Origin of the sequence: Bacillus sp. 2B09 (assembly GCF_003946835.1) — a bacterium.
In the GTDB taxonomy this organism is placed as follows: domain Bacteria; phylum Bacillota; class Bacilli; order Bacillales; family Bacillaceae; genus Bacillus; species Bacillus altitudinis.
This window is the reverse complement of the sequence record NZ_RPSG01000003.1, coordinates 173,014-230,684: the sequence shown is the minus strand read 5'-3', so window position 1 is coordinate 230,684 and position 57,671 is coordinate 173,014. Positions and strand designations below refer to the sequence as shown.

At 40.9% G+C, this 57,671-nt stretch carries 60 protein-coding genes and 1 riboswitch (2 of these 61 only partly in view); of the genes, 9 read left to right on the top strand and 51 right to left on the bottom strand.

All coding sequences use genetic code 11. The features are described from left to right. The 3 genes from EBQ12_RS08670 to yutH all read right to left on the bottom strand — a co-directional run. Positions 1-460, bottom strand: partial view of a homoserine dehydrogenase gene (locus EBQ12_RS08670; RefSeq protein WP_008346827.1) — the 5' end (the start) only. It extends 842 nt beyond the left edge of the window; 460 of the gene's 1,302 nt are visible here — the first part of the coding sequence; its start codon is at positions 458-460; the stop codon falls past the left edge of the window. A 222-nt stretch (positions 461-682) separates the two neighbouring features. After that, the gene (locus EBQ12_RS08665; protein ID WP_025207920.1) at positions 683-1,651 is read right to left on the bottom strand and encodes a 2-hydroxyacid dehydrogenase; all 969 of its coding nucleotides are present in this window, start codon (positions 1,649-1,651) and stop codon (positions 683-685) included. Positions 1,652-1,725: 74 nt separating this feature from the next. Continuing rightward, the gene (gene yutH, locus EBQ12_RS08660; RefSeq protein WP_007500419.1) at positions 1,726-2,766 is read right to left on the bottom strand and encodes a spore coat putative kinase YutH; all 1,041 of its coding nucleotides are present in this window, start codon (positions 2,764-2,766) and stop codon (positions 1,726-1,728) included. A 113-nt stretch (positions 2,767-2,879) separates the two neighbouring features. Here yutH and EBQ12_RS08655 point away from each other — a divergent pair, with 113 nt between their 5' ends. Next, on the top strand, positions 2,880-3,380 hold the full coding sequence (locus EBQ12_RS08655; RefSeq protein ID WP_024719755.1) for a phosphatidylglycerophosphatase A family protein: 501 nt from the start codon (positions 2,880-2,882) through the stop codon (positions 3,378-3,380). Positions 3,381-3,422: 42 nt separating this feature from the next. Here EBQ12_RS08655 and EBQ12_RS08650 read toward each other — a convergent pair whose 3' ends face one another. Genes EBQ12_RS08650 through EBQ12_RS08640 form a run of 3 tightly spaced genes read right to left on the bottom strand, consistent with a single transcriptional unit; the run spans position 3,423 to position 4,943 of the window. Then, positions 3,423-4,193 (bottom strand): TIGR01457 family HAD-type hydrolase, encoded by a 771-nt coding sequence (locus EBQ12_RS08650; protein WP_008346835.1) that lies wholly within the window; start codon positions 4,191-4,193, stop codon positions 3,423-3,425. A gap of 21 nt (positions 4,194-4,214) precedes the next feature. Next, complete coding sequence (locus EBQ12_RS08645; RefSeq protein WP_024719757.1) at positions 4,215-4,649, bottom strand: DUF86 domain-containing protein; 435 nt, start codon at positions 4,647-4,649, stop codon at positions 4,215-4,217. Positions 4,650-4,667: 18 nt separating this feature from the next. Next, positions 4,668-4,943 carry a YutD family protein gene (locus tag EBQ12_RS08640; RefSeq protein WP_060832611.1) on the bottom strand — a complete coding sequence of 92 codons (276 nt, stop codon included), beginning with the start codon at positions 4,941-4,943 and terminating at the stop codon, positions 4,668-4,670. Positions 4,944-5,063: 120 nt separating this feature from the next. On the opposite strand from EBQ12_RS08640, the gene EBQ12_RS08635 reads away from it, so the two are divergent. Continuing rightward, positions 5,064-5,699, top strand: a complete 636-nt coding sequence (locus EBQ12_RS08635) for a YhcN/YlaJ family sporulation lipoprotein (protein WP_007500413.1) — start codon at positions 5,064-5,066, stop codon at positions 5,697-5,699. Between the two features lie 39 nt (positions 5,700-5,738). On the opposite strand, the gene lipA is transcribed toward EBQ12_RS08635, so the two are convergent. Further along, a complete protein-coding gene (lipA, locus tag EBQ12_RS08630; RefSeq protein ID WP_008360456.1) occupies positions 5,739-6,635 on the bottom strand; it encodes a lipoyl synthase in 897 nt (298 codons plus the stop codon). 323 nt (positions 6,636-6,958) lie between these two features. Between lipA and EBQ12_RS08625 the strand changes: the two genes are divergently transcribed. After that, complete coding sequence (locus EBQ12_RS08625) at positions 6,959-7,903, top strand: M23 family metallopeptidase (RefSeq protein WP_231947251.1); 945 nt, start codon at positions 6,959-6,961, stop codon at positions 7,901-7,903. Positions 7,904-7,984: 81 nt separating this feature from the next. On the opposite strand, the gene EBQ12_RS08620 is transcribed toward EBQ12_RS08625, so the two are convergent. Then, a complete protein-coding gene (locus tag EBQ12_RS08620; RefSeq protein ID WP_008346846.1) occupies positions 7,985-8,215 on the bottom strand; it encodes a hypothetical protein in 231 nt (76 codons plus the stop codon). 193 nt (positions 8,216-8,408) lie between these two features. Between EBQ12_RS08620 and EBQ12_RS08615 the strand changes: the two genes are divergently transcribed. Continuing rightward, positions 8,409-8,873 carry a DUF2691 family protein gene (locus EBQ12_RS08615; RefSeq protein WP_125589703.1) on the top strand — a complete coding sequence of 155 codons (465 nt, stop codon included), beginning with the start codon at positions 8,409-8,411 and terminating at the stop codon, positions 8,871-8,873. A 78-nt stretch (positions 8,874-8,951) separates the two neighbouring features. Here EBQ12_RS08615 and yunB read toward each other — a convergent pair whose 3' ends face one another. From yunB to EBQ12_RS08595, 4 genes are all read right to left on the bottom strand, one after another. Next, positions 8,952-9,722 carry a sporulation protein YunB gene (gene yunB, locus EBQ12_RS08610; protein ID WP_017367991.1) on the bottom strand — a complete coding sequence of 257 codons (771 nt, stop codon included), beginning with the start codon at positions 9,720-9,722 and terminating at the stop codon, positions 8,952-8,954. A 69-nt stretch (positions 9,723-9,791) separates the two neighbouring features. Beyond that, positions 9,792-10,097 carry a YunC family protein gene (locus tag EBQ12_RS08605; protein ID WP_125589701.1) on the bottom strand — a complete coding sequence of 102 codons (306 nt, stop codon included), beginning with the start codon at positions 10,095-10,097 and terminating at the stop codon, positions 9,792-9,794. Between the two features lie 67 nt (positions 10,098-10,164). Further along, positions 10,165-11,538 (bottom strand): bifunctional metallophosphatase/5'-nucleotidase, encoded by a 1,374-nt coding sequence (locus EBQ12_RS08600; RefSeq protein ID WP_065460996.1) that lies wholly within the window; start codon positions 11,536-11,538, stop codon positions 10,165-10,167. Between the two features lie 63 nt (positions 11,539-11,601). Next, on the bottom strand, positions 11,602-12,453 hold the full coding sequence (locus EBQ12_RS08595) for a DUF72 domain-containing protein (protein ID WP_008346854.1): 852 nt from the start codon (positions 12,451-12,453) through the stop codon (positions 11,602-11,604). Between the two features lie 317 nt (positions 12,454-12,770). On the opposite strand from EBQ12_RS08595, the gene EBQ12_RS08590 reads away from it, so the two are divergent. Then, a complete protein-coding gene (locus EBQ12_RS08590; protein WP_060832615.1) occupies positions 12,771-13,943 on the top strand; it encodes a PucR family transcriptional regulator in 1,173 nt (390 codons plus the stop codon). Positions 13,944-14,007: 64 nt separating this feature from the next. Then, positions 14,008-15,165: an oxalate decarboxylase family bicupin gene (locus tag EBQ12_RS08585; RefSeq protein WP_060832616.1), complete on the top strand. Its 1,158-nt coding sequence runs from the start codon at positions 14,008-14,010 to the stop codon at positions 15,163-15,165. 48 nt (positions 15,166-15,213) lie between these two features. Here EBQ12_RS08585 and EBQ12_RS08580 read toward each other — a convergent pair whose 3' ends face one another. Next, positions 15,214-16,407 carry an MFS transporter gene (locus EBQ12_RS08580; RefSeq protein WP_035389313.1) on the bottom strand — a complete coding sequence of 398 codons (1,194 nt, stop codon included), beginning with the start codon at positions 16,405-16,407 and terminating at the stop codon, positions 15,214-15,216. 163 nt (positions 16,408-16,570) lie between these two features. After that, entirely contained in the window at positions 16,571-17,806 is a 1,236-nt protein-coding gene (locus tag EBQ12_RS08575; protein WP_060832835.1) for a pyridoxal-phosphate-dependent aminotransferase family protein, read from the bottom strand. A gap of 173 nt (positions 17,807-17,979) precedes the next feature. Between EBQ12_RS08575 and EBQ12_RS08570 the strand changes: the two genes are divergently transcribed. Beyond that, positions 17,980-18,858 (top strand): endonuclease I family protein, encoded by an 879-nt coding sequence (locus tag EBQ12_RS08570; protein ID WP_125589698.1) that lies wholly within the window; start codon positions 17,980-17,982, stop codon positions 18,856-18,858. 121 nt (positions 18,859-18,979) lie between these two features. On the opposite strand, the gene EBQ12_RS08565 is transcribed toward EBQ12_RS08570, so the two are convergent. The 10 genes from EBQ12_RS08565 to EBQ12_RS08520 form a co-directional block, all read right to left on the bottom strand. Further along, complete coding sequence (locus tag EBQ12_RS08565) at positions 18,980-19,438, bottom strand: hypothetical protein (RefSeq protein WP_039963822.1); 459 nt, start codon at positions 19,436-19,438, stop codon at positions 18,980-18,982. A gap of 124 nt (positions 19,439-19,562) precedes the next feature. Further along, a complete protein-coding gene (locus tag EBQ12_RS08560; RefSeq protein WP_060832618.1) occupies positions 19,563-20,282 on the bottom strand; it encodes an IucA/IucC family C-terminal-domain containing protein in 720 nt (239 codons plus the stop codon). A gap of 21 nt (positions 20,283-20,303) precedes the next feature. Then, the gene (locus EBQ12_RS08555; RefSeq protein WP_035389316.1) at positions 20,304-21,341 is read right to left on the bottom strand and encodes a FecCD family ABC transporter permease; all 1,038 of its coding nucleotides are present in this window, start codon (positions 21,339-21,341) and stop codon (positions 20,304-20,306) included. Next, complete coding sequence (locus tag EBQ12_RS08550) at positions 21,334-22,350, bottom strand: FecCD family ABC transporter permease (protein WP_060832619.1); 1,017 nt, start codon at positions 22,348-22,350, stop codon at positions 21,334-21,336. Before EBQ12_RS08550 ends, EBQ12_RS08555 begins: the two co-directional genes overlap by 8 nt. Positions 22,351-22,422: 72 nt before the next feature. Beyond that, on the bottom strand, positions 22,423-23,376 hold the full coding sequence (locus EBQ12_RS08545; protein ID WP_060832620.1) for an ABC transporter substrate-binding protein: 954 nt from the start codon (positions 23,374-23,376) through the stop codon (positions 22,423-22,425). Positions 23,377-23,515: 139 nt separating this feature from the next. Then, entirely contained in the window at positions 23,516-24,418 is a 903-nt protein-coding gene (locus tag EBQ12_RS08540; RefSeq protein WP_060832621.1) for an alpha/beta hydrolase, read from the bottom strand. Positions 24,419-24,489: 71 nt separating this feature from the next. Then, entirely contained in the window at positions 24,490-25,401 is a 912-nt protein-coding gene (locus EBQ12_RS08535) for an alpha/beta hydrolase (RefSeq protein WP_047945374.1), read from the bottom strand. A gap of 489 nt (positions 25,402-25,890) precedes the next feature. Next, complete coding sequence (psiE, locus tag EBQ12_RS08530; RefSeq protein WP_060832622.1) at positions 25,891-26,319, bottom strand: phosphate-starvation-inducible protein PsiE; 429 nt, start codon at positions 26,317-26,319, stop codon at positions 25,891-25,893. Positions 26,320-26,357: 38 nt separating this feature from the next. Then, positions 26,358-27,665, bottom strand: a complete 1,308-nt coding sequence (locus EBQ12_RS08525; RefSeq protein WP_060832623.1) for a HAMP domain-containing sensor histidine kinase — start codon at positions 27,663-27,665, stop codon at positions 26,358-26,360. Then, positions 27,652-28,347: a response regulator transcription factor gene (locus tag EBQ12_RS08520; RefSeq protein WP_019743174.1), complete on the bottom strand. Its 696-nt coding sequence runs from the start codon at positions 28,345-28,347 to the stop codon at positions 27,652-27,654. The genes EBQ12_RS08525 and EBQ12_RS08520 overlap by 14 nt, the downstream gene beginning before the upstream one ends. Before the next feature lie 236 nt (positions 28,348-28,583). Here EBQ12_RS08520 and EBQ12_RS08515 point away from each other — a divergent pair, with 236 nt between their 5' ends. Then, complete coding sequence (locus EBQ12_RS08515) at positions 28,584-29,789, top strand: DUF418 domain-containing protein (protein ID WP_125589693.1); 1,206 nt, start codon at positions 28,584-28,586, stop codon at positions 29,787-29,789. Between the two features lie 77 nt (positions 29,790-29,866). On the opposite strand, the gene EBQ12_RS08510 is transcribed toward EBQ12_RS08515, so the two are convergent. Then, positions 29,867-30,805: a helix-turn-helix transcriptional regulator gene (locus tag EBQ12_RS08510; RefSeq protein ID WP_060832625.1), complete on the bottom strand. Its 939-nt coding sequence runs from the start codon at positions 30,803-30,805 to the stop codon at positions 29,867-29,869. Positions 30,806-30,888: 83 nt separating this feature from the next. Between EBQ12_RS08510 and EBQ12_RS08505 the strand changes: the two genes are divergently transcribed. Then, complete coding sequence (locus EBQ12_RS08505; protein WP_060832626.1) at positions 30,889-31,539, top strand: FMN-dependent NADH-azoreductase; 651 nt, start codon at positions 30,889-30,891, stop codon at positions 31,537-31,539. 335 nt (positions 31,540-31,874) lie between these two features. Here EBQ12_RS08505 and EBQ12_RS08500 read toward each other — a convergent pair whose 3' ends face one another. The 26 genes from EBQ12_RS08500 to EBQ12_RS08375 form a co-directional block, all read right to left on the bottom strand. Beyond that, positions 31,875-33,491: a type I restriction-modification system subunit M gene (locus tag EBQ12_RS08500; protein ID WP_060832627.1), complete on the bottom strand. Its 1,617-nt coding sequence runs from the start codon at positions 33,489-33,491 to the stop codon at positions 31,875-31,877. 18 nt (positions 33,492-33,509) lie between these two features. Then, positions 33,510-34,787, bottom strand: a complete 1,278-nt coding sequence (locus tag EBQ12_RS08495; RefSeq protein WP_197671739.1) for a restriction endonuclease subunit S — start codon at positions 34,785-34,787, stop codon at positions 33,510-33,512. 15 nt (positions 34,788-34,802) lie between these two features. Further along, complete coding sequence (locus EBQ12_RS08490) at positions 34,803-37,859, bottom strand: type I restriction endonuclease subunit R (RefSeq protein WP_060832628.1); 3,057 nt, start codon at positions 37,857-37,859, stop codon at positions 34,803-34,805. Between the two features lie 4 nt (positions 37,860-37,863). Next, positions 37,864-38,436 (bottom strand): restriction endonuclease subunit S, encoded by a 573-nt coding sequence (locus EBQ12_RS08485; protein WP_060832629.1) that lies wholly within the window; start codon positions 38,434-38,436, stop codon positions 37,864-37,866. Between the two features lie 545 nt (positions 38,437-38,981). Further along, positions 38,982-40,850: an alpha/beta fold hydrolase gene (locus EBQ12_RS08480; protein ID WP_060832630.1), complete on the bottom strand. Its 1,869-nt coding sequence runs from the start codon at positions 40,848-40,850 to the stop codon at positions 38,982-38,984. A 57-nt stretch (positions 40,851-40,907) separates the two neighbouring features. Beyond that, complete coding sequence (locus EBQ12_RS08475) at positions 40,908-41,474, bottom strand: TetR/AcrR family transcriptional regulator (RefSeq protein WP_017359293.1); 567 nt, start codon at positions 41,472-41,474, stop codon at positions 40,908-40,910. Positions 41,475-41,620: 146 nt separating this feature from the next. Further along, positions 41,621-42,223 carry a DUF3885 domain-containing protein gene (locus EBQ12_RS08470; RefSeq protein ID WP_074041908.1) on the bottom strand — a complete coding sequence of 201 codons (603 nt, stop codon included), beginning with the start codon at positions 42,221-42,223 and terminating at the stop codon, positions 41,621-41,623. A 397-nt stretch (positions 42,224-42,620) separates the two neighbouring features. Continuing rightward, complete coding sequence (gene sufB / locus EBQ12_RS08460; protein WP_007500362.1) at positions 42,621-44,018, bottom strand: Fe-S cluster assembly protein SufB; 1,398 nt, start codon at positions 44,016-44,018, stop codon at positions 42,621-42,623. Positions 44,019-44,035: 17 nt separating this feature from the next. Further along, positions 44,036-44,482 carry a Fe-S cluster assembly sulfur transfer protein SufU gene (sufU, locus tag EBQ12_RS08455; protein WP_008347017.1) on the bottom strand — a complete coding sequence of 149 codons (447 nt, stop codon included), beginning with the start codon at positions 44,480-44,482 and terminating at the stop codon, positions 44,036-44,038. Further along, the gene (locus EBQ12_RS08450; RefSeq protein WP_007500359.1) at positions 44,472-45,692 is read right to left on the bottom strand and encodes a cysteine desulfurase; all 1,221 of its coding nucleotides are present in this window, start codon (positions 45,690-45,692) and stop codon (positions 44,472-44,474) included. The genes sufU and EBQ12_RS08450 overlap by 11 nt, the downstream gene beginning before the upstream one ends. Next, positions 45,692-47,005 (bottom strand): Fe-S cluster assembly protein SufD, encoded by a 1,314-nt coding sequence (gene sufD / locus EBQ12_RS08445; protein ID WP_008347022.1) that lies wholly within the window; start codon positions 47,003-47,005, stop codon positions 45,692-45,694. Before sufD ends, EBQ12_RS08450 begins: the two co-directional genes overlap by 1 nt. A gap of 18 nt (positions 47,006-47,023) precedes the next feature. Further along, entirely contained in the window at positions 47,024-47,809 is a 786-nt protein-coding gene (gene sufC, locus EBQ12_RS08440) for a Fe-S cluster assembly ATPase SufC (RefSeq protein WP_007500355.1), read from the bottom strand. Between the two features lie 210 nt (positions 47,810-48,019). After that, on the bottom strand, positions 48,020-48,157 hold the full coding sequence (locus EBQ12_RS19340) for a YuzK family famiily protein (RefSeq protein WP_008356693.1): 138 nt from the start codon (positions 48,155-48,157) through the stop codon (positions 48,020-48,022). 215 nt (positions 48,158-48,372) lie between these two features. Continuing rightward, positions 48,373-48,741, bottom strand: coding sequence for a carboxymuconolactone decarboxylase family protein (locus EBQ12_RS08435; RefSeq protein WP_003212803.1), 369 nt, complete (start codon positions 48,739-48,741; stop codon positions 48,373-48,375). Positions 48,742-49,049: 308 nt separating this feature from the next. Then, complete coding sequence (metQ, locus tag EBQ12_RS08430) at positions 49,050-49,871, bottom strand: methionine ABC transporter substrate-binding lipoprotein MetQ (RefSeq protein ID WP_007500351.1); 822 nt, start codon at positions 49,869-49,871, stop codon at positions 49,050-49,052. A 14-nt stretch (positions 49,872-49,885) separates the two neighbouring features. Beyond that, positions 49,886-50,554: a methionine ABC transporter permease gene (locus EBQ12_RS08425; protein WP_048003326.1), complete on the bottom strand. Its 669-nt coding sequence runs from the start codon at positions 50,552-50,554 to the stop codon at positions 49,886-49,888. After that, entirely contained in the window at positions 50,547-51,572 is a 1,026-nt protein-coding gene (locus EBQ12_RS08420) for a methionine ABC transporter ATP-binding protein (protein WP_024719778.1), read from the bottom strand. The genes EBQ12_RS08425 and EBQ12_RS08420 overlap by 8 nt, the downstream gene beginning before the upstream one ends. Before the next feature lie 155 nt (positions 51,573-51,727). Then, positions 51,728-51,836: riboswitch (SAM riboswitch) on the bottom strand. 102 nt (positions 51,837-51,938) lie between these two features. Further along, positions 51,939-52,280: an SCP2 sterol-binding domain-containing protein gene (locus EBQ12_RS08415; protein ID WP_008347033.1), complete on the bottom strand. Its 342-nt coding sequence runs from the start codon at positions 52,278-52,280 to the stop codon at positions 51,939-51,941. A 120-nt stretch (positions 52,281-52,400) separates the two neighbouring features. Further along, a complete protein-coding gene (locus EBQ12_RS08410; protein WP_007500346.1) occupies positions 52,401-52,703 on the bottom strand; it encodes a thioredoxin family protein in 303 nt (100 codons plus the stop codon). An 11-nt stretch (positions 52,704-52,714) separates the two neighbouring features. After that, complete coding sequence (locus EBQ12_RS08405) at positions 52,715-53,059, bottom strand: toprim domain-containing protein (RefSeq protein WP_008347035.1); 345 nt, start codon at positions 53,057-53,059, stop codon at positions 52,715-52,717. Between the two features lie 127 nt (positions 53,060-53,186). Beyond that, positions 53,187-53,423 carry a YusG family protein gene (locus EBQ12_RS08400; RefSeq protein WP_008347037.1) on the bottom strand — a complete coding sequence of 79 codons (237 nt, stop codon included), beginning with the start codon at positions 53,421-53,423 and terminating at the stop codon, positions 53,187-53,189. Positions 53,424-53,467: 44 nt separating this feature from the next. Next, complete coding sequence (gene gcvH, locus EBQ12_RS08395; RefSeq protein WP_008347039.1) at positions 53,468-53,851, bottom strand: glycine cleavage system protein GcvH; 384 nt, start codon at positions 53,849-53,851, stop codon at positions 53,468-53,470. A gap of 66 nt (positions 53,852-53,917) precedes the next feature. Continuing rightward, complete coding sequence (locus EBQ12_RS08390; RefSeq protein ID WP_008356673.1) at positions 53,918-54,274, bottom strand: arsenate reductase family protein; 357 nt, start codon at positions 54,272-54,274, stop codon at positions 53,918-53,920. Between the two features lie 110 nt (positions 54,275-54,384). Continuing rightward, on the bottom strand, positions 54,385-56,166 hold the full coding sequence (locus EBQ12_RS08385) for an acyl-CoA dehydrogenase family protein (protein WP_025207945.1): 1,782 nt from the start codon (positions 56,164-56,166) through the stop codon (positions 54,385-54,387). 14 nt (positions 56,167-56,180) lie between these two features. Then, complete coding sequence (locus EBQ12_RS08380) at positions 56,181-57,356, bottom strand: acetyl-CoA C-acetyltransferase (RefSeq protein ID WP_060832631.1); 1,176 nt, start codon at positions 57,354-57,356, stop codon at positions 56,181-56,183. A gap of 12 nt (positions 57,357-57,368) precedes the next feature. Further along, positions 57,369-57,671: the 3' portion of a 3-hydroxyacyl-CoA dehydrogenase/enoyl-CoA hydratase family protein gene (locus EBQ12_RS08375; protein WP_125589691.1), read on the bottom strand. It continues 2,085 nt past the right edge of the window; the window shows 303 of its 2,388 coding nt (coding positions 2,086-2,388); the start codon falls outside the window, past its right edge; the stop codon is at positions 57,369-57,371.

The window sequence follows — 57,671 nt, the reverse complement described above, 5'->3', positions numbered from 1 at the left end:
TTTTTGTGATGCGGTCAGAGGCTAAACCTTCCTCTAGTGTACGCAAAATCGGAATCCCACCTGCGACACTCGCTTCATAGTAAAGGTCACAGCCGTTTTCTTTTGCTACATGTAAAAGCTCTGTGCCATATAGCGCCATTAAATCCTTGTTGGCTGTAATGACATGCTTCTTCTCATTTAGTGCATCTATTAAATATTGTTTTGTCTCTTCAATGCCGCCCATCACTTCAATAATGACGTCGACCTCTGGATCTCGAATCACATCGTATACTTCAGTTGTGAAGACCTCTCTTGCCACATCCACATCTCTTTTTTTATCGGGATTGCTCACAAGCACTTTTTGTATTAATACCGGACAGCCGATCTGGTGCATTAATTTATCCTGATGATCTTGAATAATCTTAACGACACCGCTCCCCACTGTTCCTAATCCTAGTAGTCCAACTCGAATTGCCTTCACCTGAAATTCCACCTTTCTCCGTAAATGTCCTCTCTAAAAAGACATTTGTTAACCTAACACAGACATTCAATGTACACACATTATAAAGGGGTATCCTCATTTTGACAAGGTAATAAAATAAGAGAATATGAGAATGAAACCGCTTAACAGCTATTTATATCAAGATTCTATATTTTCAAAATATTTTTGTGAGAAAAGCTCCCGAAGCCGGGAAGCTTGAGATTACGCCTGAACTGGCGTTTTGGCTTGCTGATCTTGCAGGACAAGCGCAATATTTTCAGCACATAAATGCATCATGTTTTTTCTCGTTTCAACACTCGCACTTCCGATATGAGGAAGCACTGTCACATTTGGTAATGTCGTTAACGGGTGATCCGGACTGACAGGCTCCCTGCTAAATACATCCAGACCTGCTCCTGCAATTTTTCCTGTCGTGACAGCATCATATAAAGCATCTTCGTCTACCGTCTGCCCTCTGGAAACGTTGATGAAGTAAGCCGTGTTCTTCATCTGCTCAAATGCTTTCTTATTAAACATTTCTTTCGTTTCAGGTGTTAAAGGCGTCAAACAAACGATGAAATCAGACTGCGTAAGCAGCTCATCAAATGCGGCATAGGTCACACCTAGCTGTGCTTCTGCTTCTGGCTTTCTTGAACGATTATGATACAGAACATTCATATCAAAACCTTTTGCCCGCTTGGCCAGTGCGGTTCCAATACTGCCCATTCCGACAATCCCTAACGTTTTATGATGAACATCCGCACCGGCTAGAAGAAGCGGCCCCCAGCCTGTCCAGTTCCCATCCTTAATCCAATCACTCGCTTCGACAATTCGTCTTGCTGACGCCATCAAAAGCGCAAAGGCTAAATCAGCCGTCGATTCTGTTAAGACGTCCGGTGTATGACATACCGTGATCCCGTGCTTTTTAGCTGCCTTTAGATCAATATTGTCATAGCCGACCGCGAGATTCGCGACCACTTTTAGATTTGGAGCATTTGATAAAAGTGCCTCATCTACTTGATCTGACAGCATCGTGAGCAGCCCATCTGCTTGAGCCGCTTGTTTTTCTAACTCTTCTCTTGGACACGGCTCATCCTCGCTCGTCCACATGTCAATATGAGCGACTTCTTTTAATGGTGTAAGTGTTGTTTCATCAAGCTTTCTTGTGATATAGACATAAGGTTTCGTCAAGAAGAACACTCCTTTGGTTGCTTTCTTTAAGCATAACGAAAAACGCCTCAAGAGAAAAGAGACGTTTCGTCTGTTCACTGAAACTTCAAATCAGCGGATTGATGAATCCATCCAACAGGAGGAATGAGATGCCCACCGCTGCGCATGGCACTCAATTCTTGAAACACCTTGAGAAAATATTCGTAGCGGTTCGCATCATTTAAAACGTAATCTAATCGTTCTTCATAATAAGATTTTTCATTTTCTCCTGACATATAATAACCTTCGACAATTTCAAAATAATGAAGCGGAAACAGAAGACGGCTGTACAGCAGACGCTTTGAAAATGATGAAAGAGGCGTAACCTGCTCATATTGCTGCAAAAAGGAGAATCCCTCTTCAATTAAATCCTCCTTATGCTGGACAAAGGTTTCTCTTAAATATTCCGCGATATCTCTTGTTGGATGGTCAAATACCCAGTCAACAGGTAAACGAAGCGGCTGCTCATGTGGCCAGGTCATACGTGAAAAGCGCTGATGACAAACAGTACCTGAATCACATTCTTTTGGTTCATCATCAAGCTCTGTATCCACTAAATATTGAATGGCATTTTCCGTTAATCCGAGATAATACGGAAAGGATTCAATGAATTTCTTTTCAAATCGTTCAAGTGGTTTTTGATGCATTTGCTGCATCCAAAAGCCTTCCAGCTGGTCTAACCGTTTTGCCCATAATTCCTTCCAAGCTCCGACACGTTTTGTTTCAGACACCTCATAAGGAAACCCTCTCCCTCTGACATGAAAAGCCGCCAGCTCTGGTGCGTGCTGAAATGAGCGGCTTGTAACCCGCGGTGCTGCCTTTAATAGAGCGTACAGTTCTTTTCCATGGGTAAAAGTCGGTTTCTCTTCGTTTGTTAATTCAAACACGGCAACGTATGGGTCACCGTCATTCAGTAAATACTGACTGATATGATAAAGCTCTGTGAGTTCTTCTTCTCGCAAATGAGACACGGGAACAATGATGAAGAGAGCTTTCGCCGTTTGAAAGCTCTGATAACTGCCATATGGCATAAATTGACGCACATCAATACCAAATGTGTGATAAATGGTTTCTTTCATGATTTCACCTGCGTTCATAAAATCAGTCTCTTATCATATCGTAGTCGCAGGTTGAGGGATTTATGAATACTATTTACTATCCGAAGCTTTTTCACACGTTGTGGACAAATTACGAGGATTGGGTGAGGAACATGCCGCATCATCATGAGATGAACGAAGTAGAAAAAACAGCAAGACGCCGTTTACAAGAACGAGGCGTAACCATTCAAGATATAGCAGACCTTGTCTTCTTTTTGCAGGAAAAATATCATCCTGGCTTAGACATGACAGAGTGCATCCACAATGTGGAACGTGTCATCGCAAAACGTGAAGTCCAAAATGCCATCTTAACAGGCGTTGAACTAGATGTTCTCGCTGAGCAAAAAAAGCTGACAGAACCGCTGCAATCCATTCTTGAAACAGATGAAAGTCTATATGGTGTGGATGAAATTTTATCCTTTGCCATCGTTAATATTTATGGCTCCATCGGCTTTACGAATTACGGATATATCGATAAAGAAAAACCAGGGATTCTTGGGAAACTCAACGATAAATCCTCAGGCGAATGCCACACCTTTTTAGATGACATTGTCGGTGCTATTGCTGCGGCAGCATCAAGCAGACTGGCACATAGTGCGAGAAATGCAGAATAAAACACAAAAGAGGACGTGCGTCTGACGCTTGTCCTCTTTTCATTAAGATAATCGTTCAATCCACTCAGATAATGAATCAATGACATAGGTTGGCTGTTTGTCATATTTCTGAAGCAGCTCTTTTGTCGTGACGCCTGTATGGACAAGCAGTGTATCCATCCCTGCATTCATCCCTGCCATAATATCGGTATCATAATTATCGCCCACCATGAGCGTCTCTGACACATCTGTCCCGAGCACCCGCATGGCCTGTTCCATAATGATAGACTCTGGCTTTCCGATAAATGTTGGCTGCACTGTTGTTGTAACCGTCAGCACAGATGTTAACGATCCATTTCCAGGTAACAGCCCTCTTTCTGTCGGAATGGCAATATCTCCATTTGTTGAAACAAATTGTGCACCTTGACGGATCGCAATGGCTCCTACCGCTAGTTTTTCATATGTAATACCGCGGTCTATTCCAACGACAACGAAATCAGCGTCTTCTTGACCAAACGACAAGCCTTTTTCTTCGATGGCCTGCTGAATGCCTTCTTCTCCGATCACATACACCGAGGCATCTTTCTTTTGTTCTGCGATATAGTTTGCCGTCGCCATACTTGTTGTAAAGACTTGTTCTTCCGTTGCTGGAATATCGAATGAAACCAGTTTCTCTGCTACTTGCTTCGGTGTGCGTGAAGAGTTATTCGTGACAAACAAATAAGGGATGTTCAACTCATTTAACTTGTGAACAAATTGCCCCGCCTCTTCAATCTTTTCTGTTCCTTTATACATCGTCCCGTCTAAATCAATTAAATAGCCTTTGTATTTCATGCTGCTTACAACTCCAATGGTTTATTTAAACGCTGATACTGGTCCAAGCTCCTGCTCCAAGTAAGTGCGAATTCGATTCGGGAAGACTTGCAGCGCCTGTTCTACCTCACTGATGACCTGCAACAAATCGTGATGAACCACTTCTTGGTATTGCTGAACAAGTGTTTTACGGCACGAGACCAGTTTTTTCAGGTGAGTGCCTTCTTCTGTTGGTACAACCTTTTCGTCCACAAGAATATCCATGATGTCGTCATAGCTTCCCGGGTCCCGCATGATAAAGCCGTCAATCATATCATTTCCTGTATCAAGAATACATTCGACGAGCAAATGAACAATTCGTTCCAGCGCTTTTTTTTCTAAAGGGCTTGACCATGTTTGATGACTGCGCATCAAATCATATTGCTCCTCAAAAAAACGTAATGTCTCTTCAATCTTCTTTCTGTCTACGAAATACATCATGACGCCCCCTTTGCGTTATTTTCTAATCCGCTTTAAGACAAAATAGGCACAGCCAAAATTACAGTATTCATAAATGTATTCATCGAGTGTACTGATTTTTGTATCGAATGTGGCCTTTTGGTTTTGGTCATCAAAGAACCCCTTCAGCCTTAGCTGGTTGTAGCCCCAATCCCCCACAATATAATCATACTTATTTAAAATATCTGAGTACCTTGCTTTAAACGCTTCCTCATCAAAGCCGTCTTTGATTTCTCTGACAAGATCAAAGCTAGCATTCTGAATGACGATCATCTTCTCACCTCTTTTTAAACGATCCACCTTTAATGATAATTCATTGGAACAACTCCATCAATTGCTAAAGCATGTTTTTTCCGATTTAGCCGAAGCTAAAGAAAAAAGGAGGTCACATTTATGATGAAACAACTGACAGCCACTATTCTCCTATGCATGCTTTTAGGCGGATGCGGCTTTCAATCAGGCATGAACCGGCAAGTGGATGAAGATTCTTCCAGCAAGACAATCCGCCTGTCTGATCGTCATGAAGGAAATAATTCCAACATGCCAGAAGCAGATACGAATCGAGCAGGCTATGTTCGTTATCAGCGCCAGCAAGTAACCGATCAGAAGGAAAGAACCCCTGCTTTAAATCGTGAGCACCTTGCCCACGTGATTACAAGTTTAGCCATCCAGCTGCCAAATATAAAGGATGCAGCAACACTTGTCACAGACGAGGATGCCCTCATTGTGTATCGAACAGGCAACAAAAACCGAGATGAATCAGCCGATCAAGTGAAAAAAACAGCGGTTTCTGTTCTCCCTCGTTATTATCATGTGTACGTCTCTGATAACCCAGAGCACTTTCAATCCATTGCCAATTTTTCACGTCTTCAAACCAATTCACGTGATTTTGATCAAATTTTAACGAAAACGATTCAACAAATGAAATACTCTCCTCAAGGCGGAGATATTTCAACGAAAGAAGATGCCAATGGTATGACGAATTCCGATCGGACCATGAGACGAAACGCACCTTACGGCCAAAATTAATACGAGAAAAAACGCCAGAGAGCTCTGGCGTTTTCTTTGTTATGCTTGCGCTTGACGCTTCTTAGACGCTTCGTTTACTTGTTCGTCTGCATGATAAGAAGAACGGACAAGCGGTCCAGCTTCACAGTGGCTAAAGCCTTTTGACATGGCAATTTCCTTCAGCTCTGCAAACTCATCTGGATGGTAGTATTTTTGCACTTTCAAATGCTTTTTCGACGGTTGTAAATACTGACCAATTGCCATGATGTCGACGTTATTAGCAAGAAGATCATCCATAACTTCGATGATTTCTTCCTTCGTTTCACCAAGTCCAATCATAATGCTTGATTTCGTTGGAATGTCAGGTTGCATTTCTTTTGCACGACGCAAGAATTCCAATGAACGATCGTATGTAGCCCGTGCACGAACTCTTGGTGTTAACCTGCGTACTGTTTCAATATTGTGATTTAAAATATCAGGGCGTGTATCCATTAACGTTTTCAAATTATCATAATTGCCACCCATGTCTGAAGGGAGAACTTCAATTGTTGTGAATGGACTTTTTCTTCTAATGGCACGAACAGTTTCAGCAAATACGCCTGCTCCACCATCTTTTTGGTCATCCCTTGCAACCGCTGTTATAACAGCGTGCTTTAAATTCATCAAAGCCACTGAATCTGCCACGCGTTCTGGCTCTTGCAAGTCTAATTCAGTAGGAAGTCCGGTTTTCACCGCACAGAAACGGCATGCGCGCGTACAAACAGATCCGAGGATCATAAATGTAGCAGTTCTTCTCACTGCCCAGCATTCGTGAATATTCGGACATTTCGCTTCCTCACAAACGGTATGCAGGTTGTTTTCCCGCATCATTTTTTTCAAACCGGTATAGTTTTCATTCGTATTCAGCTTAATTTTAAGCCAGTCCGGTTTTCTTACGTGCTCTTCCTTCTTTGCCAATTCCATCATCTCCATATGAATTCGTTAAAGGTGCATATACAATCATCTTCCTGCTATATACGATGGATGCAGCTGTTGCCGCAAAAAATTAAATCTTCGGCCTAAGGCCTTTTCTTTAGACACTTTAACATAGTACAGATTGAACAACAAGGGAATGAGCTGCAAAAATACCCAAAAGACTCCTAAAATAACAGAAGAAAATTACTAACATTTTCTTCTTATGAAATAACGTGATCAAACCACACTAAACGGTAGAAGAGATGTTCGAAGAAAGGAGATGGACGTTTGTGAAAGTGGTTTTAGCGATCATCATCGCTCTTTCAATGATTCCCGCATCAGTCCATGCACAAGGGACAAACAAACAGCCTGATGAATTAAAACAGCGAATGGCACTGTATGAAAAGATCGCCATCACCACACAGGTCCCGTGGTATGTACTTGCTGCGGTTGATCAGTATGAACACAATATACGCAAAAGCAGAAGAGATTTACCCAAACAAACAGGTGTGATTGGTATCTACATTCCCCGGGAAATGTGGATAGGACCAGAAAATCCAAATAAGCAGGATACCTCTCCATTAAGCATTAAAGTTTTTGACGGTATTGGGCTTGATGGAAATGGGGATGGAAAAGCAGAAATCGATAACGATGAAGATGTCCTGTTCACGTTTGCTCAATACTTGCTCCATTATGGCAGCAGCATCGATCAATTAAAAATTGCGCTGTGGGATTATTATGGACGTGATCAAACCGTTGGAATTATTTCATCTTTTATGAAGCTCTATCAGCATTACGGCCATCTTGACCTTGGAAAGCATGCGTTTCCTCTTCCGGTTGGCGCTGACTACAGCTACAGGAGTACATGGGGTGATGCGAGAGGCTTTGGAGGCAGAAGAATTCATGAGGGCACTGATCTTTTTGCTCATTACGGTCTTCCTGTTCGTGCGACATCGTACGGCGTGATTGAAATGAAAGGCTGGAATCGCTTTGGTGGCTGGCGGATCGGCATTCGAGATATTCATAATCATTATCATTATTTTGCCCACTTAAATGGCTTTGCAAAAGGACTCAAAGCTGGGCAGATTGTAGAACCTGGTCAAGTCATCGGATCAGTCGGAAGCTCCGGTTACGGTCCACCTGGCACAGCAGGAAAATTCCCGCCACACCTTCATTATGGCATGTATAAAGACAATGGACGATCTGAATGGTCGTTTGATCCTTATCCTCATTTAAGGGCATGGGAAAGAGCCGAGCGGAAACGTCGATAAATAAAAGGAGAAGTTTAGCGATACCGCTGGCTTCTCCTTTTGATATGTATCAACATTTCCCCGGTCATCACTTGTTTACTGTTACTGCTTATGCTTCTCTTTCAATCCTAAAACTAAAAAAAGAATACCCATGATGAAAAAAAGGAGATACACAACTGTTACTTCAAGTGGAATCATGTCAAACATCCCTCTAAATAAGTCGACACTCAAACTGTCACTCCCAGCTAATAATATCGATGCTGACATATATTTAGCACTAAATACAATGGCAAATACCAAAAAACAAAACCCGCTTACATGAATTTTCTTCATATCAATCAAATCCTCCTCTCACTTTCATAACAGACGATCGTGAAAAATCAGCCTTCAGGATAGCTACACTATTCAAAAAAAGAAAACAATGAACATTTATCATGGCATGTAATCCGTATGGAATCAACTGGTTAATTAGGATATGATGAGCCAATGAAAGACTACTTCACAAAGAGTTAGGGGGGGGGTTTTTTTGAAAAGAGGAATGACCTTTACCATTCCAAATGAATACGGAGTCTTCCTTGGAGAAGTGCTAAAACCGATCGACATCACCAAATTCAGCTGGCGAATCGATACCGAAGACTCGAATATACTAGTGGATGGCGAAAAAGATGAAGAACTTTTTCCTGAAGGTAAAACAGGAATGGACGGTATAGAACTCAAACACTTCATTGAAAACAAGACGTATTATATGATTTTCGCCGATTTACAAGCATATCCAAAAGGGACATTGTCTCATATTAAGACCTATGAAGAATTTATTGAAAGCCAATGCGAGCTTGTTCTTTTAGTGGCCGATTGCTCCTATGTCACGATCTATTGCAAAAATAAGGGAACACTTGAATGGCTATACAAGAATGCAGTTGAATGTGGATTTGAAGACGTGACCTATATCACCGATGAAAATGATGCAAGGACAAGACTGTCTGTTTCGTAACAACAAAACGTTCATCACAAAAACACTATATACAATCACAGCGTATGAAAAAAACAGCCCAATTCGTCCATTGGGCTGTTATTCTTTCTTCTCCTTTTTTTCTGGCAGAACAATCGATGGAGCGCCTGAATTTGTTCCGCTGCCATTATAATAATCTGGGACGTCTCCTTGAACGGCTTGAATGGAGACAGGCACGGAGTTTTTGACGACGATGGTTTCTGAGGCGAATGGGATGATGACTCTCACCTTCACCTCAATGAGCACACTAATATCAATCAAGGCATTGTTAATGCCATATGGCTTGATGTTTTTTTCAACGTCTGTATGCGGGTCACCAATGACACTGAATCGTACAGGTACTTTTGGTCCTAGGTTGGCGATAAGTGCATTTCCGGACGCTTGCCCAAGCGGAATGTTATATATAATGCCGTCATGTCCATCTGTTTGATCCTTTAATGCTTCTTTTGCCTCTTTTTGAAAATTCCCCTTTTCAATGTCCTCTAGATTTTTTTGAAGGTGACGTGACAGGTCAGCCATTGCTTTCGATGTTGCTTGCGCATTGAAGTCGATAGTTGTCACTTTTCCGTTCTCACTTGTATTCATCACAACCATATCTTTCATATTCTCCTGATCATCTGCAAAATCCTGAACAGAATATTGGATGAGATGATTGGCGATTCGTTCTGTTTCTAGTTCAGCAATGTGAATCAACGTTGGTTTAATGGAACGATTGATGAAGAATAGGCTAATGACAGTTGAGAGCACAAAAAATAATACGGCAAGCAGCATGACATAACGAAATGGCAGAGGGCCCTTTTTATAGGGGCGATAACGGCGGTTCAATCTCAATAAAAAATCCCCCCTTCTCCATTACAAGTGTATGCAGACAGGCGGGGGGATAGGAATCATCTGTACATTTTATTTCACCATTTTTAATAATGCATCTCTTCCAATTGTGCCAGCATGAATGCCGAGTGACTCAGTGGCATATGTCACAGATTCTAAAGGTGCATCCAGCAATTGCTCGATGGTTCTTACACCGACTGCTCTTCCTGCGATGATTCCTCTATCTGCAAGCTTTTCATTTAGGAGCCCGACATCAAGTGCACCGCACATAATATAACCATGCTCATTTGTCACTGCCATGAAATTGGTCTTTGGCAGCTTGACGGTGACGGCTGTAAAGGAATGGCCATCAATTGTAATAGGTGTTAAATTCACCATATCCCTTCACTCCCTTCAACACAATCTATGTGAAGGGAGGGCAAGTGTTGTTAGGCTGGAGCGGATTTCACTTTGCGTCCTTCAATCGCCAGCTCAGGACATCACGCAAAAATTCCGGCATGAAATATTCAATGTGTTCATGGTCACGTATATGAGGAAAAAGAGAGCCAAGTGTATACATATCCACTGTGCCAACCGTATAGGAATCATCTTCTTTGACGAGTTGATCGTTTACATAGACCTCTTTTACTCGTTTGGCTTCGCCCTCTTCTAATGAATAAGTCAAACCGCTGTATAGCATTTTCCCCATCAGTTCGCCTCTAAAGCCAAAGCCTTTGATGCGCAGCTGTTCCATTTTTTCTTCACAGCCACGAGACACTGTTTCGATCAATTGCTTCCCAGTAAGTGTCACCCTGATTGGATTAATGGGATGCGGACATATCCGGTGAATGTCCTCTCTTGTGACGATGCCAGCCTCTAATGAATCAAGCACCATCCCTGCATTCATCATGCCGATATCTGCCTCGCACCATTCTTTAATGGCATCTGTTAAAAGTTGCGGAAGCTGGGAGTCATCAAACCACTTTGTTTCGAGCTTTGATTCAATGGATGTCACTTTTTCCTGCATGAGTGACTTCGCTCTTCTTTCAGCTTTCTGTAAAGTCGTGATCGCTTCATCGGATTCACTGATCAGCTGGTCCACTGATTGCACCGTCGCTTTTTTCTCGATGAGCTCGCTACTCGCTGTATCAATGGTCAGCTCGACACAGCCAATATAATGCCCATACTTTTCAGCACATGCCAGAAGAACTCCATTGTCCATCTCGCCCTGTTCTAAAAGATGATGCGTATGTGAGCCTAAGATGATGTCGATTTCCGGGAAGTCATGGGCTACCTCTCGATCATGGATGATGCCTAGATGGGAAAGAAGAACAATGACATCAGCTTGTCCCTTCACTTCTTGCAGCATCTCCCGTATGCTCTCAAATGGGTCTGTAATGTCCCAGCCCAGCTTTTCATAGACAGGTGTATACGCAATGGTCACCCCTAAGACGGCAATCTTCAGGCCATTTTTCAACGTGATCACTTCATAAGGCTTTGCCCACGATGGTCTTTTGCCTTTTTCAAATAAATTAGATAAAATCACCGGGAATTGCGCGTCTTTGTACAATTGGTCGAGCCGCTCATGAGGCAACGTAATGCCTTCATTATTACCAATTGTGACGCCATCATAGCCAAGCTGATTGAGGAGTTTGACATTCACTTTTCCATAATCCGCTTCTGATACAAGGTTTACTCGATCCATATGATCGCCAATATCAAATAAGAGCATCTGATCGTGAACTTGACGCTTTTCTTCAATATAAGCTGCGATTTTTGGCCAGTTTTCAAAGTGGCTATGCAAGTCGTTTGTATGATATAACCATAGCTTCTGCAGCATGTTGATCTCTCCCTCAAGTTGTCACTGAACCGTCTCGTTCAAATTGAAAGCCACAGCTCTCATTTAACTAAATAAATCTAACTGCTTCGGCGATAAGCTTGAATACGTCAAATCCAGTAAATCAATCATTTGCTGGCCATTCGCTGCCGCATCTCCGCCTGAGTTATTATTAAATACGACATATACATCTTTCGATTGTTGATGCAGGATGTCGAGGTTCTTTTTCCATTCCTTTAGTTCAGCTTCATTATATAAATATAAGTAACGAACTTCACGCCAGTTCTCATGATCTGCCGGGTGAAGCCAGCCTTGTTTATTTCTTCCGTGGAAACGGACCAATGTTTTGTCACGGTGTGTGGCTTTTATGACTGGCGGTATAGACCCTTCTCCGACTTGCGGTTCATCACAGACGGAATGAATCCACCCTTCTTTCTCCATAAAGGATAAGGTTTGTTCATAAAACTCGTCTGAAAACCAAGTTCGGTTTCGGAATTCGAGTGCACAAGGAATGTCCCCCATCTTCTCCTTACACCATCTTAAATAGTGGACGTGCTCCTTTTTGCAATCAAACCATGGTGGAAATTGAAACAGAACCATTGCCAGTTTCCCTGCTCGAATGAGAGGAGTCAGTGAAAGAATAAAGGCATCAAACATTTCTTCCTTTGAAGCAAACGGGATCTCGCCTCTTTGATGCCCGGTCATTCCTTGATATGCTTTCACAACAAATTGAAAGGCGTCTGGCGTATCTTTTATCCATTTTTCATGGTTCCGCTCAGGCTGAACAGCATAAAAGCTTGCATCCAGTTCCACAATGGGAAACGTTGATGCGTAGTGAAACAGCTTTTGAGAACTGCCGATTCTCGGCGGGTACAGACTGTCATGATCGCCCCAACCAGTTAATCCGATATAAATCATCTATCTCACCTCTTGCCACTTGCTTGTCTAAACGGATTTTCCCATTGAAAGTCTTTGTTTCTTGGGATACCCATCTTTCTGAAAGAAATTCTTATGTCTACAACATATCATATTTACCCATTTTTCTGAATGAAGATGACTGATGTGACGTGTTTTTATCCTGCCATCTTTTTTGTGATATTACATCACAACTTTCTATCTAAATTGAATGGAGCTGATAACATAATATTGATATCAGAGACTTTGACAGCGATTGTCCATTTTTTTATTCATCTTCACCAAAGGCTTAAGCTCTAAAAAAAGGAGAATGAGTGGATATGAACATTGTCGATCATCATGTTGAAGCATTGCAAAAAGTGGCCCTTAGAATTCATCAGCCTGTCTATTTGATCAATCAGTATGGACGTATTCTTTTCACCTCATCCCAAGGTATGACAAACCCAGATTGGATGCAAATGCTCCGCTTGTTTCACGGTACGCAGCAGCATTATTTTTCTATGGTTCATTCAAAAGAAAGCGTTTCTGTTTTTCCTATCTATATAAACGAACAAGCTTATGATTATTTAGTCGTTCCCGCCTTCATTCATCCTCAAGACGACATGGGGCTGCATTTGATAATTGAACAAGCTGTAAATGCCATGTCCATTTCACGCATCAAACAACATGCCATCAAGCAATCGACAGAGCGAGCCAAAAATGAATGGTTTCGCAAATGGATGGAGGGGACGATTTCCTCAGAGCAAGATGTCACCCGCCTAGCACGCATGTTTGGATTAAACACAACGATTCCCTATTTATGTATCGTCTGTCAACTTGATCAGAGCAGTCATTTCTCTTGTTTCCTTAAGCAGCAAACCCTTGTAGATGATGTGTTTGATTTACTTGAAAGCACCCTTTCGCACTGTCCATATCCCGCCTTTCTTTTTGTCAAAGGAGATATCGGCATCATCCTTATAGAAGAGACTGGCGGGTGGCAGGCAATGAACAAATCGATCTGCTCTTTTTTAAAACAACTGCAGATCCTTATTAAACAGCATGTGAATGCCACCATTTCCTTTGGTGTGAGCTTAAGCGGTTATCTCATCACCGATCTGCCAAAAGGATTCAGTGAAGCTGTCCATGCTCTGCAATCAGGCCAGCTCTCATTAAGAGCTGAATATATTCAGTTCTATCAAGCAAAAGATGTGTCAGATTTACTGAAGCTCATCCCACCAAAAGATTTAACAACATTCTATGAGCAGTACCTCCACCCATTATATGAACAACCACAAGTCGATCCAAACCTTCTCCACACCTTATCTGTTTATGTCGAAACACATTGCCATATTTCAGAAACAGCCAAGCGTTTATCTGTTCATCGCAACACCGTGATATATCGACTAGAGAAATGTGAAGAACTGCTCCAGATCAGCCTAAAAGATCCTGACGCAACATTGCGCTTGCGATTAGCTTTGCGGATTCAAAAACACCTTTCATCCGATTCCAATTGAATCTTTTTTTCTTACGCCTCATATATTTTGGAGGAGAAATGTGAATGACAAGGAGTGGTGTCAAATGGATGAGGAGATTCGTCACATCCCGCAACCAATTCGAGACGATGGGGCCGGCGCAACCGATTTAGGCCCGCGAGACGTTCTGCGCGATTTGGAGAACCCAGATATGTTCGTTCCCCCTAAAACGGATGCGGGGACGATTCCTAATTTAAAATTTTCATATTCTGATACACATATGCACTTGAATCATGGCGGCTGGTCGAGGGAAATTACCGAGCGAGAGCTGCCTGTTTCAACAACGATTGCTGGTGTGAACATGCGGCTTACGCGCGGAGGTGTTCGTGAGCTTCATTGGCATAAGCAGGCGGAATGGGCGTATATGATTTTAGGTAAAGCCCGGATCACATCTGTAGATGCAGAAGGACGGAATATGATCGCTGATGTAGAAGAAGGAGACTTGTGGTATTTCCCGCCCGGTATTCCGCACTCCATTCAAGGTCTTGAGGATGGCTGTGAGTTTCTCCTTGTGTTTGATGATGGTGCTTTTTCTGAATTTGATACGTTCACCATCACAGACTGGTTTGCTCATACACCAAAAAACATTCTTTCTACTAATTTCGGCGTGCCAATCAAGCTGTTTGACCGCATTCCACATAAACAGCGCTATATGTTTCAAGGCTCTTCACCGGCATCTATTGAAAGCCAAACAGTCTCTGATCCATACGGCGGCATCAAACCGCCATTTACCCACCAGCTCCTTCGTCAAAAACCAATCGTGACCTCTGGTGGAACCGTGCGAATCGTCGACTCACGCAATTTTCCAGTATCTAAAACCATTGCTGCTGCACTTGTGGAGGTAAAACCTGGCGGGATGAGAGAAATGCACTGGCACCCGAATAATGATGAGTGGCAATACTATTTAACCGGTACAGCCAAAATGACGGTTTTTGGGGCAGGCGGGACAGCTCGCACTTTTAATTACAGAGCAGGTGATGTTGGTTATGTTCCTTTCGGGATGGGGCATTACATACAAAATATCGGGCAAACGAGCCTTTGGTTTCTAGAAATGTTTAAAAGCGATCGATTTGCTGATATTTCATTGAACCAATGGATGGCCTTAACCCCTCCTCAATTAGTGAAAGAGCATTTGCATGTAGACGATGCATTGATTCATGCGTTGCATAAAGAAAAATCACCAGTTGTGAAGTATGAGCGATGACGAAAAAAACCGATCCATTTGTGCTGATCGGTTTTTTCTATGCTGTCTTTACGATACGGCATGGGAATGTTGCTGCGCTTTTTTCGCCCATAAAATAGAAGCAATGAAACTCATACAAAGCACCAGCGTTCCAAACATAAATGGCAGCTCAATATTCACATCAAATAAAATACCCGCAAGACTTGGCCCGACGATATTCGCAAGGCTCATAAAGGATGTATTGAGGCCGCCTGCTACCCCCTGCTGATTCCCTGCCATTTTAGAAAGTAATGTATTGAGGGCTGGACGAACAAACGAGGTGGCCGATAAAAATAAAATGGAGCCCGTAAAAATGAGCCAAAAGGAAGGGGCAAAGCGGCAGGCGATCAGCATAAATGCCGCAGCTAAAAGGGCATAACGGACGACTCGCATTTCGCCAAATCGTTTCACAAAGGTATTTACTAAAGCACCTTGAACAATGACACCGGCAAGTCCAGCTACCGTAATGACAAATGCAATATCCTTCGGTGTAAAGCCATGTTTTTGGTCCACATATAAGCCAAAGATCGATTCAAAATGAATGATTCCGAAATTCAAAACAAAGGCCAAGATAAACAAAAAACCGTATGGTGTTTTTAAAGCCTGAATCATCTGCGTAAAAGGATTGAAATGAAGCTCTTTATTCAATCGTGCTTCTTCCTGTTTTTCCTTTGTTAAGGTTTCAGGTAAGAACAAGAAAGACAACAGCGTCGACAGGGCTGCAAAGGAACCAGCGATGAGGAAAGGAAAAGCAATTCCAAACTCAACCAAATAACCGCCCACACCCGGTCCAATGACAAAACCAAGTGTCATCGCAGCACTAAAAAGACCCATCCCTTTCCCTCGGTCCTTTTCACTTGTGATATCAGCAATGTAGGCAAACATGGCGGGCATCAGCAGCGCACCAGCAGCTCCGCCTAAAAATCGAGACACAAACAGCATCCAAAGCTGATCGGCAAATGCAAAAATAAACTGGGCAATCGTAAAGCCGGCAATCCCGGCAATAATCAATTTTCTGCGTCCAAACCGATCAGTCAGCGCTCCAGCGACGGGTGATAAAGCAAATTGTGTGAGGCCAGTTGCAGCAACGAGGAAACCAAGTGTTTTTCCAGTGGCGCCAAAGGCTTCAATATAACTTGGCATGACAGGAACGATCAGACCAAATCCAAGCATGGCAATAAAAATATTGAGCATCAAAATGTACAATCTGCCCATTTTTTTCATATTAAAACCTCTTTCTTCAAAATAAATGAAAATGATGACAAAAATGATAAGAACTTCTTCAGTATAGCGATATCGCTCTCTATAAGTCTAGTTTTTCAAAAAACAGCGTTTTTTCCCAAATAAAAAATACCCGCTGGTGGCGAGTATTTTGAGTATCCCTTTTTTATTCAGCTTGTTCATAGATGGAAAGAGCCGCCTGTAACCCGGCGCCACAATTGATGGCTGCTCCGTACTTCATCAAGATGGCTTCAAGGCCTGCTAAAACAAATAGAATATTTTCCTTTCGGCAGCTATAGCCCATTGAGCCAATTCTCCATATCCGTCCTGCAAGCGGCCCAAATGAACTCGCAATTTCAATTCCAAAATGATGAAGAAGATCAGCCCGGACCGCTTCTCCGTCGATATCACTTGGAATGACGATACACGTCACGACCGGCATTTTGCAGTCTGGATCACCAAATAATTCAAGCCCCATCGCTTCAAGTCCTGCCATTAAAGCCTTTTCATGAAACAAGTGGCGCTGAAAACGTTCCTCCAAGCCTTCTTCCAGCACAAGTCGAACCCCTTCTCTCAGTGCATAAAGCATCGTTGTCGCTTCTGTATGATGATTTAACCGCCTCGGGCTCCAATAATCTTGCAGCTGGCTTAGATCAAAGTAATTGCTTTTGATTGGAGAAATGTCTACCTGTTTTTGCAGTTCGTCCTGTGTTGCAATCCCTTTTTCTACTTTCTTTCTCGATTGTACGACGTCTGCCACCCGGTCATTATATGTGATCGGTGACATCCCTGATGGAACAGACAGGCATTTCTGCGAGCCCCCAATTGCCGCATCGATTTTCCATTCGTCTACCTTGACCTCGACACCACCAATTGTCGCCACAGCGTCTACAATAAAAAGCGCATCAAGCGCTCGGCATGTTTCTCCAATTTTCTCAAGCGGCTGTAATCTTCCGGTAGATGTTTCACCATGAACCATCGCAACAATTTTCGGCTTGACTTGATGCATCTCTGCGATGATGTCGTCTTGCTTAAAAACCGTTCCCCATTCACATTCCATTGTATGTACCTCAGCACCATAGCGCTGTCCAATTTCAATCAGCAAATGACCGAAGCGTCCAAAGACCGGAACGAGCATCACATCTCCGGGCTCGATCACACTGGCAAGCACAGCTTCAAGTCCTGAGCGGGACGTCCCATCAATTGGATAAGCCCATTCATTTTCTGTTTGAAAAAGTGATCGTAATAAGGTCATCGTTTCGTTCATGATCTCTGTAAATGCAGGATCAAATTGACCAAGAATTGGTGTACTCATCACTCGAAGGACTCTCGGATCTACTTCGACAGGTCCTGGTGTCATAATGGTTCTAGTAGGTGTGTGTAGTTCTTTCACGTTATCCATCCTCTCCCTTGCTGTGTCCATCCTTATATGCCCACTTATACAGCAATGCTGATAAAATAGCAATCTCTTTTCTTACGAATTGATTACATAAAATTTACGATAAATCCATTTATTTCTTTATGGCAATATGATAGAACTAAAGAGTATACATTCCCTATGAAGGAGGAAATAGAATGAAAAGATCTTTATTTGGAACTGTGGCCGCCGGAATCATGATTTTCGGTACATTTGCCGCTCCGTTGCCTCCCGCTGCAAATGCTCAAGGCTTTACTCTGAATGAACCGAGTCAAGCCATCACCTTTTCCCCGTTACAGCTTCAAACCGAAACATCTGCTCAACAAGCGAAAACAACCGCTTCAAGTCAAATTGATTCCTATTACCAATCTGCTGCTGGCAAATCTGGGCCTGCTCTTAAGAAAGCATTACACGATATTATTGATGATCATACGCAGCTATCCTACAGCCAGGTTTGGGATGCATTAAAGAAAACGGATGAAGATCCAAAAAATCCAAGCAATGTGCTCTTGCTCTATAGCGGTATCTCCAGGTCAAAGCAAGCAAATGGAGGAAACGTGGGACAGTGGAACCGGGAGCATGTGTGGGCTAAATCTCACGGCAATTTTGGGACGAGCCAAGGACCTGGTACAGATCTCCATCACCTTCGGGCAACAGACGTACAAACGAATAGCACACGAGGAAATTTAGATTTTGATATAGGCGGAAACGAATACAAGGGAGCGCCGGGCAACTTCTACGACAACGACTCATTTGAACCTCATAGCCGGGTGAAAGGAGATGTAGCAAGAATGCTCTTTTATATGGCCGTCCGATATGAAGGCGATGACCGCTTCCCAGATTTAGAATTAAACAACAAAGTGAATAATGGAAGCGCCCCTCTTCACGGCAAAATGTCTGTCCTATTGAAATGGCACAAGCAAGATCCAGTCGATCAAATCGAACGGAATCGTAACGAAATCATCTATCAAACGTACCAGCACAATCGCAATCCTTTCATTGATCACCCTGAATGGGTAAGCGAAATTTGGGAATAAAAAAGAGAGGCACTGCTATGAGCAAGCAGTGTCTCTTTCCAATTAATATCTCTAAAAAAGATGATCATACAACATCAAACACACTTCTCATCCTATAAAGATTCTGATCATTATGTTATGTTTATTCCCCCAATTTACTAATAATAATTCTTTCTATATTGCGATCTAAACAGAAAAATTCTATTTTGATATCATGCTTTGAATCCTTATAGCCTAAAATCTCATATCCCTGATCGTCATTTCTACGATAATAATTTTCACCTAAATAATCATAGATATCTTTTTTAGTTGAATGAATATTTATTGTGTTGTTTATATTACTTTGATTATTTTCTAAAGAGATTGCCACTATTTCTTTTCTATTATTCACTTTAAAATAATTTGAATTTGAAGTTTTAATCCACTCGTTTTCACTATAGTTTCTCTTTATTAATCCCAACTTCAATTCTCCCACCTTTAATTCAGTAAGATTTGTACTTTTTACTTTAAGAAAAGAGATGTGGTTTTTAAGTGGTTGAATGAAGAACAAGCCAATGATGATGATGAAAATAAAGATGATATATAAGATAATTTTTTTCATATCAGTTCCTTCCATATATGATTATATAATGAAACAATATAACATAAATATCATATTTAAATTTACGTATAAATATTTAAGAAAAATCTAATCTAATAAAAAAACACCTTGCATAAGGTGTTTTTTACTTTAGCGGACAGACGAGACAATAATCAAGACTTTCCGATTTCTTCTCAAGCTTATAATACATACAGCAAGTCTTTCGATTTGATGTGTCTAGCAAACTTTCATCTAAATTTAAGCTGTGCTGGAACGGATTTTGCTCCACTCCGAAAAGATCACCCGATGCCTTCTTCAGAAACAAATAATCCTCCCGTACGCGCTCTTTCATTTTAGGCTCTTCCGTTTCTCGCATCATGCTACGGTAAAGAGAATTGATACGTACCGCTACATTTTCCCATAAAATTGAATACGGAAGTCTTGAAGTACGTTTCAATACATCTAAAAGTGGTGTGACACACTGCGTAAATAGCATGCGGACGACCTGTTCTCTCCACTCATGACGATCTCCTTCTAACTGAACAAATGAACAGAGCGTTTCATCTAGCTCAATTTTACGATCTTCTCTAAAGACACACGCCTCTGGTGAAAACCGGTAGACAGCATCATACATCGTCATCAAGTACAAAGTAGAACTAACAGCTAAATAGGCATAGCGTTTTGAAAACATGGACGCCGCCACTGCTATATTCGGTGCATGCATCGCTTCCTTTTCAGCTTCTAATAAACGTCTGATAGATGCTTCTGAAAAAAGCGCAGCAAGTGTGCGATCAGATGTCATTGGTCCATTTGTGATGTGTACCCCGAAATCAAGTAATTCTCTCTCAACCCACTCTGGCTTCATGTCAAAACCCCCATCTTTCGTTTAACGATTTCGCTGTTGATATAACAAATAAATAAAGAACGGTGCACCAATCGCCGCCGTAAACACACCTGCCGGGACATCTAACGGGAGAAAGGCCGTTCTCGCAACTAAGTCTGCCAGCATCACGAGAATACTTCCAACAAGCGCAGATGCTGGAACAAGCGCAATAAAGGAACGACCGATGATCATCCTTGCCACATGTGGCGCCATCAGTCCAACAAATTCAATACCACCTGCGAATGCAACGGCAATACCGGCTAATGTCACACTCATCAGTAGAAAGAATAACCGCTTCGCCTGAACCTTGACTCCGAGACCTGTTGCAAGATCATCTCCAAGCTCCTTTACATTCATCGTTCTTGCCAGCACCATGACAATCGGTAAAATCATCAATACCCAAGGGAGCATTGCGATGACGTCCTTCATTGTAGAACCATATAAACTGCCCGTCAGCCAGATGTATGACTTGGTCGTGGTCATCGTATCGCTGAGCACAAGAGTAAACGTCACACACGCCTTCATAATGGCGGAGATCCCAATTCCCATCAAGACGAGCGTGATCGGCTTGACGCCTTTTTTCCATGAAAGCAAATAAATGAGGCATGATACCGCAAAAGCGCCTGCAATGGCCCACAACGACTGATAAGCAATAGGCACAGTGCCCATCCAAAAGACGATGAACATAATGGCGCCAAACGACGCACCGCTCGTAATTCCTATGATGTCAGGCGATGCAAGCGGATTTCGAATGAGACCTTGTAAAATAAGCCCCGATACCGCAAGTGCCGCTCCCACTAAAACCGCAAGCAGGGTCCTTGGAATCCTCAACGTATTTAATACAAACGTATTTCCCTCGCCTTGTCCGAAGATATGCAGCAGCACATCCGTAGGCGGAATAAACCGGCTGCCCATACAAAGGCTCAGAATAAATAAACCAAAGGCAATGCCTGTCAATAATAGTAAAATTAAAAACGTCCGCTTTGAAAATTGAAATGAAATGCGTCCGCCCTTTGAACGCACTGTATATGTTTTAGCCACCTGTCTTCAACCCCTTGCGCACGAGATAAACAAATAGAGGCGCTCCTGCTACCGCCGTCATGACACCAATCGGTACTTCCTGCGGCATGATCAGAAAACGAGCGGCAAGGTCTGCGACAAGTAAAAGCGACGCCCCTACAACGGCACAATACGGCAGTACCCAGCGGTGGTCAGGTCCAACGAGCTTTTTCACAATATGCGGCACAAGAAAACCAACAAATCCAATGGATCCTGCAACAGCGACGGAACCTCCTGCTAAAAAGACGACAAGTACCCCCATCGTCATCTTCAAAAGAAGCGTACGCTGGCCAAGCCCTTTCGCAATATCATCACCCGATAAAAGGACATTGATCGAGCGGCCAAGAAGCAACGCCACCACAGTCGCCCCAAGAATATAAGGCAGCACAGGCAGCAGCATATCTATACTTCTTCCTGACACTGAACCAGCCATCCAGAACAGGATGCTTTGAATGGACTGTTCATTCACGATTAAAAGTCCTTGAGTAAAGGACGCAAACAGAGCAGATATCGCAGCACCTGCGAGTACAATTTTGACCGGTGTCAGTCCGTCTCTTCCAATGGAGCCTAGAAGAAAGACGAGCATACCTGCAATGGCAGCGCCTAAAAAGGCCGTCCACATATAACCTGTTAACGACTCAGTAGAAAAGAAAACAATCGAAATCACAATAAAAAAGAGTCCACCTGCATTAATACCTAAAAGATCTGGTGCAGCCAGCGGATTCCTCGTCAATGCCTGCATGAGTGCACCTGAAATCGCTAGACTTGATCCAACGACCGTTGCAATTAAAGCTCTTGATAATCTGGATGTCATGACAATGACACTGTTTGGATCTGACTCATCGAACTGAAGAAACGCATGGATAGTGGCTTTGAGGGGAATGGAGGTTTGCCCAAGAGAAATACTGAGCATAAAAAAGACCAACATCAATACGATGAATCCAGCAAATAGCAGTGCCTTGCTTGAATCCTTTTCTAATAAACTTCTCATCTGATTCCCGCTTTCAATCTGTTATGGAAAAAAGGAGAAAATGGCATGTTCACATTTTCTCCTCCGTTCTACTTATTGATCAATTCCTAGACGATCATAAATATCATCAAGCATCATGTTTGCAGCGGTGATTCCGCCAGCCATGTTCCAAGTGATTTCATCGACTTTATGCACTTGTTTCGCTTTCACTGCATCAAGCTGCTTCCATAAAGGATGACTTGTCCACTCTTTATATGCTTTTTCAACTGCTTTATCCTGATCATCCATGAAGTAATAGATCACATCTGCATCCATTTGTGGAATGCTCTCTTTGTCTGTAAGTGTAATGATATCTTGCTTTTTATCTTTGACATTTTTAGGACCTTCAAAGCCTAGCTCTGTTAAAATTGAACCTGCAAACCCAGTTTGATAGATTCTTGCATGATCTGCACGGAAGTTCACCACAGACACACTCATTGGCCAGTTTTTAATGTCTTTCTTTGCTTTTTCTTTGAAGTCAGCGACGCGGTCATCCCACTTCGTCAGCAATTCTTTTGATTTGTCTTGCTTGTTTAACGCTTCACCCATTAAATTCACTGTGTCTTTAAAAGTGAACACTGTTTCTGTTGCAACAGTTGGAGCGATTTCTTTCAGCTGATCAAAAATTTGCTCGTGACGGATTTTTGATGCAATGATCAAATCTGGCTTCAGCTTTTCAATTTCTTCTAAGTTTGGTTGTGTTTCCTGTCCAACAATTTTGACACCCTTTAAATCATCTCTTAAATATTTATACGTAGGTGCTTCAAGCCAAGATTCTACAACACCCACTGGTTTAATGCCCATAGCAACGGCTGCATCCGTTGCTCCTTGATACAACGTCACCACACGTTTAGGCGATCCTTTAATTTCAGTTGAACCGATAGCGCTTTCAATGGTTCTTGTTTTCTCATTACTATCTGACTTGCCTTCGCTGCTATTACTGCCACAAGCCGCAAGTAATACGATGGAGAGCACAACTAATAGCGACCAAAAAGATTTTTTGAACATGTACCTCACCTATCCATTCTATATGTAGTCATATCGTTTGATAACGATTCTCATTATCACACTATGATTTTATCATAGAAAAGGATGGTGTCAATGTAAATTTTTAAGAAAAAGGTAGAGTGTTGACTAGTTGTTCAGGTTAAATGGAACTTTTCCACATTTGGATGGTACACCCAATCTTTTTTCCCGATTCTAGTAAAATGGACAAATGAGTATGGTTTTCTATCACTTGGTAAACAGATTGATTTTTCACCTGCTGATTTGGAAGCGCCAGATATGGATGAAATTTGTCTACGTCGTATAACTCATCCTCGCTTCCAACAAACATGCCATAAGGCTGGTCCAGCCTTGCAAATTGTTTTTGAGGTGCAGATGGCGTTAAGGCAAGAGACATATTGATGGTAATGCCTGTTAAAAGAAGTGGATCTTGTGCAATCACCCATGCTGGGTAGTGAAATCGTACAGCTTCTGAATGCCCCATCAGCCTTCCTTTTGTCATCGCAGATAGCACGAATTTCCAAACTTGAACTGTGGCAAAAGGGACTTGATTAGACTTCGCTGTGTCAGATTTGTAGCCAAATTCAGGAGCAATAAAAAAGTAACCGTCTACTTTTCTTTTTTCATCCCAAGATAGATATTGAAGCAGCAATCCAGCTCCAGAGGAATGACCACAAAGATAAAGTGCTCCTTCGTGCTGCTGTTTGATGACATCCACAACTTGCGAAATATCTTGCCACACGTCAGTGACTTTGGGTGTATCCCCCTTCTTTCCTTCAGAATATCCGTGGCCTCTCAAATCCAGCAGAAACACATTCACGTGAAAATCATGTTGCAATGTATAGGCAATATGCTCATAACCAGCCAAGCTGTGAGCGCCTCCGCCATGAATGATGATCACATTGGTCTGCGTGTTTGTTTCTGATAAAAACGGATAATAAGCAAGACGAATGCCGTCATGTGATTGAATGAACTGTCTTTCTGGAATAGCTACAGGAGCTACTTCCTGCATACTTGTAAATGAGAACGGTTCTGTTTCGTTCATAATTAACTTTTGATCCTCCAATTAGAAACGAGAATGGCTAGAGCATTGCTGGCCATCCTCATGTTCGCATCCTATTTTGTCATATCCCTCAAAGGGAACGTCTTACTCTCAATAATGGCGACAATTTGTTTTAACGCTTGGTTCGCTTCGGGAATAGGGAAGACAGGAAAGACGTGATTCATTTTTGGGTATTCGATATAGTTGATGGGAACACCCTGCTTGTCTGCCATCTCTTTGAATTTCCGGGCATCTGGGAGAAAGAATTCATGAGTGCCAATAAAAACAGAAATTCGTCCTAACGATTTGATTTCTCCATAGATTGGACTGATCAAATGATGTGTTTCATCTGTATCACCTGCATAGGCTTTGCCCGATTCGATTAGTAAATCTAGGTTGAGCATTGGCTCTTTTGGAACCATTTTAGCGATATCAGGATTACTTAATGTCACATCAAGCCATGGTGATAATAGAATCAAGTTTCCAGGCTGCGGAAGACCTTTTTTTGCTAAGTATTGAGCAAAGGCCAACGATAAACCGCCGCCAGCAGAATCACCCATGATGACGATTTTTTCTGGTGTTCCTTTTTCTAAAAGAGCTTGGTAAACTGGGAGAACACTCTCGATTGCATCCATATACTGATGATTCGGTGCTTTAGGATAAACTGGCACATATACCGTACTATTTAATTGCTTCGTCAATCGATCCAAGAAACGCCAATGCCATACGAGCGGCTGCTCAATATAGCCTCCTCCATGTAAAAATAGCACCTGATGATCATCTTGCTGCACATCTGATTTCAACATGTACGTATCGACTGAAAACATGCTGCTTTTGGTGATGTGATATTTCTTTTTCAACTTCTCAGGCAGCACATAAGGTAATTGATTCGCCATTCTTCGTTCCTCTAAATACCCCTCAACATTCAGTTTCTTCTTTGTAAGTACAAGTAACCATTCAACAAACAAACTTTGAATACTTCGCATACGATCGACCCCTATAGATAGAATGATGACAATCAATGTCTAGGAAAAGAATGGTTTCTCTTTTTCTAAAGCATAACATAAGAACTTGTGAATCCGTTAACTGCTTTGGACAGAATACCTTTTCTATACATCTATTCATTTATGAACACCTGTCTATTTATATTATATTTTCTAGATACATCATCATCAATTGTCAATCTTTCAATCATTGTTCATTAATCAACACATATTCAAAAACTGTTCATTTAAACACAAAAAAGACGAGTGTTGACCACTCGTCCCAGATTGTTGACAAAGGGCTAAAATGAACTTGATTTTAGCCCTTTGTCTTCTTTTCAGCGTGATAGAAAACCTTTGCAGTCTAGGAAGGACGAGTACTGGAGCGGAGCGAATTTGACATTCGTGAGCACCGGAGCGCAGGACTGACACCGAATGCAGGGGTTTGTCTACACGCTGAGACGAGTGTTGACCACTCCTCCTTCTTCTTCCTCACTTCACTTCCTCATGCTCATGAGCAGTATCTCTTTTGCTCGCGATAAAGAGTGCACAGGTCATTGCAAGTATGGCCAGTGCCCACCAGAATGTCGATACCGCCTCTTCATGATCAATGATAATCAAACGGATGACAGCTGTGATGCCAATATAAATGAAATAGCGAAGCGGAAAATGAAAGTTGGATTTAAAGTATTTAATAATTAAGGCGATAAATTCAAAATACATAAAGAAGATCAGCAGCTCGCCAAGCATTCCATAATAGCTTTCTCCTTTGTTAAACAATGTTTTATAGACGAATTGCACGATGTACCATGTTTCACTAATTAAGAGTACGCTTAGCGCAATCGCTAGAAAGAACAGGCAGATATTCAGAAGGGCTTGCAGAAGATCAGGTACCTTTTGGAAATTGTTGAATCGTTTCATCAGATTGTTTCCCCATTCCATGATGTTGTTTTTGCTCTCTACATTTTGGTATTCCAAAATCGCAGTACGATGTAGTAGGTATCGTGTTTTTCTACACTTTCAAACTGTCCATGCATTCGGGACATCATCCGCTTGATGCTTCGTTCCCCGAGTCCATTGCTTTCCGGTATGATGTCTGTCTTTTTTATCGCATTGCTCACATGGATTTCAAAGACATCTTGGTCGGATAAAAAAGTGATCTGAATGTCCTTTTCAGGATCTGCGTATTTACGTAAGTTAGACATCACATTATCAAATACTCTGCCAAGCTCCTCGACATTCACATTAATATAGCTATCCGGCATTTCGCCTACAATATGGACCGTGAAATTCTCCTGATGCAGCAGGGCGACCTGATCTGATAGAAGATCATAAATCACTTCTTTCACTGCAACGGTTTCAAGCTCTGACTCGTGCTCTTTATCTAGCAGGAAATAGGCAAATAGATTGTCAGACAGATTCTTTAATTGTAGGGCTTTTCCATACGCACTCGCTATATATTGCTCCTTGCGGGTATCCGCTAGAGCCTCCTCTTTTTTCGCAAATTCCAGATTCATGATGAGTGATGTCAGCGGGGTCCTCATATCATGCGACATTTCGGTCACTAAACTGCGGCTCTCTTCCTGCAGATTATCAATAGCCTGAAGCTTGTCCAAAAAGGCTGTTCTTAAATCCTCAATGCTCTTTGCAATCATGGCCAATTCATCATGCCCCTTCACTGTCATCTCATAATCGAGCTCACCGCCTTCAAGAATATGAATCTCTTGACGGATCGTTTGCAAGTAACGTAGGCTTCGGCGAATGCCAACAAGCACAATCAGGAGAAAAATGAGTGTTGCACCAAGCAGTTCTAGTGTAAAGGCGAGATCGTGATATCGAGAGGAGTAAAATCCGTCTACCATAACCCTACCTTCTCCGTCGCTAAATTGAACCGGGTAAGAATGACGCTTTGCGTAGTCGGTCACCTTTTCTTTCCCATAGGCCGATTCGTCAGCGGCAGAGTAAATCGAGTCATATTGAAGCACTTCATCCTTGTAAACAGTGAGATTAATATAATCTTCTTTTTTCACCCACTCACCGAATGCTTTTCGATCCGTTGAAGTCAGCTCATGTTCTGAAACGTAGCGGCTGAATGTTTGAATGTATCTAGCAGATTCTTCCTTATAGTACTCATCCGAACTTAAATATCCTTCAATCAGGTGATCAGTAATCTTTTGCAGTGTCAAAAAGACAACACCACTTACGATAGCAGCGACCAAAATGAGCAGTGACAGCTTTTTGGTCAGCGTATATTTACGATGTGCCAAACCGGTATCCTCTCCCCCATTCTGTTTTGATATACACGGGACGAGCCGGGTCATCTTCAATTTTGGCACGCAGCTTTCGGATATGCACCATCACCGTATTGTTTGAACAATAAAAATAAGGCTGGCCCCACACGCTTTCATAAATATTTTGAGCAGAAAATATTTTGTTTCGTTTGTTCATGAGCAGTTTTAATATCCGATATTCTAAATCAGATAACTTGATTTGCTGCCCACTTTTCCACACTTCATTAAATTCTTCACTCACCTTCAGGCTACCACCAACTAAATAGGTTTCTTCCTGTTCCTTTTTTTCCTGATAGATGGTATATCTGCGCAATTGCGCCATGACCCTAGCGTGAAGCTCCTCTTCTGAAAAAGGTTTTGTCATATAATCATCTCCGCCAGCGAGTAATCCTTCGGTTTTATCCCATGTACTAGATCTGGCGGTCAAAAATAAAATCGGCACATTTGAGGTGGCTCTTATTTGCTGGCACGTTTCTATACCGGAGATACCTGGCATCATGACATCCAAAATCACCAAATCCAGCGAATCATCTATAACATGCAATGCCTGCTTGCCATTCATGGCTCTCAACACCTCATACCCTGTACGTGTCAGAGATTCCTGCAACAGGTCACCAATATCCTGATCATCCTCTACAACTAATATTCGATGGGTCATATCTCTCTCACCTCATCCTCCATGACTTCATTCTTATATATTATTACTATATATCATCTAGCTATGTGAAAAGATACACCATAAATCTTAAGTGTTTATGAATATGATCAATTGCCATCAAGTTGTCACATTTATTTTCAAAAAATTGGATCTTCATAAATGATTAAGAATTGGCCTGTATATTGATTCATTGAAGGATCTATCTTTAGATCCAATACATGAAAAGGAGCATTAATATGAATGTAAGCAAGGTAGAACACGGACAACCAATGAGTCTCAAAGAACGGGTGCATTTCTTGGATATCGTACGAGGATTCGCCTTAATGGGGATTATTTTGGTCAACTATTTTTTGATTGTGGATTCGGTCAAGGGATTTGAGATGGAGTCTAATGATGTATTTCACAACTTGGTGAATTGGTTTGCTTCAGGAAAGTTCATTACGTTATTTTCCTTTCTATTCGGGGTTGGGTTTATGATTTTTATGGATCGAGCTGCTCAGAAGGTGGACAGTCCGAACAAGCTGTTTGCTCGCAGATTAACGATTCTCTTAGGGATTGGTCTTCTGCATGTCACGTTTGTATGGATTGGAGATATTTTAACCTATTATGCTGTCGCAGGCTTCTTATTGCTTTTCTTTTACAAACGCACAGCCAAAACCATCCAGTACTGGCTGATCACACTCTTTGTGATTCAATTGCTCACGCCTCTTTTCTCAATGCTGCTCAATACCATTAGTACGGGATCATCAGGCAAGCCGGATTTTGCTGATTTCGAGCTGACTAGCCACAACAGTCTGACTTATTTAGCATCTATTGGTGACCGGTGGGCCGATATGGTCACGATGGCTTCCAGCTCATTTTCCACTGTCTATTCGATGTTCTTCATGTTTTTACTTGGTGTGTATTTTGTGAAAATGTCGTTTTTCAAAAACATGGAGACGAAAAAAGCGATTTGGAATCGTATTTGGATGATTTGTACAATCGCTTTTCTTATCACACAAGGCAGTACGATTATGACAGCGGTCACCCCTTTTGAACATACGCCATGGATGAACATTGTCTCTGCACTTGAGCAAAACGGAGGATTAACTGGCAGTATGTTCTATATGAGTTCACTTGCGATGCTGTTTTTGCACGTTCCTCAGCTGCGAGGTGCTTTGATGGTTTTTACCAAGGTCGGACGGATGTCCCTGACCTGCTATTTGCTTCACTCGATCATTGGAACAGTGCTGTTTCTGAAATATGGAGCCGGACTTGCAGATCATCTTCAACCCGCTGGTACGTTCTTCATTGGCATTGGCGTGTATGCCTTCCTTGTCCTTTTCAGTACGTTATGGTTAAAGCGATTTAAGTCTGGACCGATGGAATTTATCTGGCGTCAGCTGACGTATGGAAAGGTCAATAACCAATCGAAAACAAATACATTTCAGGCAGCGAAGTAGAAGTAATAGAAAAAGGCGAATTACGACAGTTCGCCTTTTTTCATGTGTTGAGTTTTTGTGATTCAGATACAATCCGTTCATTTTATATATTGATCCATCATTTCTTGCAATTGAGTCAAATAACTCTCTTTTAATTCATCGGGGTATTCAATTTTGATATGTTTCCCAAATGAGATCAAATAGTGAGTCATATACGATAATTCTTCTTGGTTGTATCCCCCTACAATATAAGGCGTATCATCAATGGTCTCCAATCTCATATTCGGATAATGATTCTTTAAAAACTTCTCTTTCCCTTGTTCCGTTAATCGACATTTAAAAGAGATATCATGATAGGTTTTTTCGTATTCGAGCTGCAGTGCTTTTAATTCTTCCTTCGTAAAAGTGTCTTTCGTTTCTTCTTCGATCATCAAGTCCGTCATACAATCACATCTGTAGATGCCCCACTTTTTATTCTGAACATCATATGCTTCGGTGAACCAAATCCCATTTCGATAAAACAACTCAAGAAATTGTAGCCTGATCCTTTTATGTTCATATTGAGAGTATGTCATCTTCACGATTTGATCTTCCATCATTGCCTGCAATATCAAATCCAAATGATGTTGTTCACTCACTGGTGCGACATGATAGTAATGAATCACATCCAAAATCTCCGTGATCCGATGTTTTCTCTCATCAGACATTGTAGCAAACAGTTTTTGACGAATCTGTGAGTAAGACTTTTTAAATGGTGTTGCTGACAACAGATCTAAGGCTTTAAGAGCGAAAAAAATGGCTTGAACTTCATCTATTTGAAAATAGATCGGAACCAATGGAGATTGATTCACGAGCCGATATCCTCCATGTCTGCCATTTTCAACATAAAAAGCTAAGCCCATGGACTCTAGCTCTTCCATATCTCTTAAAGCCGTACGTTTAGAAATGCCAAATTCAGTTTCTAAATCTTTTAATTGAAATGAATATTTATCACTTAAAAAAATAAGCTCTTGGTTTAAGCGTTCTGATTTTTTCATTTGATTTTCCTTCTGAAAAAGGTGACATGTTTTGTCATCTTTATATTTTATACTCAGTTTATCAAAAGAAAAGGAGCATGTATATGCAAACACTAATCATTAACGCGCACCCAGATTTCACTCATCAAGAAAGTTATTCAAACAAACTGCAAGCACTATTTTTAAAGCAGTTTAAAGAAAGATTTCCTTATGAGGAGCCTACCATTTTACATTTATATGGAACTGAAATTCCTCGTATCGAAAAAGACCAGCTGCTAGGAATTTGGGATAAGCAAGCATCTGAACAATCATTAACAGCTGCCGAAGAAAAAATCGCCGCTGCTTCATCTGCTCTATTGGCTCAATTCAAAGCACATCATCGAATCGTGATTGTATCACCTGTTCATAATTTCAATGTGACGTCACGTATGAAAGATTATATAGATAATATCTTAATTGCGAGAGAAACGTTTAAATATACAGAAAATGGTTCAGTTGGTCTGATGACTGACGATTATCGTGTACTTTTGCTTCAAGCAAGTGGCTCAATTTTCACAAATAATGATCGGTACACACCACTGGAATTTTCATATTATTATCTAAAGGAAATATTCCAAAACTTGATGGGTTTTCATCAATTCCATATTGTCCGGGCACAAGGAACAGCGATTTTAGAAGAAGAAACGATCTTGACATCTGCAGCTGATGATTTGTCTAAAGCTTTTGATGCGTTTTACCAGCCTAGCGGGATGTGAATTAGATTTTTTCAAAACAAAAAGACCAAAAACGTTTGATACCACGTTTTTGGTCTTTTATTATTAACCGATTGAACCTTCCTTTTCGAACTTAATTAATGTTGCTCGAAATGGCTTGAACTAATTAACAATCAAACTTGTCTAACCTTTGATATATCCAATTTAAATATGACTTGTAACGCTTTTGACATACGAATTTGACATATGCAGATGCCGCATAAAATAGTGCTAATTAAAACGCACTTTTAGATATAAACTAAAGAAAACGGAAATAAAGAAATTTTTAAAAGCCAAAAAGAGCCACGAATTAAATCCTTTGCTCTTTTTTAAGACTATTATTTACCTAAAAGACGGATAAATTTACTCAGTTCTTCTTTGGCTTCATCTGTTGTCCCTTCCAGCTCATTCATTAACCCAAACAAATTATCATATGAACTCGCAATTTCCGCTTTAACTTCTGCCAACTCTTGAGCCACTTGTGATAGTGGAATAACTTCTTCTTCTTCAAACGTGTCGACATAACGTGGAATGTTCAAATTGTAATCATTTTCTTTGATTTCATCCAAAGATGCCACATGAGCATATTTCTCAACATCTTTACGGTTACGGTAAGTTTCAATTATTTTGTTAATGTTGTCAGGAGAGAGTTTGTTTTGGTTCTTTCCTTTTACAAACTCATTTGAAGCATCGATAAACAAAATATCTTTATTCTTTCGAGCTTCACGACCTTTGAACACCAGAACACAAGTTGGGATACTTGTGCCATAAAACAAGTTAGCTGGCAATCCAATAACAGTATCTAATAGATTATTGTCGATGATATTTTTGCGGATTTTACCTTCAGAAGCACCTCGAAATAGTACCCCGTGCGGCAATACGATAGCCATTGTTCCAGTTTTATCTAAATGGTAAAGTCCATGCAGTACAAAAGCATAATCTGCCTTAGATGCAGGTGCTACACCATAACCCTTGAAACGTGTATCTTTTTCTCGATCAACGTCTTTTGTATCCCATTTATGAGAATATGGTGGGTTTGATACGACGGCGTCGAACTTCAAAGGAATTTGTGTGCCATCTTTTTCGGCAAATGGCCAGTCAGCATCCAGTGTGTCTGCACGTTTCAACTCCATATTGCGATAATTTACCCCATGCATCATCAAGTTCATACGAGCTAAGTTATAAGTCGTCGTATTCAACTCTTGGCCGTAAAACTCAACGCTTCCTTCTTCATCACCATTTGGTAATTCTTTTTGGACTGTTAAAAGAAGTGAACCTGATCCCATTGTAGGGTCATAAACACGGAATTGACCGCCAGTACCATCTGCATCATTCGTGACAATTTTCGCTAAGATTTGACTAACTTCATGTGGTGTATAAAATTCCCCTCCTTTTTTACCAGCATTTGCAGCAAATTGTCCAATTAAGTATTCATAAACGTCACCCAAAATGTCGTGCCCTGAATCGTCTTTGAAAGTGAACTCGTTAATTATCAACACGATATCATTCAAAGCCTTTGCACGTTCGTTTGTACTTGAACCTAGACGTGTATCCCCAAGGTTAACATCTGAAAATACATTAGCAAAATCAGCTTCGGCAATCGCGTTACGTTTGGCATTTGTATTGAACGAGTCAAACATATCTTGGAAGTCACTAGCTTTGATTTTGTGATTTTCGATTTTTGATACGATTTTGTCCCAAGTGTAGGCTGGGTCAATCGCATATCCGATGCCTTTACTAATTTCCTCAAGATAATCTTCTTTTTCAGTCTCATCTGTCACTTCGTAGAACTCTTCCAAACCATTGATTTTTAAGTATTCATCTTGATTTTCTGATAAGTAGCGATAGAACATAAATGGTAAAATATAGTTCTTGTACTCACTTGCATCCATTGTCCCACGCAGTTTGTTAGCCATTCCCCATAGCTTTGATGTAATATCTGCTGCATTACTCATTTGTGTCATCTCCTTTTCTTATATAAACATTTGTTGAAGTAGTGATTTTTTCAAATTTTTAATCAGATTTAGCTCACGCCGATGAAGGGTGATTAGGTTGTCTAGGTTTACAAAGAAGCCAATAATCTCCTTCTGCTCATCATGTGAAGGAACAGTTATTTGAATATCCAAGAAATCCTTCTCATGGATGCGCCATTGCCCATATACAACACCTTGGCGGAACCGTAACATCTTCCCGATAAAATCTTTTCTAGTAGAAAGTATCCCAATAAATTGACTTTCCATCTTATTTTTGGAAGAAAAAACACTATAAACCGGTGAAATTACAGCTTTCCCAGTTTTATTAAAGCCAATTGAACCAGTTTCAAGATTATTTGAACTATAGATAAAGTCACCGAGTTCAGTTTTCTTATACTTCTTATTAACATCTTTCACCAAGAAATTTCTGTCGTATCTATCAACTTTCGGAGTAACTCCTGTACCTTGAACAAAAGACATTAATGAATATTCCTCATTTTCAGGTATTTGTTCGTTGCGTTCCTCCAGCATTTCCCCCAGCCTATGCTGTTCCCAAGCATCTGTAAAACCTGCAAAGCGAATTTCAGGAACATTGGCTCCATCTTTCGGAAACATTTTTTGCAGTAGACTCTTTTTCATATCCTTCAGCAGTTCCAACTTACGCTGATGAAGGGTGAGAAGGTAAGATAACTCAGTAAAAAAATCTCCTATTTTTTTCTGTTCGCCTAGAGAAGGTGACGAAACTACCCACTCTTTTACCTCATGCATTGGGACTAAATTTGTCATCGCTGATCCGGGATTAGCCTCAGTAAATTTTCGCTGCATATTATCTGAGCGAATCCATTCAAGAAAGTAATTACTATTTGTCACCTCTGTATTAATTTTAAATCGAATTAAAGCTTGATTAAAAACTCCTTGTTTAATTCCATTGGGTACTCTTGAGATGCGCCCTATTGTTCCAGCACCGCTCATAATAAAGTCACCTTCACTCAACACAAATTTACGAAGTTCATCAAACTTGTCTTTTGTGATGTTATATCTTGTTTCCCATTTATCATAGATTGCATTCTGTTGCTCATACACCACATAATCACTTTTTGGGACAAATAATTCTTTTTTCAATGCACTTCCAAATGGACCACGGCGAATACCCTCTCTAATATCTAATAACTCAATAAACTTTCGCTCTTCCCAAGCATCTGTAAATCCTACGAATCTGATTTTTGGTGATTTTGTTATTTTATCGCCCATTTCCGATCTCCTTTCTTTAATCTGCATAATTTTATCACCTGACTACTCTCCCTTCTTAATTTCGTCGGCCATTTCGTAAAATGCTTTACGGAATTCAATGCGATATCTTACCCAGCTCAATGCTGCAATCTTTTCAACGGCGATTTCTTTATAATCAGCTCTTGCGTCATTCATAATAGCGGTTAACTCCCCTTGTTTATCCATATCTTCTTGACCTAATCGGTGTTTCTTAATCAAGTTTTCAAGTTCCTTAGGCTTTGTACTGTTATCAAGTCCCCAAGTACGGATAAAGTTCGTTACAAGTTGGATATTCGTATCCTTTTGTGCTTGATCCATTGCTTGATTCATTTTTTCAACACTTCGAGGTGCTGGATAATGATCAAATTCAAACTCTTTGGAGAAAATCTTAGATACAAAATGACTCACCTTAGATTTTTCTTTTTCATTGTCAGACTTGGCGATTTCAACTTGGATTTCATCACGTGTACTTTCAGCTTTCGACATTTCGTTCGCATGAACTTCGTCAGCCATTCGGGCGATCAAATCAATCAAATAATCGTAGTTGATGGTTACATCGTGAATATGAACCATCGAGAGATTGACTTGCGAAATATCAATGTCTTCTCGCTTTGCACGTCGTTCTTTCAACTCACCAGCAATGACAGTTGTTAAAATAACTTCCTGCTCTTCAGTAATACCTAGACGTTCATAGAACTCTTCAGGATTATCATAGGCGGATATAGGATTTTTGTCATCGTCTTCGGTATATTGTTTCAACTGACTTAACAAACGATTATACTCTTTCAGATTCTCAAAGACTTCATCCTGTGCTTTTTCACTTGGTGGTAATTGTATAAAATCGTCTGTGAGTGTGGAAAGCTTCTTGATGACTTCTTGCAAATCAGCTTGGACCTTGCTAAATGGTTTAGAAGTGATACCAGACTCTTCGTTGCCTTTCTTCAATTCTTCAAGTGGAAGCTGTTCGTCGGCAGATGCACGATTTGAATAAATAGCAAAAGCCTTATTCATTTCATACTCGTTTTGCTCCGGCCAACGATAATTCACGACATTTCCCCATGGCTTTTCGACAGCGTTATGTATTCGATTTGTACGTGAGTATGCTTGAATCAAGCTCCCACCTTTAAGCGTTCGATCAATATAGAGCGTATTCATCTCAGGCGCATCAAAACCGGTCAAAAGTTGATCCACAACGATGACCAAATCTAAATAGTTCCCATCATCAGCTGTCTTTTTCAAACGTCTTGCTAAGTCTTCTGTATAGGCTTTCACTGTCGTCATATCAAAAGCTGTGCCAAACGTTGCATTATAGGCTTTGATAGCTCTGTGCAAGTTCTCGTTCGTTTTCAGTTGATGAATACTATTGGATGTATCTGCCGAGAAACTCACCGCAACTTTTAATCGTTGATCTGCTGGACGATTCGCATTCTCTTCAGCAAACTTATCGAAATATTCCATCGCTCTTGGTGTACTTGGTTTATTACCACCAACGTGGACTGTAAACAAGGCATTATATTTACGCTCATTTGAACGTTTCTTCCAGTTATCGAAGATGTCTTTCACTACTAAGTTCACATGTTCTGGACTATAGTCGTAAACACTACCACGAATATTATCATCAATATCATCTTCGGTGGGATCTTCGGGAGCTTCGATCGTTTCCTTAAATTCAACGTTAAACCCTAATACGTTTTTATCTGCAATCGCTTCTTTAATGGTATATGCATGTAATAGTTCACCAAAGATTTCTCGTGTTTCCGGGAATTTTGGTGTACCAGTATAACCAACCCAAGCAGAATTAGGAATTGTTTTTCGAATCGTTTCAAGCATCCCTTCATTTTCAGTACCATTCCCAGTTGAACGGTGGGCTTCATCTACGATAAAAAGAATATTTTCATTCAGTGGCTTGAAGCTGTCCCGCACTACATAACGTGACATTTTTTGGATACTTGTCACAATGATGTTCTTATCGCTTTTTTTCGTTAGTTTGCGATGAAGGTCTGAAATATTAGCTGTGTCACCCACCACACCAGTTTTCCCTTCAAAACCAGCAACAGGATCATAGGCTTTATAAGCATCTGCTGTTTGGTTGGTAAGTGCGATCCGGTCAACCAAGAAGATCACTTTATCTACATTAGATAGACGGCTTGCAAGCCACGCTGTCTTAAAACTTGTGATTGTTTTACCTGAGCCTGTCGTGTGCCAAATGTATCCTAATTTACCACCATCATATTTAAAGTCAAACTTTCTAACTTTATCAAGCACACGCTTTGTGGCATAGACTTGATACGGACGCATGACTTTGATACTTTCTTTGTTTTTTGTACCATCTAGTACCATGTAACGTGTTGCCAAATCATGGGCCATTGGAATGGACAACACCTTATCCGCAAACGTCTTCCATGATCGAATAGGGCGAGCATCATCTTCGTTTTGCCAGTTGAAAGCAAAAGCTCGGTTAAAGTTTTCGAGTGGGGTATTTGCCATATAACGAATATCAAACGGTGTCATCGCGATTAAAATCTGCAAAGTTGAAAAGATACCGCTGAATTGTTTTTCAGCTATATACTGTTCCATCTGATTTAAAGATTCCGTAGCGCTATGAAGTGCTTTCTTTAATTCAATTTGAATAATCGGCAAACCATTAATGAGCAACGTCACATCAAACCTGCGATTCTGCTTACCATCAACAACTTTTGGTCGTTTAATTTGATTCACTACTTGATAAACGGTATTCCCGCCACCGACTTGGGCTTGGTCGAATACTGTCAAGAACACATGCCTACCATTATCAAGATCAACTTCAATTTCGGAAACACCATTAACGCCATACAAAAACTGTCCGGCTTGATAAGGTGATTCGATACTAGTGATGATTTTCTTCACTTGGTTAAATTCAGTAACAGACAAGGGTTCATCTAATCGAGCGCTATTGTTTTGTTCTAGGATTATTTTAAAGTTATCCCAAAGTTGTTCAGTTGTTTTAATGTTTTTTTTGTATTCCCATTGTTTTACTCCACCGATTTTGGTCAAATAATCGATCACTTCATTTTCAAATGCTAATTCCGATTGACTCTTCATTTCATTACTCCCCCTTTAATGTTTCTTCTATTACCGAGCTCGTAAACTGCCCTATCAAGTCTGCGTATTGGCTCAGCTTATTTTGTAGCTTCATTGTTTCTACGTAAATAGTGCCTATTTTCTTCTGTTCCTCGATCGGAACAACTGGAACGATCATTTCCCCAAGGACACGAAGCGGAATTCTTAGAATAGGACCACTACCCTGTGACCCCCTTTCTTTTTGCTGCTTCACATCTTTATGAGCATTAAACAAGTAAAGAAAATATCTTTTATCAAGTTGTTCGCTATCAAACTCTATTTTCGTAAAGTTGAGGGACAACACTTTACCAACATTATTTTCACCAACAATGGTGGCTAGCTGTAATGAGTTACTGATAACAACATCACCTTCATTTAACGATAGATTTTTTTGAGGTTTAGCCTTTTCTTCAACAGCTACGTCCTCACGATGATAATCAGCTTCAAAAGACGCTTGGTCATAATACTTTATTTCTTGAGTTTCAAATTGCTTTTGTGCTCTTGTTGGATTAATACCGGGAACGAATGTTACGAATTCATTTAATTTTCTTTTCTTCAAATAAATCGCCCCTAATCACAGATATGATTTTTCGAAATATCTCCATATTACAAATTAAAACATATAAAGATTGCTTCGTCAACGATAATATGAAATATTTATATATTTCATATTATCGTTTTTAAAAAAGCTCCTGAAACTATTTTGTAATTACCGTTTCTTTACTCTTCCGCACCAATTTGTTAAAGCATCATTGCGAAAATGTATCCCTATTCAATGTCATTTTTGTTACCACAAACGGCCTCAAACAGCTAATACCAAATTGCTCATGCACAATTTTAAAATCCCCAAAAACAAAATCCCGGTGTGCTTAAGGAGAAAACTCGAAATTTGTTTCTAAGCACTCTGGGGCATAAATCGATCAAAACAACAGCCGACATTTATCTAGTTATTACTGAAAAATAGAAGAAGACGAACTTCAAAGGTTCGCCGTCTACACTATTCAAATCCTTGATAAATAAAAGGTTTTTAAAATTTAACCCGATTGAACCATCCATCTCAAGCTTACGTTCTCTTGTGGTCGTGATTCCCACGTTTTATATTTGTTATCCCACACTCTCATCTGCTAGTATACTATTTTTTATGACCAATGCTGCCGTTTCACGCGGATGACTAAGAGGAAAATGATGACCATATGGAACAAAATCAACCTTACCAAGATGCGATGGAGCAGAATAGCCTTTGTCATACTCCCCCCAAATCATATGTAGATTATCCTTTGTTACTTCATTGAAATCACCGTGATCGTTTTTTAATAGTAAATGGTTAAGCTGTACCGTCGTATTTAAAATTCTAGGAGAAGTAAAGCTGTTTCTGATTTTTTCAATATAATGTTCAGGGATGCTCTCCGTCCTTTCAAACAAACCATTACTTAATAAATAACGCTCTATCATATTAGGAGTTGCCAATTTTAAAGACCATTTGTTCACCAATTGAGGAACATTTGGCGATTTAGCATTATTTTTAGCAACAGGCGGCTGAAGTAAAGTGATTGAATACTTCTTATCTATGTACCCTTGTCCCAATGCTTCCAGTAAGATAAACGCACCGAATGAATGACCAATAAGATGTGCACCATTTGTCGCTTTCTCCAATAACTTTTTCACTACATTCAAGTAGATATCTAGAAGGTTTTTCTCTCGTTTAAAAGGGGAACGTCCTAAGCCAGGAAGATCCAAGATCCATACAGGCTGACCCGTTTTTTCATGAAGTTCTTCTGCTAAAGGAGATAAATCCTCTCCATCACTCAATAAACCATGTAATAAAATAAAAGGTTTCCCCTCTCCTTGTAATTGGTAAAGGGTGTTATTTTCACATAATGTTCGTTTAAAAAAATGATGATGCTGGACGTTTTGATGCATCATTCGATAATCCAGATCAGCTACTACGGCAGGTAAAAACTTTATGACACTCGTCTTCTTGAACCAATCTCCTCCCATCATTTTTTTCGTTGAAGCATTTGAAAATGTTCTTTTTGTCATAAAATTCAGTCCATCAGAAGGAATGTTTGTTATTTTACTGACTCCACTTTTCATTATTGTTTTCATAAGCGGCATTGGGACAGAGATTTTTGGTGCTCTCATATTCATACTTTCCGACATCGCACTTAATAATTCGGCAATGTTCTGATCGTGCTGTTTGTCTTCAACAAGTGTATATGTTTGAATAGCCGGCTGTTCGATCCTGAGAACCTGCACAATAAACTTCGCAAACTCATCGTTTGAAATCAGTGGCAGCCTATATCCCTTACCTCCAGGAATCACTGGCATGAGCCCTCTTCGCATACTCGTCACAAGCAAACCTAATCCTGCTATCTGCTCTGTACTCCCTGTTTTACTACTGCCGACGACAGTTGGCGGATTGATGATAGACAGCGGATAACCTAATGCTGATGCCTGTTGACGGATATAAAGGTCTGCTAAAAATTTTGTTCTCTCATATGGATTTTTGATGTTCAAATAATGGTTTCCTTCTTTAAACACATCAATGGCAATCTTGCTATTTTCATCATCAAAGGGGCTCATATAACCGACAACATGAATAAATCGCTGCAAGCCCTTCAATTGATGAATACTTTTAGCTAATTCACCAATGTATTTGGCGCCATTTAAAAAGACGGAAGCTGCCTCTTTACTGGTTGCTTGAATATCCATGGGTCCTCCTGCGTGAATCAGCACATCCGTTTTCAACACCATCTCCATATCTTTAGCACTTAGACCTAAATCCATTTTCGTCAAATCACCTTCAATAAAGTGCATCACTTCCTGTTTTAAAATGCCTCTTTCTTGAAAAATACGTGTTGCTTTACTTTTCGACCTCACTAAAAGAAGAATGTTCACATCCTCTTTGGCTAATTCTTCGACTAATTGCTTTCCGATAAACCCTGTTCCACCCGTTAAAAATACTGTTTTCATGTGAAATCTCCTTTTTAGTACTATTCAGTACTAATTTGATGTAAAAAAAATGCTTCTTTATCGAAGCAAGTTAAATAAATGATCTGCTGTTTTTGTGATGACAGTGGCATCCTTCAATGTTTCTGAAATAAATAACGCTCCTTCAAGATTTGTCATAAAAAGTGATGCCACTTCATCAATATGAATCGTCTTTCTGAATTCTCCATTCTCTACCCCTTGTTTTAGTAACAGAGAAACTTTCTTTTGTAATCCTGTAAAAAAAAGACCTATTTTTTCTTTTATTTGTGTGGCCTGTGCAGGACTTTGAATATAAAGAGTAATAAATGGACAGCCGCCCTTATACTCTCTCGACTGAACGCCTTGTGATAATTGCTTTAAAAACATTTGGGTACGATCTTCAACTGAAAATTGAGTCTGAGACATTACGTCGTCTATTGCAGCTTGATACATATCAATCCAATAATCAACGACCCCTTCTAATAATTCCTCCTTATTAGAAAAGTGATAGTACACATTAGACTTTGACACTTTGCTTACACGAACTAATTCATCCATACTTGTATAAGCAAACCCTTTTTCTAAAAATAAAGTTGCAGCTACTTCAAGTACACGTTTTTGATTCATTAATTTTATCTTTGTCATAATTAGAACTATACAGTACTAAATTAAATGTGGCAAGTATTTATGATCATTTAGAAAAGAGTTTGATGAAAAAGTTTTCTCAATGCGGTCAAACGCAAATGAGGAAACAAACAATAAGAGAGTTTCTTTTAATTATAATCTTCTCCTACCATTAAAGTACTATACTTTGTTTTAAATTTCTCATACTTTCTCTCATCCTTAAATAATAAGAATGCCCCTCTGTCATCATAAATATGATAAATAAAATCTTTATTTATAAAGAATATTTCAGGATAACTACTATATTTGTCATTGAACCTCGGAGCCATACTTTTAAAATCTTGATTACATATTGCCTTGATTATTTTCTTGTACTCTATATGCTGTTTTTTTGTTTCTAAAGAATATTGAATGACTTTTCCATTCTCATCTTTATAATTTTTTACATTGAGTCTATATTTATTAATTTTTTTTGAATACTTACTATATACTCCTATCGGCCTCTGTAATGAATGCTCGCTTCGAACAATTGTGACGACAAACAATAAATCGTTCTCCCCAAAAAGTTCATCAAATATACTTATTGCAACATTATAAACCTTATTAAAATATTGAGGATTTAAATTGCCTTGATCATTAAACTGATACATTTCTTTTTCGAGTTGAATATGAAGGCTTAGAGGTAACTCGTCAAAGGAATCATTAATTAAATCAATATTGAATTCACTTTGTATATAATCTAGGTGAACCATATCTCATTCTCCTTTCATTCTTTTATGTACAATTCTTATTTTATAATTACTCGACCACTTTTATTTAGTGTAGCTATACGCTCTCCGAATTTATTCATTAATTTGTAGTAACTTCCTCCATGAGCATTCCCTTTCCCAAGATCTCTTGAAATGGATCAACCAGATGTAGGATCTTTCCACTCTTGTTTACCTTTAACCTTCTTAGTGAAAAGAAAAATTTTAACTCCAGTATCATTCAATAAAGATTTTTACATATTTTAGTCAACTTAGATGTAACCAATGAAATAGAAAAAGACGAACTTAAAAAGTTCGTCTCCTACACTAAAAGGTCTCTTGACCGGCACAAATTCGGCACGCTTCATCAACCTCTTATATCAATCATTTTCAATCCTCTGTATTAACCAATAGAACCTTCCATCTCAAACTTAATCAAACGGTTCATTTCAACGGCGTATTCCATTGGTAGTTCTTTTGTGAATGGCTCGATGAAGCCCATGACGATCATTTCTGTTGCTTCTTCTTCAGAAATTCCGCGGCTCATCAAGTAGAATAGCTGCTCTTCTGATACTTTCGATACCTTCGCTTCGTGCTCTAATGAAATGTTGTCGTTTAAGATTTCATTGTAAGGAATCGTATCAGATGTTGATTTGTTATCCATGATGAGTGTGTCACACTCGATGTTTGAGCGTGCACCCTCTGCTTTGCGTCCGAAGTGAACGATTCCGCGGTATGTGACTTTACCGCCTTGTTTGGAAATCGATTTTGATACGATCGTTGAAGATGTGTTTGGTGCAAGGTGAATCATTTTTGCACCTGCATCTTGATGCTGACCTTTACCTGCTAGGGCAATACTTAATGTCATACCACGAGCGCCTTCACCTTTTAAGATGACAGCTGGGTATTTCATTGTCAGCTTAGAACCGATGTTTCCATCAATCCATTCCATTGTTGCATTCTCTTCACATACTGTACGTTTTGTCACAAGGTTGAAGACGTTGTTTGCCCAGTTCTGAATCGTCGTATAACGGCAGTAGCCGCCTTTTTTGACGATGATTTCAACAACCGCACTGTGAAGTGAGTTTGTTGTGTAAACTGGAGCTGTACAACCTTCTACGTAATGCACGTGTGCGCCTTCATCAACGATGATCAGTGTACGTTCGAACTGACCCATGTTCTCAGAGTTGATTCGGAAGTATGCTTGAAGTGGTGTATCTACTTTTACGCCTTTTGGTACGTAGATGAATGAACCACCAGACCATACAGCCGAGTTAAGCGCAGCAAATTTGTTGTCAGTCGGAGGAATGACTTTTGCCCAGTGCTCACGGAAGATGTCTTCGTTCTCTTTTAATGCACTGTCTGTATCTTTAAACACAATGCCTAGATCTTCAAGATCTTGCTTCATGTTGTGATACACAACTTCAGATTCGTACTGAGCAGATACACCTGCTAAGTACTTTTGCTCTGCTTCTGGGATCCCAAGCTTATCAAAGGTTTGTTTGATTTCTTCTGGTACTTCATCCCAAGAACGCTCAGAGCGTTCTGATGGTTTTACGTAGTACGTAATTTCATCAAAGTTTAATGCATTTAGATCTCCGCCCCATTGTGGCATCGGCATGTTGTAAAAGTGCTCAAGAGATTTCAAACGGAAGTCGAGCATCCACTGAGGCTCTTCTTTCATACGAGAAATTTCTTCAACGATCTCTTTTGTCAGTCCGCGCTCTGAACGGAAAATGGAAACGTCTTTATCAGAAAAGCCGTATTTATATTCACCAACATCTGGCATTTTTTTAGCCATCCATTTTCACTCCAATCTTATGATTTGCCGTTATCTTCGGCAGATGCGCCTTTTTCAAGCGCCTTCCAGGATAATGTTGCACATTTGATGCGCGCCGGGAATTTTGCGACTCCCTGCAGCGCCTCAATGTCACCAAGATCAATGGAATCGTCGTATTCTTTTCCTAGCATCATATCGGAGAAAATCTGAGACATTTTCAAAGCTGTTTCAATATCTTTCCCTTTAATCGCCTGCGTCATCATAGAGGCAGATGCCATCGAAATCGAGCATCCTTCTCCTTCAAATTTCGCATCGATGACTTTTTCGTCTTCGATTTTCATCGTGAGACGAATGCGGTCACCACACGTTGGGTTGTTCATATCGACGACAATGCTGTCGTTTAACACACCTTTGTTCCTCGGATTTTTATAATGATCCATAATCACTTGTCTGTACAGTGTGTCTAAGTTTACATTAAAAGACATTCGTAAAATACTCCTTTGTCTTACGGAGCGCTGCCATGAGCTCGTCAATCTCCTCTTCTGTGTTGTACAGATAGAAGCTTGCTCTTGCAGTCGCTGATACACCAAGCCATTTCATGAGCGGCTGTGCACAGTGATGTCCAGCACGAATGGCGACACCTTCCGTATCTAGAACAGTTGAGGCATCATGAGGATGGACGTCGTCTAAGTTAAACGTCACAAGTCCAGCTCGGTGCTGCGGTCCGTAAACCGTGGCACCTTCAAGCTCCTTAAAGCGCTCAAGTGCGTAAGTCGCAAGCTGATGCTCGTAACGGCTGACTTCCTCCATACCGATGTCATTTAAGAAATCAATCGCTTTTCCGAGTCCAACTGCTCCTGCAATAATCGGTGTTCCCGCTTCAAATTTCCACGGCAGCTCTTTCCATGTAGAATCATATAGATCCACAAAGTCGATCATTTCACCGCCAAACTCAGCAGGCTCCATATTATTCAAAAGGTCCTTCTTCCCGTAAAGAACACCAATGCCAGTCGGTCCACACATTTTATGCCCAGAGAAGGCGAAAAAGTCGCAATCCAAGTCCTGAACATCAATTTGCATGTGCGGGGTGCTCTGGGCACCATCGACGACGATAATTGCACCGTGATCGTGAGCAATCTTTGCGATGTCTTTAATTGGGTTGATGGTTCCTAATACGTTTGAGACATGTGTGACAGCAACGATTTTCGTTTGATGTGTGATGGTTTGCTTCACATCTTCAAGCGACAGCGTGCCGTCTTCCTGTAACGGAATATATTTCAATGTGGCGCCAGTTGCTTTTGCTGCCTGCTGCCAAGGGATGATATTCGCATGATGTTCCATATGCGTAATGACGATCTCATCGCCTTCTTTAAGGTTTGCTCTAGCATAGCTGATTGCCACTGTGTTCAGTGCTGTTGTTGTACCTCTAGTAAAAATAATCTCCTGGACAGAAGAAGCGCCAATGAATGCTCGAACTTTTTCTCTTGCACCCTCGTATGCGTCCGTTGCTTTTGTGCCAAGGGTATGAACACCCCGGTGGACGTTCGAGTTGTAAGACCGGTAATACTCATTCATTGCATCAATGACAACTCGTGGTTTTTGAGATGTCGCTGCACTGTCCAAATACACCAAATCATGTCCGTTCACTTGCTGATGAAGGATTGGAAACTGCTCACGAACGTCTTTGATATTCATTATTTTACTTTCCTTTCAATCACAGAAACGAGCTGCTTTTTAACTCCTTCAATCGGCAGTTCTTTGACGACTGGATTTAAGAAGCCATAAATGACAAGTCTTTCTGCATCTTCTTTGGAAATCCCACGGCTCATGAGGTAATAGAGTTGAATTGGATCCACACGCCCAACAGACGCAGCGTGTCCTGCTGTTACATCATCTTCATCGATTAAAAGAATTGGGTTAGCGTCACCGCGTGCTTTCTCACTCAGCATGAGAACACGAGATTCTTGCTCTGCATTTGACTTCGTTGCGCCATGCTCGATTTTACCAATTCCGTTAAAGATAGAGGATGCTTGATCCTTCATGACACCATGCTTCAAGATATACCCTTCAGAGTTTTTACCGAAGTGGATGATGCTTGTTGTGAAGTTTTCCGTTTGATTCCCGCGGCCAACAACAACTGATTTCGTATCTCCGAATGTACCGTCGCCCATAAGCTTTGTGATGTTTTCAGACACAACGTCTCCATCATTCATCAGACCAAGCGCCCATTCGATTTTACTGTCACGACCATTTGCCATACCACGTCTATTCACATAGACTGTCACACCTTCTGCAAGGTTATCCACTGCACCGTAAGTGACGCGGGCATTTGCACCTGTGAAGACTTCAGACACGATATTGAAGATCGCTTCTTCTGGTGTTGCCGTACTGATGTAGTTTTCGACATATGTCACAGCACTATGATCGTCTGCTACAACGATGACATGGTTGAACAACGTTGTTTCGTCATTTTCATGAAGATAAACGGCTTGAATTGGTGCTTCAAGCTCTACGTTTTTCGGTACATAGAGGAAAGCTCCGCCATTCACTAAAGCAGCATGTAGAGCTGTTAGTTTGTGCTCATCCACTTTCACTGCATCAGTCATGAAATATTTCTTCACTAGGTCTCCATGTTCGCGAATCGCAGTATGGATATCAGTGAAGATCACGCCTTTGTCTTTTGCTTCAGTAGAAAGAGACAAGTATGCTGGCGTTTGATCACGCTGAATGTAGACTGTCTTATCTGTGTCCTCTAAATCAATAAGAGACTTCACTTCTTCAGGAAGCTCTTCTAAAGATCCAAATGGCGCACTTTCGACTGTATGCTGTTTGAAATTGGTTAAATTCCATTTAGAAATATTCGTTTTGTCAGGCTTTGGCATTGGAAGGTCTTCTGCTTTTTCAAGAGCCTGTAAGCGAAGGGAACTCATCCATGCCGGTTCCTGATGCTTCTCGGAGAAGCTTTTGACATAATCTTGATCTACTGATAATTTCGTTTCTAATGTCATCAATAATCCTCCTAACGCTTACGCTTCTTGACCAACAGTTTCGTCTTCAATTCCTAACTCTTTTTTAATCCAGTCATAACCTTCTGCTTCTAGACGCTGCGCGAGTTCTGGTCCGCCAGATTTCACAATACGTCCTTGCATCATAACATGAACGTGATCTGGTGTGATGTAGTTCAATAAACGCTGATAGTGAGTGATCATTAAGCAGCCGAAGCTTTCGCCGCGCATTTTATTAATTCCTTTAGAAACAACTTTCAGCGCATCGATATCAAGACCAGAATCGATTTCGTCAAGGATGGCGATTTTTGGTTCAATCATCATTAATTGAAGAATTTCGTTACGTTTTTTCTCCCCGCCTGAGAAACCTTCGTTTAGGTAGCGTTGTGCCATATCTGGGTCCATTTCAAGGAATTCCATGTTTTCGTCCATTTTGCGGATGAATTTCATGAGAGAGATTTCATCGCCTTCTTCTCTGCGTGCGTTAATAGCCGAACGAAGGAAGTCTGCATTTGTCACACCACTAATTTCAGATGGATATTGCATTGCAAGGAAAAGACCCGCTTGAGCGCGCTCATCTACTTCCATTTCAAGAACATCTTCGCCATCAAGCAAGATGCTGCCTTTTGTCACTTCATACTTAGGGTGGCCCATGATAGCAGCAGATAAAGTAGATTTACCTGTACCGTTTGGTCCCATTACTGCGTGGAATTCTCCACCTTTTATTTCTAGGTTTACACCTTTTAAGATTTCTTTCCCTTCAATCTCAACGTGCAAGTCCTTAATTGTTAATGTCGAAGCAGTCATATATCGATACCTCCAAAATAATCATTATTCTCAATTTATTCTCATTCTAATTTTATAACAAATTAAAAGTGAATACAACACATTCACGACAAGCGTGAGAGGATGCTCTCAAAATTCTAACAAAAAATACAGGTAGATAAAAGGATTTATGTCGAAAAGACTGTTTTCATAAAGAAAGGACGGGAAACTATTCTCCCCGCCCCTTAGCTATCAATAGCCTCGTATATTCATTTTTGCGAGCTGTCTTTTCTCATCTCGATAGGACTGCTCTCGTTTAAGTTCTACTTTCATTCGTAAGTCATGGTCTCTTTCGTACTCTGCATAACTCATGCCATGAGATTGATGCATGGCCTTTTCCATCTCGGCGGTATAATCCAATCCCAGTGTACTCTGGTCCGAACAAATAATAAACCATTCCCTTCTTTGAGTGTAGCTTCATTGTATCAAAGACATGCGGCTTCACTCAAAAGGGATATAGCGCGCTATGCTGGCATATTTTCTCACACTAAAGGCTGAGAACGACTCAACTCCCTGAGATGGATAAATACCATCTTATCCTTCCCTTAATGCGTCTGTCCTCCAAATTCGTCAATACATTGCTGAACAACTGTGATACCTTGACTTAGCGCAGCACCGCCGCCAAACGCTGCCGCCACACTGACGACCTCCAGCAAATTCTCTTCTGTTGCGCCTTGGTCGAGCGCTCCCTTTGTATGATAGATCATGCAATATTCATCTTGTGCATGAATGCTGATGCCAAGGGCAATCATTTGTTTTTCTTTTTGTGTTAAGGAATCGCTCTGAAAGCACTGCTCCGTAAATTCATTAAATTTCTTGCCAAACACCGGCATTTTCTTCTGAAATTCACCCATTGCCGTTTTATAATCCGTCAGTGATTGTTGCATCGATCCGCTCATATGTTGTTCATTCATCTTCATTCCATCCCTTCAAGTCATTTGTTCGTTTTTATTATGAGCGAGATTTGAAAAAATACACAAAAAAACCTCGCTTTGATGAAAGCGAGGTTGCAGATTATTGACAAAGGGCTAAAATGATCTTTATTTTAGCCCTTTGTCTTCTTTTTTCAGCGTGATAGAAAACCTTTGCAGTCTAGGAAGGGCGAGAACCGGAGCAGAGCGAATTTGACATTCGTGAGCACCGGAGCGCAGACCTGACAACGAATGCGAGGGTTTGTCTACACGTTGAAACCTCGCTTTCATGAAGCGAGGTTTACAAGTTGTTATTCAGATACAGGCAATACTGCACCATCATACTTTTTGTCGATGAATTCTTTGATTTTATCAGAGTGAAGAACTTCCATTAATACCTTGATCTTCTCTGATTTTTCGTCACCTTTGCGAACAGCGACGATGTTTGCATACGGGTTGTTTTTCGTTTGCTCAAGTTCGATTGAATCTTTTTTCGGATTCAATTTATTTTGGATCGCATAGTTAACGTTAATAAATACAGCGTCGCCTTCACTGTTTTCATAAGCTTTCGCTGTTAGTTCAGGAGCGATTTTTTTGAATTTTAGGTTCTTCGGGTTTTCTTTGATGTTTTTGACTGTTGCGTTGATTGTATCTACTTTTGGATCAAGCTTGATCACACCAGCATTTTGTAATAGGGCAAGCATACGTCCTTGCTCAGCTACGTTGTTTGTCATGATGATCGTGCCGCCGTTTGGAATATCTTTTACTGATTTGTATTTCTTAGAGTAGATACCGAAAGGCTCAAGGTGAACGGCACCAGCACTCACTAAGTTGTAATCTTTGTTTGATTTATTTTCTTCGTTTAAGTAAGGGATATGTTGGAAAAAGTTCGCATCCACTTCTTTTTCAGCTAATGCTTTGTTGTACATTTTATAATCGCTCAGTACTTTCACTTTTAGATCGTAGCCTTTTTCTTTTAGAAGTGGTTTTGCTTCTTCAAGAATCTCGGCATGTGGTGTTTTTGAAGCGGCAACCGTGATGGTTTTGTTATCGCTTGCGTTATTTGATGAACCGCAAGCAGCTAAAATGCCTGCAAATGCTAGAAATAGTGCACTTAAAATCAATTTCTTCATGAATAATTCCTCCCTTAACGTTTATCAATTTTATTTGTAATCAAATCACCGATTATTTGAATGATAAAGACGATGATCAGAATAAACACAGTAGCTACAAGTGTGACATCTGTATTACCAGATTGGTATCCTTCCACATAAGCAAGGTCACCAAGTCCGCCTGCTCCAATTGCTCCTGCAATCGCAGTAGAGCCAATCAGAGCAATCGCTGTTACAGTAATTCCTGAAATAAGGGCTGGCAGTGATTCTGGAAGCAATACTTTGAAAATAATGGTCGACGTTTTTGCTCCCATAGATCGTGCAGCTTCAATGACTCCTTTGTCTACTTCACGCAGTGCAATTTCAACAAGACGTGCGTAGAAAGGAGCTGAGCCAATGACAAGAGCTGGTAATGCTGCATTTGGGCCTAAAATTGTATGCATTAAAAATTTCGTAAACCCTAGTAAAAGAATAATTAAAATGATAAAAGGAATCGATCTGAAAATGTTGACGATTGCGCCGATGACAGCATTGATCGGTTTATTTTCCCAAAGACCGCCTTTTCCTGTAAGAAAGAGCAGTAGGCCAAGAATAATACCGATCACAAAGGCAAATGCCAATGAAATGAGTGTCATATACACCGTTTCACCCGTCGCGTTCCAAATAACCTCTAGATCAACGTTCGGAAACCATTTCTCAAACATGTGTCATCACCTCGATTTCAACCTGTTTGCTTTGGATATAGGCGATGGCTTTTTCAACTTCGTTCTCGTCTCCATTAATATGGATAAAGAGTGTTCCAAACGCGCCTTCCTGCGTTTGAGAAATCTTTCCTTGCAGGATGTTCACATCGACCTTGAAGGATCGAATGATTTCCGTGATCAACGGCTGTTCGGCAGAATCTCCGATAAAGGACAACCGAACGACCTGACCTTCTTTTACTCTCTCTAGGACGTGCTCGATTGTTTCTTTCGCTTCCTCTGGTTCCGCAAGCTGTTTCACAAATCGCTTCGTCATTTCTTCCTTCGGCTGTCTGAAGACGCGCAATACTTCGCCTTCTTCGACAATACGTCCATTTTCCATGACTGCGACGCGATGACAAATTTTGCGAATGACGTGCATTTCGTGTGTGATGAGCACAATCGTGAGCCCTAGTCGTTTATTAATATCTGCCAAAAGCTCAAGGATTGAATCGGTCGTTTGCGGATCTAGCGCAGATGTCGCTTCGTCACATAGAAGAACCTTTGGATCATTCGCTAATGCTCTCGCAATGCCGACACGCTGTTTTTGCCCGCCGCTGAGCTGAGACGGATATGCATTTTCTTTTCCTTCTAAACCGACCAATTTAATCAGTTCGTTTGCACGAGCTCTCCGCTTTGATGTTGGTACACCTGCGATCTCGAGCGGAAACATAATATTTTGTCTCACTGTTCTTGACCAGAGCAAGTTAAAGTGCTGGAAAATCATGCTGATTTCTTGTCTTGCTTTCCGAAGTTTCGCATTCGATACTTCATTGATTCGGTTGCCTGCCACTTCAACGATTCCTTCTGTTGGCAGCTCCAGACCGTTTAATAGGCGAATCAGGGAGCTTTTCCCTGCGCCGCTATACCCGATAATTCCGAATATTTCACCTTTATCGATATCCAAGTTGACGTCTTTCACGGCATCAACATTTCCGCTTTTTGAATGATACGTTTTTGATACATTCTGTAAATGGATCACAGTCTGTTCACCTGCTTTCTTGCTGAATCTATAGGTTGCCATCACATACGTTCATTTATTCTTCCGACTGTTATGACGCTGGCCTGACGTAAGTTCAGTAAAAAAGACCTAACTGCAACGCAAGCAGAAAGGCCTTTTATATCAAATACGCCTTTCTCTCATCTTTCAAAGCGTTGCGGCTTTGAGTGAATTGGCACCAATTTCAGCTATGCTGACGGTTGCCGGGTTTCATAGGGCACGTCCCTCCACCTCTCTTAATAAGAGAAAATATGTTGTTTTATGTGATGTTCATGTTTTTACTAACGTAGAATATCATGCTATCTGAGATATGTCAACGCTGTAAATCGCTAATTTCCAAGTAAACGACTACGTTATCATTTTTCGAAAAAAACCGTTCGTCAGCCAAAGTACTGCTTCTAGTCGAAGAAGCGCTCGAAATGAGCCCTTCACTTTCACTTGTCCTCTGCTGATCAGCTGCTGTAAGGACATGTCTCCATCTAATAATTGCAAAATCTCTTTTCGCTCACCATAAAAGATGAGATCCGATAACTCAATTGCAGGTAGTTTCTTCACTTCACCACGTTCATCCACAATCAATGTACAAGAGTCCGTTTCCGCCTCAAATGTAATCTTCAAGGATGATGATGAGAGCAACGGCTTTAACAATAATCGCTGCCCTGCACTTCCATGGGCTTTCACATTTTCCACATGTATAACCTCCCTGTCATTTGGTTATACATAACATTTCTCTACAAACATCGGCTTGTCCTTTATAAATAGCTCGACAAATTTTCAAATGAATTGCTTGAAATATGACAAAAAACCGCTTTATTTAGCGGTTTCAATCATTTCGTGAAGATATGGAACGGAGTGAAAGGCATAGCCTTTTTGCACGATTTCACCCTTTTTAAACAGGAGAAAGCAAGGGACACTTTCGATCTCAAATGCTTTCGCAAAACTTGGCGAGTAATTTAAGTTATTCTCATAAAAAGGAACTTCCGGCTGCATAGCATCAACCACTGCCAGCATCTTCTTTGCCAGCTGGCATGTTCCGCAAAATGGTGTATATAAGTACAAAAGAAATAAATCGTCCTCTATCTCCTTGAATTCATGCTCTTCAATCTCTTTCATATACGTCACCCTTATAAATATTTCGAATGAACATCAATGTTTGCAGCTAATAGAATAGATGCAATATGGGCTGACGGTGAAGCGGCCACTTCGCGATACGTTCTGTCGACAAAAAGATGCAGTGCTTCAGGGAATTCTTTTCGAAATTGCTTCCGCAGTTTGTCGCCAGCATCGTCACTGTCTGCTAATATGTAAACGTCTTTCCCGAATAAATCGTCCACAAGCTGATCCAACTTCGATGTACTGATCGTGCCATTGGTGCAAATGATGGTAACAGGTTCACTTATGACTTCTTTTAGCTTCTGTTTATCTGATTTACCTTCTACAATGATGACCTTTTCTATCTCGACATTCATCACGATCACCCGGCCCTTTTGACGTTGATTCACTTCTTCCTTAGATTACAATCTTTCATTCAGGTTGTAAAGATTGGGCAATTGATCAACAAAAAGACTGCAGCACTCACTGCAGCCTTATCTGTGATCAGCACCAGCCATTTTCATCGTCACAGTCTACATATTTTTCAGTCCCATGGGTCAATGTATCTGACAGACGATAAAAACGGTTTTGATCGTAGGAATAACCTGATTTTAATTCATATTGATTTTCACTAATCATCGTACCAATCTCTTCGTTTTGATGGTAAAGCACCATGCCACTCTCTTTGAATCGTCCAGTGACATGCTCTGTTATATCCACCTGTTCTTTTTGAAAAGACAAATTGGACACCCCCCATAAAAGTAGAGTGTCCAATTTCACATGAATTAGTCTTCTTTTGTCATTTCTTCATATTGCTCAGCAGTCATTAAGTTCTCGATTTCAGATGCATCCGCTGGCTCTACTACGATCATCCAAGCTTTTTCGTATGGAGAGTCGTTGACGAACTCTGGGCTGTCATCAAGCTCATCGTTTACTTCAACGATTGTGCCGTTAATCGGTGCGTATAGTTCAGAAACTGTTTTGACTGATTCTACACTTCCGAAAGGCTCGTCCGCTGTAATTTTGTCTCCTACTTCAGGAAGCTCAACGAACACGATATCACCTAGCTCAGATTGAGCAAAATGCGTAATACCGATACGCACCTTATCTCCTTCTACTTTGACCCATTCGTGTTCTTCTGAATAACGTAAATCTTTTGGTGTGCTCATTTCATACCCCTCCAGTCTTTTCTTACAATCTATATTGAAGATACCACAATCTGAATGAAAGTTACATCATTTCCAGACGCTTTTAAATGTATCTTCATTAAATCCAACTGTCACTCGTTTGCCGTCTGTTGTAATTGGACGCTTGATTAGCATTCCGTTAGACGCAAGTAATTCAAGCTGCTCGTCCTCTGACATTGCAGGAAGTTTATCTTTCAGCTGCAGCTCTCTGTATTTCTGACCGCTCGTATTAAAAAATTTCTTCAGCTCTAAACCGCTTTTTTCGTAAAGGGCTTTTAATGTTTCTTTATCAGGCGTCTCTTCGACGATATGTATGCTGTTGATGTCTTTATTGTGTTCTTCCAGCCATTTCTTTGCTTTTCGGCATGTACCGCAAGATGGGTATTCGTAAAAATCTAAAGCCACCATTTTCACCTCCTGCAAATAGTGACAACATTTTATCACAAAATGTTTTAAAAACCTAAATGTATGCTTACAAAAAGGTGCGACATGATATCCGCACCTTTTAAGCCGTCTTATACGATATATTTCTCTGCTTCAAAGATTCGTTTCGCCACTTCGCGCTTTTTGGCGATGACATTCATTGGCGTGAATCTTGTCAGCTTGCGAAGGGCTGACAGACTCATACGGAGTGAATCTCCTTCTTCCATGGCAATCAATGATTCTTTCGCATGAGCTTCAATCTTTAAAAAGGCTTCCTGTGTGAAAATTTGTGTATACGCCAGCTTTTGTGCATTTTTTTCTGCGCCTGATGCAGCGATTGCTTTTTCCGTACGCAAGACCGCCGACTCAGCCGCAAAGAGTTCATTGACGATATCTGCTATATTCACAAGGATTTCTTGCTCTTTGTCTAATGCTTTCCCATATTTCATCGCCGCCATTCCAGATACCATTAAGGCAATCTTTTTCGCATGGGCAAGTAAGTATTTCTCTTGATCAAGCGGCTGATCACCCGGCTCTTCCGGCATCATCATCATGAGCTCTTCCTGAAGGGTTTGCGCTTTTTGAAGAAGTGGAAGCTCTCCTTTCATCGCTTTCTTCAAGAAGGTGCCTGGCACAAGCAATCGGTTAATTTCGTTCGTTCCTTCGAAAATACGGTTAATTCGTGAGTCACGATAAGCTCTTTCGACTTCGTATTCTTGCATGAAACCATATCCGCCGTGAATCTGCACACCTTCATCCACAATGTAATCGAGCGTTTCAGAGCCAAGCACTTTACAAAGAGAGCATTCAATCGCATATTCTGCAATGGATTGCGCAATTTGTTTCCCATCCTTTTGCTCCTCGTCACTTAATAGACCCATTCTTTGTTCAAATAACCCGACTGTGCGGTATACAGCACTTTCCATGGCATAGAGCTTTGCTGACATGTTGGCTGCTTTTTCGCCAATTAAGCTAAATTGAGAAATTGGTGTTTTAAACTGCTTACGCTGATTGGCATACTCTGCCGATAATTGAATGACTCGTTTTGATGCACCGATTGTCCCTACAGCCAGTTTATAGCGTCCAATGTTCAAAATGTTAAAGGCAATGACATGACCTCTGCCTGCTTCACCAAGCAAATTCTCCTTTGGCACTTCGGCATCTTCAAGGATTAACGTTCTCGTCGAGGACCCTTTAATGCCCATCTTTTTCTCTTCAGGTCCTGTTTTGACTCCAGGAAAATCCTTTTCTACGATGAAAGCAGAGAAGTGTTCACCATCAATCTTCGCATACACGACAAACACATCGGCAAATGCGGAGTTTGTGATCCATTGTTTTTCCCCATTGAGGACATAATGTGTTCCAGCTTCATTTAGGACTGCCGTTGTTTTCGCACCTAGCGCATCAGAACCTGACCCTGGCTCTGTTAGGGCATATGCCGCAATTGTTTCTCCAGAGGCGAGTCCTGGCAGGTACTTTTCCTTTTGCGCTTGATTGCCAAACAGCACGATCGGCAAAGAACCGATTCCGACATGGGCGCCGTAAGAAAGAGAGAAGCTGCCTGCTCTTGCAAATTTTTCAGTAATGATGGCTGAGCTGATTTTATCTAGCCCAAGCCCGCCAAATTCCTCAGGAACATCCGCACCAAGCAGGCCAAGCTCTCCAGCCTTTTTTAAGAGACGAACAGAATGCTCGAACTCATGATTTTCAATTTGATCGATGTGCGGAACGACATCTTGTAAAATGTAATCTTCTGTTGTTTTCCCGATCATTTGATGTTCATCAGAGAAATCCTCTGGTGTAAAGATATGCTCATAATTCGTTTCATCAATTAAGAAACTGCCACCCTTTTTTACATCTTCCATTGCTTTCATCCTGTTTTCCCCCTTTAGATCAATTCAAAAATGCCTGCTGCTCCCATGCCCCCGCCGATACACATCGTCACAATACCAAATTGTTCATTTCGCCGTTTCATTTCATGAATGAGGGACAGCGTGAGTTTCGTTCCTGTACAGCCTAGCGGATGTCCTAATGCAATGGCGCCGCCGTTGACATTTACCTTCTCTTCATCGATCCCTAAATGACGAATGACTTGAATCGCCTGAGAAGCAAATGCTTCATTTAATTCAAACAGCCCGATGTCCTTCAGCTCTAGACCAGCAATTTTCAGTGCACGCGGAATGGCTTCAACCGGCCCAATTCCCATGACTTCAGGTGGTACACCACCAACTGCAAACGCCCTGAACTTGGCGAGCGGCTGAAGAGAAAGAGAAGATGCTTTTTCGCGATCCATCATCATGACACATGCCGCTCCATCACTCGTCTGCGAAGAGTTTCCTGCAGTCACTGTGCCTTTTGTTGAGAAGGCAGGTCGTAACGTTGAGAGAACCTCCTCTGTTGTGCCCGCTCTGACACCTTCATCTTGTGAGAACGTAAATTGGCGTTCTTCTAGTTGATACTGCTCTCCTACTCGTCTTTCTGTCACATCAACGGGAACAATTTCATCTGAAAATTTCCCTCCTTGAAGTGCCTTTGCTGCCTTTTGATGGCTCCTCACCGCAAAAGCATCTTGATCTTGCCTTGTGACCTGATACTTTTGCGCCACTTGCTCCGCTGTGTGGCCCATGCTCATATAGTATTCAGGCGCTTGCTCTGCCAAAAGAGCGTTTGGACGAATGGAGTGACCCATCATTGGGACTTGCGACATCGATTCGACGCCTCCGGCCAAAATGGTTTCTGCCTGCCCAAGCATAATTCGTTCACCTGCATAAGCAATTGACTGCAGACCAGAAGAGCAATAGCGGTTAATGGTAATAGCAGGTACTGTATATGGCAAACCTGCTAATGCCCCGATATTCCGGGCCACATTCAGCCCTTGCTCTGCTTCTGGTGTCGCACATCCGATGATTAAATCATCGATTGTTCCATCATAATCACCGGCACGCTTTAGCGTTTCTTTTACACACAATGCGCCCATATCATCAGGTCTGACATGTTTTAATGATCCTTTTTTGGCTTTCCCTACTGGTGTTCTTGCGCCAGCTACAATCACTGCTTCTCTCATTTTGACTCCCCCCTAGTTACGTAAAGGTTTTCCTTTAACGAGCATGTGCTGCATGCGTGCCTGAGATTTGACTTCCCCTACAAGACTTAAAAAGGCTTCTCTTTCAAGCTCTAATAAGTATTGTTCATCCACCTCTGTACCAAATGGCAATTTGCCGCCAGAAATGACATGTGCTAGTTTTTTCGCAATGGTCATGTCATGGTCTGAAATGTATCCAGACAATCTCATGTTTTCAGCAGCCAGCACCATTGCTGCGTAGCCTGTTTCCCCCATCACGGGCACCTTTTGCTTCAGAGGTGCACGATAACCCGCTTC

What these genes read in the sequence shown, in the direction of transcription:
- yutH (WP_007500419.1), bottom strand. Translation starts at nt 2,766, where the DNA reads ATGAACGCAGGTGAAATCATGAAAGAAACCATTTATCACACATTTGGT.
- EBQ12_RS08655 (WP_024719755.1), top strand. Translation starts at nt 2,880, where the DNA reads ATGCCGCATCATCATGAGATGAACGAAGTAGAAAAAACAGCAAGACGC.
- EBQ12_RS08650 (WP_008346835.1), bottom strand. Translation starts at nt 4,193, where the DNA reads ATGAAATACAAAGGCTATTTAATTGATTTAGACGGGACGATGTATAAA.
- EBQ12_RS08645 (WP_024719757.1), bottom strand. Translation starts at nt 4,649, where the DNA reads ATGTATTTCGTAGACAGAAAGAAGATTGAAGAGACATTACGTTTTTTT.
- EBQ12_RS08640 (WP_060832611.1), bottom strand. Translation starts at nt 4,943, where the DNA reads ATGATCGTCATTCAGAATGCTAGCTTTGATCTTGTCAGAGAAATCAAA.
- EBQ12_RS08635 (WP_007500413.1), top strand. Translation starts at nt 5,064, where the DNA reads ATGATGAAACAACTGACAGCCACTATTCTCCTATGCATGCTTTTAGGC.
- EBQ12_RS08625 (WP_231947251.1), top strand. Translation starts at nt 6,959, where the DNA reads ATGATTCCCGCATCAGTCCATGCACAAGGGACAAACAAACAGCCTGAT.
- EBQ12_RS08620 (WP_008346846.1), bottom strand. Translation starts at nt 8,215, where the DNA reads ATGAAGAAAATTCATGTAAGCGGGTTTTGTTTTTTGGTATTTGCCATT.
- EBQ12_RS08605 (WP_125589701.1), bottom strand. Translation starts at nt 10,097, where the DNA reads ATGGTGAATTTAACACCTATTACAATTGATGGCCATTCCTTTACAGCC.
- EBQ12_RS08600 (WP_065460996.1), bottom strand. Translation starts at nt 11,538, where the DNA reads ATGCTGCAGAAGCTATGGTTATATCATACAAACGACTTGCATAGCCAC.
- EBQ12_RS08595 (WP_008346854.1), bottom strand. Translation starts at nt 12,453, where the DNA reads ATGATTTATATCGGATTAACTGGTTGGGGCGATCATGACAGTCTGTAC.
- EBQ12_RS08590 (WP_060832615.1), top strand. Translation starts at nt 12,771, where the DNA reads ATGAACATTGTCGATCATCATGTTGAAGCATTGCAAAAAGTGGCCCTT.
- EBQ12_RS08585 (WP_060832616.1), top strand. Translation starts at nt 14,008, where the DNA reads ATGGATGAGGAGATTCGTCACATCCCGCAACCAATTCGAGACGATGGG.
- EBQ12_RS08580 (WP_035389313.1), bottom strand. Translation starts at nt 16,407, where the DNA reads ATGAAAAAAATGGGCAGATTGTACATTTTGATGCTCAATATTTTTATT.
- EBQ12_RS08575 (WP_060832835.1), bottom strand. Translation starts at nt 17,806, where the DNA reads ATGGATAACGTGAAAGAACTACACACACCTACTAGAACCATTATGACA.
- EBQ12_RS08570 (WP_125589698.1), top strand. Translation starts at nt 17,980, where the DNA reads ATGAAAAGATCTTTATTTGGAACTGTGGCCGCCGGAATCATGATTTTC.
- EBQ12_RS08565 (WP_039963822.1), bottom strand. Translation starts at nt 19,438, where the DNA reads ATGAAAAAAATTATCTTATATATCATCTTTATTTTCATCATCATCATT.
- EBQ12_RS08560 (WP_060832618.1), bottom strand. Translation starts at nt 20,282, where the DNA reads ATGAAGCCAGAGTGGGTTGAGAGAGAATTACTTGATTTCGGGGTACAC.
- EBQ12_RS08550 (WP_060832619.1), bottom strand. Translation starts at nt 22,350, where the DNA reads ATGAGAAGTTTATTAGAAAAGGATTCAAGCAAGGCACTGCTATTTGCT.
- EBQ12_RS08545 (WP_060832620.1), bottom strand. Translation starts at nt 23,376, where the DNA reads ATGTTCAAAAAATCTTTTTGGTCGCTATTAGTTGTGCTCTCCATCGTA.
- EBQ12_RS08540 (WP_060832621.1), bottom strand. Translation starts at nt 24,418, where the DNA reads ATGAACGAAACAGAACCGTTCTCATTTACAAGTATGCAGGAAGTAGCT.
- EBQ12_RS08535 (WP_047945374.1), bottom strand. Translation starts at nt 25,401, where the DNA reads ATGCGAAGTATTCAAAGTTTGTTTGTTGAATGGTTACTTGTACTTACA.
- psiE (WP_060832622.1), bottom strand. Translation starts at nt 26,319, where the DNA reads ATGAAACGATTCAACAATTTCCAAAAGGTACCTGATCTTCTGCAAGCC.
- EBQ12_RS08520 (WP_019743174.1), bottom strand. Translation starts at nt 28,347, where the DNA reads ATGACCCATCGAATATTAGTTGTAGAGGATGATCAGGATATTGGTGAC.
- EBQ12_RS08515 (WP_125589693.1), top strand. Translation starts at nt 28,584, where the DNA reads ATGAATGTAAGCAAGGTAGAACACGGACAACCAATGAGTCTCAAAGAA.
- EBQ12_RS08510 (WP_060832625.1), bottom strand. Translation starts at nt 30,805, where the DNA reads ATGAAAAAATCAGAACGCTTAAACCAAGAGCTTATTTTTTTAAGTGAT.
- EBQ12_RS08505 (WP_060832626.1), top strand. Translation starts at nt 30,889, where the DNA reads ATGCAAACACTAATCATTAACGCGCACCCAGATTTCACTCATCAAGAA.
- EBQ12_RS08500 (WP_060832627.1), bottom strand. Translation starts at nt 33,491, where the DNA reads ATGAGTAATGCAGCAGATATTACATCAAAGCTATGGGGAATGGCTAAC.
- EBQ12_RS08495 (WP_197671739.1), bottom strand. Translation starts at nt 34,787, where the DNA reads ATGCAGATTAAAGAAAGGAGATCGGAAATGGGCGATAAAATAACAAAA.
- EBQ12_RS08490 (WP_060832628.1), bottom strand. Translation starts at nt 37,859, where the DNA reads ATGAAGAGTCAATCGGAATTAGCATTTGAAAATGAAGTGATCGATTAT.
- EBQ12_RS08480 (WP_060832630.1), bottom strand. Translation starts at nt 40,850, where the DNA reads ATGAAAACAGTATTTTTAACGGGTGGAACAGGGTTTATCGGAAAGCAA.
- EBQ12_RS08475 (WP_017359293.1), bottom strand. Translation starts at nt 41,474, where the DNA reads ATGAATCAAAAACGTGTACTTGAAGTAGCTGCAACTTTATTTTTAGAA.
- EBQ12_RS08470 (WP_074041908.1), bottom strand. Translation starts at nt 42,223, where the DNA reads ATGGTTCACCTAGATTATATACAAAGTGAATTCAATATTGATTTAATT.
- sufB (WP_007500362.1), bottom strand. Translation starts at nt 44,018, where the DNA reads ATGGCTAAAAAAATGCCAGATGTTGGTGAATATAAATACGGCTTTTCT.
- sufU (WP_008347017.1), bottom strand. Translation starts at nt 44,482, where the DNA reads ATGTCTTTTAATGTAAACTTAGACACACTGTACAGACAAGTGATTATG.
- EBQ12_RS08450 (WP_007500359.1), bottom strand. Translation starts at nt 45,692, where the DNA reads ATGAATATCAAAGACGTTCGTGAGCAGTTTCCAATCCTTCATCAGCAA.
- sufD (WP_008347022.1), bottom strand. Translation starts at nt 47,005, where the DNA reads ATGACATTAGAAACGAAATTATCAGTAGATCAAGATTATGTCAAAAGC.
- sufC (WP_007500355.1), bottom strand. Translation starts at nt 47,809, where the DNA reads ATGACTGCTTCGACATTAACAATTAAGGACTTGCACGTTGAGATTGAA.
- EBQ12_RS19340 (WP_008356693.1), bottom strand. Translation starts at nt 48,157, where the DNA reads ATGCATCAATCTCATGGCATGAGTTATGCAGAGTACGAAAGAGACCAT.
- EBQ12_RS08435 (WP_003212803.1), bottom strand. Translation starts at nt 48,741, where the DNA reads ATGAATGAACAACATATGAGCGGATCGATGCAACAATCACTGACGGAT.
- metQ (WP_007500351.1), bottom strand. Translation starts at nt 49,871, where the DNA reads ATGAAGAAATTGATTTTAAGTGCACTATTTCTAGCATTTGCAGGCATT.
- EBQ12_RS08425 (WP_048003326.1), bottom strand. Translation starts at nt 50,554, where the DNA reads ATGTTTGAGAAATGGTTTCCGAACGTTGATCTAGAGGTTATTTGGAAC.
- EBQ12_RS08410 (WP_007500346.1), bottom strand. Translation starts at nt 52,703, where the DNA reads ATGAAAGAGATTGAAGAGCATGAATTCAAGGAGATAGAGGACGATTTA.
- EBQ12_RS08405 (WP_008347035.1), bottom strand. Translation starts at nt 53,059, where the DNA reads ATGAATGTCGAGATAGAAAAGGTCATCATTGTAGAAGGTAAATCAGAT.
- gcvH (WP_008347039.1), bottom strand. Translation starts at nt 53,851, where the DNA reads ATGAGCACACCAAAAGATTTACGTTATTCAGAAGAACACGAATGGGTC.
- EBQ12_RS08385 (WP_025207945.1), bottom strand. Translation starts at nt 56,166, where the DNA reads ATGAAAGCAATGGAAGATGTAAAAAAGGGTGGCAGTTTCTTAATTGAT.
- EBQ12_RS08380 (WP_060832631.1), bottom strand. Translation starts at nt 57,356, where the DNA reads ATGAGAGAAGCAGTGATTGTAGCTGGCGCAAGAACACCAGTAGGGAAA.